General features: G+C 59.4%; 52 protein-coding genes (2 of these 52 running past the window's edge). 25 read left to right on the forward strand and 27 right to left on the reverse strand.

Annotation, left to right across the window (positions count from 1 at the left end; all coding sequences use genetic code 11):
• The 4 genes in view from G6R15_RS14340 to G6R15_RS14355 are tightly spaced (at most 19 nt apart) and all read left to right on the forward strand, a layout consistent with a single transcriptional unit that may run on beyond the window.
• Nucleotides 1-2,333, forward strand: the 3' end of a protein-coding gene (locus G6R15_RS14340) for an alpha-2-macroglobulin family protein (protein WP_164660648.1). Its footprint begins 3,097 nt before the window's first position; the window shows 2,333 of its 5,430 coding nt (coding positions 3,098-5,430); its start codon lies off the left edge, out of view; the stop codon is at nt 2,331-2,333.
• The gene (locus tag G6R15_RS14345; protein ID WP_164660649.1) at nt 2,330-2,890 is read left to right on the forward strand and encodes a putative glycolipid-binding domain-containing protein; all 561 of its coding nucleotides are present in this window, start codon (nt 2,330-2,332) and stop codon (nt 2,888-2,890) included. The genes G6R15_RS14340 and G6R15_RS14345 overlap by 4 nt, the downstream gene beginning before the upstream one ends.
• The gene (gene pbpC, locus G6R15_RS14350) at nt 2,868-4,913 is read left to right on the forward strand and encodes a penicillin-binding protein 1C (protein ID WP_240336771.1); all 2,046 of its coding nucleotides are present in this window, start codon (nt 2,868-2,870) and stop codon (nt 4,911-4,913) included. The genes G6R15_RS14345 and pbpC overlap by 23 nt, the downstream gene beginning before the upstream one ends.
• Nucleotides 4,914-4,932: 19 nt before the next feature.
• Nucleotides 4,933-5,778, forward strand: coding sequence for a 2-keto-4-pentenoate hydratase (locus G6R15_RS14355; protein WP_164660650.1), 846 nt, complete (start codon nt 4,933-4,935; stop codon nt 5,776-5,778).
• 195 nt (nt 5,779-5,973) lie between these two features.
• Here the strand turns inward: G6R15_RS14355 and G6R15_RS14360 are convergent, their stop codons facing one another.
• The 4 genes from G6R15_RS14360 to G6R15_RS14375 are packed head-to-tail and all read right to left on the reverse strand — an operon-like array spanning nt 5,974 to nt 12,651.
• Nucleotides 5,974-8,016, reverse strand: a complete 2,043-nt coding sequence (locus tag G6R15_RS14360; RefSeq protein ID WP_164660651.1) for a hypothetical protein — start codon at nt 8,014-8,016, stop codon at nt 5,974-5,976.
• Nucleotides 8,013-10,775, reverse strand: a complete 2,763-nt coding sequence (locus G6R15_RS14365; protein WP_164660652.1) for a DUF4159 domain-containing protein — start codon at nt 10,773-10,775, stop codon at nt 8,013-8,015. Before G6R15_RS14365 ends, G6R15_RS14360 begins: the two co-directional genes overlap by 4 nt.
• On the reverse strand, nt 10,772-11,647 hold the full coding sequence (locus G6R15_RS14370; protein ID WP_164660653.1) for a DUF58 domain-containing protein: 876 nt from the start codon (nt 11,645-11,647) through the stop codon (nt 10,772-10,774). Before G6R15_RS14370 ends, G6R15_RS14365 begins: the two co-directional genes overlap by 4 nt.
• Nucleotides 11,644-12,651 (reverse strand): MoxR family ATPase, encoded by a 1,008-nt coding sequence (locus tag G6R15_RS14375; protein ID WP_164660654.1) that lies wholly within the window; start codon nt 12,649-12,651, stop codon nt 11,644-11,646. The genes G6R15_RS14370 and G6R15_RS14375 overlap by 4 nt, the downstream gene beginning before the upstream one ends.
• Nucleotides 12,652-12,716: 65 nt before the next feature.
• Between G6R15_RS14375 and G6R15_RS14380 the strand changes: the two genes are divergently transcribed.
• The gene (locus tag G6R15_RS14380) at nt 12,717-13,286 is read left to right on the forward strand and encodes a DUF1285 domain-containing protein (protein ID WP_240336772.1); all 570 of its coding nucleotides are present in this window, start codon (nt 12,717-12,719) and stop codon (nt 13,284-13,286) included.
• Here G6R15_RS14380 and G6R15_RS14385 read toward each other — a convergent pair.
• On the reverse strand, nt 13,283-14,218 hold the full coding sequence (locus G6R15_RS14385; protein ID WP_240336773.1) for a DMT family transporter: 936 nt from the start codon (nt 14,216-14,218) through the stop codon (nt 13,283-13,285). The genes G6R15_RS14380 and G6R15_RS14385 overlap by 4 nt on opposite strands.
• Before the next feature lie 172 nt (nt 14,219-14,390).
• Here G6R15_RS14385 and G6R15_RS14390 point away from each other — a divergent pair, with 172 nt between their 5' ends.
• Together G6R15_RS14390 and G6R15_RS14395 are read left to right on the forward strand one after the other, a co-directional pair.
• Entirely contained in the window at nt 14,391-15,149 is a 759-nt protein-coding gene (locus G6R15_RS14390; protein ID WP_164660656.1) for a hydroxypyruvate isomerase family protein, read from the forward strand.
• A gap of 11 nt (nt 15,150-15,160) precedes the next feature.
• Complete coding sequence (locus G6R15_RS14395; RefSeq protein ID WP_164660657.1) at nt 15,161-15,367, forward strand: DUF2798 domain-containing protein; 207 nt, start codon at nt 15,161-15,163, stop codon at nt 15,365-15,367.
• 54 nt (nt 15,368-15,421) lie between these two features.
• On the opposite strand, the gene polA is transcribed toward G6R15_RS14395, so the two are convergent.
• Nucleotides 15,422-18,226 (reverse strand): DNA polymerase I, encoded by a 2,805-nt coding sequence (polA, locus tag G6R15_RS14400; RefSeq protein ID WP_164660658.1) that lies wholly within the window; start codon nt 18,224-18,226, stop codon nt 15,422-15,424.
• Nucleotides 18,227-18,411: 185 nt separating this feature from the next.
• Between polA and G6R15_RS14405 the strand changes: the two genes are divergently transcribed.
• Nucleotides 18,412-19,038, forward strand: coding sequence for a hypothetical protein (locus tag G6R15_RS14405; RefSeq protein WP_164660659.1), 627 nt, complete (start codon nt 18,412-18,414; stop codon nt 19,036-19,038).
• Nucleotides 19,039-19,072: 34 nt separating this feature from the next.
• Here the strand turns inward: G6R15_RS14405 and G6R15_RS23125 are convergent, their stop codons facing one another.
• Both G6R15_RS23125 and G6R15_RS14415 read right to left on the reverse strand, forming a co-directional pair.
• A complete protein-coding gene (locus tag G6R15_RS23125; protein ID WP_164660660.1) occupies nt 19,073-19,309 on the reverse strand; it encodes a DUF2459 domain-containing protein in 237 nt (78 codons plus the stop codon).
• 217 nt (nt 19,310-19,526) lie between these two features.
• Nucleotides 19,527-19,703, reverse strand: a complete 177-nt coding sequence (locus tag G6R15_RS14415) for a zinc-finger domain-containing protein (RefSeq protein WP_164660661.1) — start codon at nt 19,701-19,703, stop codon at nt 19,527-19,529.
• Nucleotides 19,704-19,792: 89 nt separating this feature from the next.
• On the opposite strand from G6R15_RS14415, the gene G6R15_RS14420 reads away from it, so the two are divergent.
• A complete protein-coding gene (locus tag G6R15_RS14420) occupies nt 19,793-20,749 on the forward strand; it encodes an ABC transporter ATP-binding protein (protein WP_164660662.1) in 957 nt (318 codons plus the stop codon).
• Here the strand turns inward: G6R15_RS14420 and G6R15_RS14425 are convergent.
• Nucleotides 20,722-21,192, reverse strand: coding sequence for a DUF1203 domain-containing protein (locus G6R15_RS14425; RefSeq protein ID WP_164660663.1), 471 nt, complete (start codon nt 21,190-21,192; stop codon nt 20,722-20,724). The two genes, G6R15_RS14420 and G6R15_RS14425, sit on opposite strands and share 28 nt — an antisense overlap.
• A 121-nt stretch (nt 21,193-21,313) precedes the next feature.
• Here G6R15_RS14425 and G6R15_RS14430 point away from each other — a divergent pair, with 121 nt between their 5' ends.
• From G6R15_RS14430 to G6R15_RS14455, 6 genes are all read left to right on the forward strand, one after another.
• Entirely contained in the window at nt 21,314-24,271 is a 2,958-nt protein-coding gene (locus G6R15_RS14430; protein ID WP_164660664.1) for an error-prone DNA polymerase, read from the forward strand.
• 104 nt (nt 24,272-24,375) lie between these two features.
• Nucleotides 24,376-24,564: a hypothetical protein gene (locus G6R15_RS14435; protein WP_164660665.1), complete on the forward strand. Its 189-nt coding sequence runs from the start codon at nt 24,376-24,378 to the stop codon at nt 24,562-24,564.
• Between the two features lie 18 nt (nt 24,565-24,582).
• The gene (locus G6R15_RS14440) at nt 24,583-24,825 is read left to right on the forward strand and encodes a hypothetical protein (protein WP_164660666.1); all 243 of its coding nucleotides are present in this window, start codon (nt 24,583-24,585) and stop codon (nt 24,823-24,825) included.
• 180 nt (nt 24,826-25,005) lie between these two features.
• Nucleotides 25,006-26,523 (forward strand): 2,3-bisphosphoglycerate-independent phosphoglycerate mutase, encoded by a 1,518-nt coding sequence (gene gpmI, locus G6R15_RS14445; protein ID WP_164660667.1) that lies wholly within the window; start codon nt 25,006-25,008, stop codon nt 26,521-26,523.
• Entirely contained in the window at nt 26,520-27,653 is a 1,134-nt protein-coding gene (locus G6R15_RS14450) for a murein hydrolase activator EnvC (RefSeq protein WP_164660668.1), read from the forward strand. The genes gpmI and G6R15_RS14450 overlap by 4 nt, the downstream gene beginning before the upstream one ends.
• 6 nt (nt 27,654-27,659) lie before the next feature.
• Nucleotides 27,660-29,000, forward strand: a complete 1,341-nt coding sequence (locus G6R15_RS14455) for a S41 family peptidase (protein ID WP_164660669.1) — start codon at nt 27,660-27,662, stop codon at nt 28,998-29,000.
• Nucleotides 29,001-29,097: 97 nt separating this feature from the next.
• Here the strand turns inward: G6R15_RS14455 and G6R15_RS14460 are convergent, their stop codons facing one another.
• The 4 genes from G6R15_RS14460 to ilvD form a co-directional block, all read right to left on the reverse strand.
• Nucleotides 29,098-29,475, reverse strand: a complete 378-nt coding sequence (locus G6R15_RS14460) for a hypothetical protein (RefSeq protein ID WP_164660670.1) — start codon at nt 29,473-29,475, stop codon at nt 29,098-29,100.
• Between the two features lie 11 nt (nt 29,476-29,486).
• The gene (locus tag G6R15_RS14465; RefSeq protein WP_164660671.1) at nt 29,487-30,248 is read right to left on the reverse strand and encodes a DUF6478 family protein; all 762 of its coding nucleotides are present in this window, start codon (nt 30,246-30,248) and stop codon (nt 29,487-29,489) included.
• 119 nt (nt 30,249-30,367) lie between these two features.
• Nucleotides 30,368-30,958 carry a hypothetical protein gene (locus G6R15_RS14470; protein ID WP_164660672.1) on the reverse strand — a complete coding sequence of 197 codons (591 nt, stop codon included), beginning with the start codon at nt 30,956-30,958 and terminating at the stop codon, nt 30,368-30,370.
• A complete protein-coding gene (ilvD, locus tag G6R15_RS14475) occupies nt 30,939-32,672 on the reverse strand; it encodes a dihydroxy-acid dehydratase (RefSeq protein WP_164660673.1) in 1,734 nt (577 codons plus the stop codon). The genes G6R15_RS14470 and ilvD overlap by 20 nt, the downstream gene beginning before the upstream one ends.
• 190 nt (nt 32,673-32,862) lie before the next feature.
• Between ilvD and G6R15_RS14480 the strand changes: the two genes are divergently transcribed.
• Genes G6R15_RS14480 through G6R15_RS14495 form a run of 4 tightly spaced genes read left to right on the forward strand, consistent with a single transcriptional unit; the run spans nt 32,863 to nt 39,133 of the window.
• Complete coding sequence (locus tag G6R15_RS14480; RefSeq protein WP_164660674.1) at nt 32,863-35,982, forward strand: ABC transporter transmembrane domain-containing protein; 3,120 nt, start codon at nt 32,863-32,865, stop codon at nt 35,980-35,982.
• Complete coding sequence (locus G6R15_RS14485) at nt 35,975-36,862, forward strand: CPBP family intramembrane glutamic endopeptidase (RefSeq protein ID WP_164660675.1); 888 nt, start codon at nt 35,975-35,977, stop codon at nt 36,860-36,862. Before G6R15_RS14480 ends, G6R15_RS14485 begins: the two co-directional genes overlap by 8 nt.
• Before the next feature lie 58 nt (nt 36,863-36,920).
• Nucleotides 36,921-37,862 carry an acetyl-CoA carboxylase, carboxyltransferase subunit beta gene (gene accD, locus G6R15_RS14490; protein WP_164660676.1) on the forward strand — a complete coding sequence of 314 codons (942 nt, stop codon included), beginning with the start codon at nt 36,921-36,923 and terminating at the stop codon, nt 37,860-37,862.
• Complete coding sequence (locus tag G6R15_RS14495) at nt 37,859-39,133, forward strand: folylpolyglutamate synthase/dihydrofolate synthase family protein (RefSeq protein WP_164660677.1); 1,275 nt, start codon at nt 37,859-37,861, stop codon at nt 39,131-39,133. Before accD ends, G6R15_RS14495 begins: the two co-directional genes overlap by 4 nt.
• 70 nt (nt 39,134-39,203) lie before the next feature.
• On the opposite strand, the gene zapE is transcribed toward G6R15_RS14495, so the two are convergent.
• Nucleotides 39,204-40,262: a cell division protein ZapE gene (gene zapE / locus G6R15_RS14500; RefSeq protein ID WP_164660678.1), complete on the reverse strand. Its 1,059-nt coding sequence runs from the start codon at nt 40,260-40,262 to the stop codon at nt 39,204-39,206.
• Nucleotides 40,263-40,410: 148 nt separating this feature from the next.
• Here zapE and G6R15_RS14505 point away from each other — a divergent pair, with 148 nt between their 5' ends.
• Nucleotides 40,411-41,652 (forward strand): MFS transporter, encoded by a 1,242-nt coding sequence (locus G6R15_RS14505; RefSeq protein WP_164660679.1) that lies wholly within the window; start codon nt 40,411-40,413, stop codon nt 41,650-41,652.
• Between the two features lie 197 nt (nt 41,653-41,849).
• Here the strand turns inward: G6R15_RS14505 and G6R15_RS14510 are convergent, their stop codons facing one another.
• The 8 genes from G6R15_RS14510 to mbfA form a co-directional block, all read right to left on the reverse strand.
• Nucleotides 41,850-42,779: an alpha/beta hydrolase gene (locus G6R15_RS14510; RefSeq protein ID WP_240336774.1), complete on the reverse strand. Its 930-nt coding sequence runs from the start codon at nt 42,777-42,779 to the stop codon at nt 41,850-41,852.
• Nucleotides 42,776-43,690, reverse strand: coding sequence for an ornithine cyclodeaminase family protein (locus G6R15_RS14515; protein ID WP_164660680.1), 915 nt, complete (start codon nt 43,688-43,690; stop codon nt 42,776-42,778). Before G6R15_RS14515 ends, G6R15_RS14510 begins: the two co-directional genes overlap by 4 nt.
• On the reverse strand, nt 43,687-44,307 hold the full coding sequence (locus G6R15_RS14520; RefSeq protein WP_164660681.1) for an HAD family hydrolase: 621 nt from the start codon (nt 44,305-44,307) through the stop codon (nt 43,687-43,689). The genes G6R15_RS14515 and G6R15_RS14520 overlap by 4 nt, the downstream gene beginning before the upstream one ends.
• Nucleotides 44,308-44,504: 197 nt before the next feature.
• Nucleotides 44,505-44,957 carry a YaiI/YqxD family protein gene (locus G6R15_RS14525; RefSeq protein ID WP_164660682.1) on the reverse strand — a complete coding sequence of 151 codons (453 nt, stop codon included), beginning with the start codon at nt 44,955-44,957 and terminating at the stop codon, nt 44,505-44,507.
• Nucleotides 44,954-46,405 carry a Si-specific NAD(P)(+) transhydrogenase gene (gene sthA, locus G6R15_RS14530; RefSeq protein WP_164660683.1) on the reverse strand — a complete coding sequence of 484 codons (1,452 nt, stop codon included), beginning with the start codon at nt 46,403-46,405 and terminating at the stop codon, nt 44,954-44,956. Before sthA ends, G6R15_RS14525 begins: the two co-directional genes overlap by 4 nt.
• A gap of 3 nt (nt 46,406-46,408) precedes the next feature.
• Entirely contained in the window at nt 46,409-47,242 is an 834-nt protein-coding gene (fghA, locus tag G6R15_RS14535) for an S-formylglutathione hydrolase (protein WP_164660684.1), read from the reverse strand.
• Nucleotides 47,243-47,335: 93 nt separating this feature from the next.
• Nucleotides 47,336-48,265 (reverse strand): AEC family transporter, encoded by a 930-nt coding sequence (locus G6R15_RS14540; protein WP_164660685.1) that lies wholly within the window; start codon nt 48,263-48,265, stop codon nt 47,336-47,338.
• Between the two features lie 185 nt (nt 48,266-48,450).
• Nucleotides 48,451-49,425: an iron exporter MbfA gene (gene mbfA, locus G6R15_RS14545; RefSeq protein ID WP_164660686.1), complete on the reverse strand. Its 975-nt coding sequence runs from the start codon at nt 49,423-49,425 to the stop codon at nt 48,451-48,453.
• A gap of 129 nt (nt 49,426-49,554) precedes the next feature.
• Between mbfA and G6R15_RS14550 the strand changes: the two genes are divergently transcribed.
• Nucleotides 49,555-50,172 carry a TetR/AcrR family transcriptional regulator gene (locus tag G6R15_RS14550; protein ID WP_164660687.1) on the forward strand — a complete coding sequence of 206 codons (618 nt, stop codon included), beginning with the start codon at nt 49,555-49,557 and terminating at the stop codon, nt 50,170-50,172.
• Between the two features lie 223 nt (nt 50,173-50,395).
• Here the strand turns inward: G6R15_RS14550 and G6R15_RS14555 are convergent, their stop codons facing one another.
• The gene (locus G6R15_RS14555; protein WP_164660688.1) at nt 50,396-51,508 is read right to left on the reverse strand and encodes an S-(hydroxymethyl)glutathione dehydrogenase/class III alcohol dehydrogenase; all 1,113 of its coding nucleotides are present in this window, start codon (nt 51,506-51,508) and stop codon (nt 50,396-50,398) included.
• A gap of 129 nt (nt 51,509-51,637) precedes the next feature.
• On the opposite strand from G6R15_RS14555, the gene G6R15_RS14560 reads away from it, so the two are divergent.
• Entirely contained in the window at nt 51,638-51,925 is a 288-nt protein-coding gene (locus G6R15_RS14560; RefSeq protein WP_164660689.1) for an I78 family peptidase inhibitor, read from the forward strand.
• On the opposite strand, the gene G6R15_RS14565 is transcribed toward G6R15_RS14560, so the two are convergent.
• Nucleotides 51,922-52,374 (reverse strand): cytochrome c, encoded by a 453-nt coding sequence (locus G6R15_RS14565; protein ID WP_164660690.1) that lies wholly within the window; start codon nt 52,372-52,374, stop codon nt 51,922-51,924. The genes G6R15_RS14560 and G6R15_RS14565 overlap by 4 nt on opposite strands.
• A 78-nt stretch (nt 52,375-52,452) precedes the next feature.
• Between G6R15_RS14565 and G6R15_RS14570 the strand changes: the two genes are divergently transcribed.
• Entirely contained in the window at nt 52,453-54,105 is a 1,653-nt protein-coding gene (locus tag G6R15_RS14570; RefSeq protein ID WP_164660691.1) for a DUF6504 family protein, read from the forward strand.
• A gap of 82 nt (nt 54,106-54,187) precedes the next feature.
• A complete protein-coding gene (locus G6R15_RS14575; RefSeq protein ID WP_164660692.1) occupies nt 54,188-54,538 on the forward strand; it encodes a DUF2794 domain-containing protein in 351 nt (116 codons plus the stop codon).
• A 6-nt stretch (nt 54,539-54,544) separates the two neighbouring features.
• Here the strand turns inward: G6R15_RS14575 and G6R15_RS14580 are convergent, their stop codons facing one another.
• From G6R15_RS14580 to G6R15_RS14590, 3 genes are all read right to left on the reverse strand, one after another.
• A complete protein-coding gene (locus tag G6R15_RS14580) occupies nt 54,545-55,285 on the reverse strand; it encodes an NlpC/P60 family protein (RefSeq protein WP_164660693.1) in 741 nt (246 codons plus the stop codon).
• Complete coding sequence (locus G6R15_RS14585) at nt 55,282-56,664, reverse strand: M17 family metallopeptidase (RefSeq protein ID WP_164660694.1); 1,383 nt, start codon at nt 56,662-56,664, stop codon at nt 55,282-55,284. The genes G6R15_RS14580 and G6R15_RS14585 overlap by 4 nt, the downstream gene beginning before the upstream one ends.
• A 65-nt stretch (nt 56,665-56,729) precedes the next feature.
• Nucleotides 56,730-57,155, reverse strand: a complete 426-nt coding sequence (locus tag G6R15_RS14590) for a hypothetical protein (RefSeq protein WP_164660695.1) — start codon at nt 57,153-57,155, stop codon at nt 56,730-56,732.
• Nucleotides 57,156-57,268: 113 nt separating this feature from the next.
• On the opposite strand from G6R15_RS14590, the gene G6R15_RS14595 reads away from it, so the two are divergent.
• A protein-coding gene (locus G6R15_RS14595; protein ID WP_164660696.1) for a carbonic anhydrase crosses the window boundary here: on the forward strand, nt 57,269-57,275 show its 5' portion. 644 nt of this gene lie beyond the right edge of the window; 7 of the gene's 651 nt are visible here — the first part of the coding sequence; the start codon lies at nt 57,269-57,271; its stop codon lies off the right edge, out of view.

The raw sequence follows: 57,275 nt of genomic DNA on the forward strand, positions 1-57,275 counted from the left end.
GCGCGCTTGGCCTGGTGCATGCCACGGTCGAGCCCGAAGGGCGCAAGCTGGCAGTGTCCATCGACACGCCCAAAGTTGTGCGACCGCGACAAAAACAGATCGTCAGTGTCTCGGTGGACGGTGCGGCAGAAGGCCAAGACGTCTATTTGACGCTTGCTGCAATTGATGTGGGTATTCTGAACCTGACGGGTTTCCAAAGCCCCGATCCGCAAGGCCACTATTTTGGCCAGCGGCGTTTGGGGGTTGAGCTGCGCGATGTCTATGGCCGTCTGATCGACGGGATGAACGGGGCTATGGGACAAGTGCGCTCGGGTGGGGATGCCGACAACGGAGCGCGGATGCAATCACCGCCACCGACCCAAGACCTGATGGCGGTGTTCAGCGGAACAGTGAAAGTTGGTCCCGATGGCACAGCACAGGTCGAGGTGCCACTGCCCGCTTTCAATGGAACGGTTCGTCTGATGGCTGTGGCCTGGTCGCAATCTGCCGTGGGTCAGGTCGAGCATGACATGGTGGTGCGCGATCCGGTGGTTCTGACTGCCAGCTTGCCACGGTTCCTGGCCCCCGGCGACAGCAGCCGCATGTTGCTGGAGGCGGTGCATGCCGACGGTGCGGCGGGAGAGATTCAGCTGCGTGTCTCCGCTGCGAAAGGCGTGCAGGTGGGCGATGTGCCCGCTGCCTTTGCATTGAAAACCGGCGAAAAGAAATCCTTTGTCATTCCGATCCGCTCAGGGAGCGTCGGTGATCCAACTATCGAGCTTGCCCTGACCACGCCTGATGGCGTCACACTGACGCAAACTTTGCGGATGCCGGTTCGGGCCAATGATCCTGTTGTGGCGCAAACCCGACGGTTCTCGCTGGCCGGAGGCGACAGTTTCCTGTTCTCGGACGATGTGTTTGCCGGGCTGCGACAAGGATCGGCACGTGCCATCCTGTCAGCCGGTCCACTGGCCAAGTTCGACGCACCTGGTCTGCTGAGCACGCTCGACCGCTACCCGTACGGCTGCACCGAGCAGGTCACATCGCAGACTATGCCGCTGCTTTATCTGTCGTCCGTGGCGCAGGCCACCGGGCTCGGCAGCGCGACGAAAATCTCGGCCCAGATTGATGCGGCCATCTCGCGCGTTCTGACGCGGCAGGCGTCAAACGGGGCCTTTGGTCTGTGGCGCGCCGAAAGCGGTGATTTCTGGCTGGACGCCTATGTCTCGGACTTCTTGAGCCGGGCACGGGTCGAAGGGTACACGATCCCGGAACGCGCGTTTGCTCAGGCGAAGGACAACCTGCGCAACCGCATCAACTATGCCCCCGACTTTGATTTAGGGGGCGAAGATGTGGCCTATGCCTTGATGGTGCTGGCCCGTGAAGGGGCAGCGTCCATGGGTGATCTGCGCTACTACGCCGACGTGAAAGCCGAAGCTTTTGCCACCCCGCTGGCTGTGGCGCAATTGGGTGCGGCGCTGGCGATGTATGGCGATCAAACACGGGCCGATGCGCTGTTTGCGCGGGCTGCTGGCATGTTCGAAGAGCATGGTTTTGGTGACAACGCGTACTGGCGCGCGGACTATGGCACCTCGCAACGGGACTTGGCGGGACTGCTGGCGTTGGCGGCCGAGGCAGGCAGCGTGACGGCGCAGAATGCGGAGCTGGTTCATCAAGTCAGCCAGACCGGTGATCGCCTGTCCACGCAAGAGGCCGCATGGACCCTGCTTGCCGCGCAGGCGTTGATCAAGTCACCTGAACACGCGGGCCTGTTGGTAAATGGTGCCCCTGTCACGGGCCCATTTGTTCAGGTGCTGCAAGGCGCGGGAAAAGACAGCTACAACATCACCGCTTCTGATGGGCAAACGACCGAGGTGACACTAACCACCCTTGGCGTACCTGAAATAGCACCCCCAGCGGGTGGCACCGGATATGGCATCACGCGGCAGTATTTCTCGATGGAAGGCGCGCCGCTGGATCGCCGAAGCTTCTCCGTTGGTGAACGCTTTGTCACCGTTCTGACTGTTGAGCCGTTCGAGCCATCGGGCGCACGCCTGATGATCGATGACCCGCTGCCCGCCGGGATCGAAATCGACAATCCCAGCTTACTGCAATCGGGTGATGTGCGGTCATTGGACTGGCTTGATCTTTCCGAGGCGACCCATGCCGAATTCCGATCAGACCGCTTCCTGGCAGCCGTTGACATGGACAACAGCGAGCAGGTGACGGTGGCCTATGTGGCGCGCGCCGTGACTCCTGGTGAATTTCATCACCCGGCGGCGGCGGTCGAAGACATGTATCGTCCTCGCTATCGGGCACGGACTGATACAGGGCGGGTTGAGGTCACGCCATGACCCATCCCCTGGCCACGGCGCATTGGCAGCGAACGGTGGGTGAAGGCACTGACCGTTGCACCTTGTCGCGCGTGAAACAGGGTTGGATTCTCGTCGGCTATGCCGTCTGGCGCGTTGACGGTATCGGCTCGCGCCTGAGTTATGATGTGCGTTGCGGCCCCGAATGGCAGAGCCTGTCAGCAGATGTCGCCGGAGAGGTCGAAGGGCGCCCGGTGAAACTGCGCTTGACGCACTGTGACGAGGGTTGGCTGCTGAATGACGTGCTGCAACCGGGCACAAAGGATTGTATCGATCTGGACCTGAGCTTTACCCCAGCAACCAATTTGCTGCCGATCCGGCGGTTGGGCGGTGTTCCCGGCGAACAGGTTACAACCCAAGCTGCCTGGCTCAAACCCGACCTGGATCAGATTGCGCGCCTGGATCAGATTTACGAACGGGCACCGGGCGGGCAGGTGCAGTACAGATCACCGAGTTTTTCCGCCCTGTTGGATGTGGATGCCAGCGGGTTTGTTACGACCTATCCCGAAGGCTGGCATGGGTGGGTGGATGAGGCTTAGCGGTGCGTTCATCAGCTTTGCTTTGGCGGTTGGATTTTTCCTGACTGCCCTGACACGCGACCGATTGGACGTTTGGATCGACCGGGCAAAACTGCCCTTGGTTCTGTCGGAAACCTCGGTCGAGGTACGGGACCGCAATGGCCAGCTATTGCGGGCCTATCAGGTGGGCGACGGCATCTGGCGTCTGACACCAGGGCCGGTGGATGCGACTTATGTGACCATGTTGAAACGGTACGAGGACAAGCGGTTCGACACCCATGCGGGTGTTGACCCAATGGCCATGCTACGCGCGGTTGGGCAGGCGCTGTGGAATGGTGGAACGGTTTCGGGTGGCTCGACCCTGACCATGCAGGTCGCGCGTTTGCTCGAGGATGGTTCGACCGGGCGCTGGTCCGGCAAGTTGCGTCAGATGCGTGTGGCAATGGCGCTGGAACGGCGGCTGAGCAAGGAGCAGATCCTGGATCTGTACCTGACCCACGCGCCGTTTGGTGGCAATCTGGAAGGAGTGCGCGCGGCCTCGCTCGCGTGGTTCGGCAAAGAACCGCGACGCCTGACCGCTGCGCAGGCGGCGCTGCTCGTGGCCCTACCACAATCCCCCGAAACCCGACGCCCGGATCGTCACCCGGATGCGGCCCGGGCTGCCCGGGACCGGGTGCTGTCGCGGATGCAGGCCCAAGGCGTCCTGCCCGTGGCCGAGGTCACGGTCGCCACTGCGGAACGCTTGCCCAGAACTCAACAGCCTTTTCCCGCGCTGGCCCCGCATCTGGCTGATCGGCAACGCGCGCAGTTTCCGGACCGTTTGCGGCATGACGTGACCTTGGATGTCACCGCACAGGCCAGCCTGGAGCGCCTGATTGCGCAGGCTGCGCGCGAGGCTGGGCGTGCCATGTCTGCGGCACTGGTCGTGGCAGACGCCAAAACCGGAGAGATACTCTCCTCTGTCGGGTCACCAAAGTATGCTGACGACCGGCAGGGGTTCATTGACATGACCCAAGCGATCCGTTCGCCTGGATCGACGCTCAAACCGCTGGTCTACGGGCTGGCCTTTGATCAGGGTCTGGCCCATCCCGAAACGCTCATCCATGACGGGCCAGTTCAGTTCGGCCGCTATGCGCCGCGCAACTTCGACGGGCAGTTTCGCGGTGACGTGCGGGTGCGTGACGCCTTGCAAATGTCGCTGAATATTCCGGTGGTCAAACTGACGAACGCCTTGGGTTCCTCACGCCTGATGTCAGCTTTGCGCCGGGTCGGAACTGATCCGAAATTGCCGACGGGCAAACCTGGCCTGGCTATTTCATTGGGTGGCATCGGTATGAGTTTGCAGGATCTTGTACAGCTCTACGCCAGTCTTGCGCGCGGCGGACAGGGCGTTACCTTGCGCGATGACCTGTCGACTGCGACCGTCGAAACGGGTCGGGTTTTGTCCCCTGTCGCGGCCTGGCACGTGGGCGACATCCTGTCTGGGTTGACCCCGCCTTCGGGTGCGTCATCAGGTGTGTTGGCCTACAAAACCGGCACCTCTTACGGCCACCGAGACGCCTGGGCGATCGGCTATGACGGGCGCCATGTAATCGGCGTCTGGATGGGGCGGGCGGATGGCACGCCGGTTCCGGGGGTCTTTGGTGGCGACCTGGCAGCGCCGGTTCTGTTCCAGGCCTTTGGCCGATTGAAGCCTGCCTTTGATCCGCTGCCCCCACCACCTGCTGCCACGCTGATCCTTGGCGCAGCCGAGCTGCCGCGTCCCCTCCAGCGGTTTGAGGTACGCGCCAACGTCAGCAACGGAAACAGGCCAAGCCTGATCTTTCCGCCCAATGGCGCGCGTCTGGACACCCAGGGCGAAGCGCTGGCAATCAAGCTGCGCGGCGGTCAGGCGCCTTTTGTCGTGTTGGCCAATGGGGTGCCCGTAGTGCGCGGCATGCAGAGCCGCGAGTTTGAGATCGGTAATCCGGGTCGGGGTTTTTCGCAGCTGGTTGTGATCGACGGTACAGGACGGTCCGACCGGGCGAACATCCGCATTGATTGACCCACAAGGAGTATCCCAAGTGAGAATTGGTTTTTTCCTGTTAACCGCCTTCGTCTTTTGCGCGGGCAACGCCCTTGCCGATTGTGCCAGCGATGACGAAATTGCAGGTTTTGTCGCAGATTATATCTCCAACACTCCAACAGTGGCCTTATCCAAAGGTGGCACAATGGAAGACGCCCTGTGCACCCAAGCCAAGTTGGTCCGCGCGATGGAGCCCCATATGGGGCCGGTTATCGGCTATAAAGCCGGTCTGACCAGTAAACCGGCGCAAGAGCGGTTCAATGTCACCGAGCCATTGCAGGGCGTGCTCTATCAGAACATGATGCTGCGGGATGGGGCGGTGGTGTCAGCAAATTGGGGCGCGCGGCCGGTATTCGAGGCGGACTTGATCCTGGTCGTGGGCGATATGGGAATCAACCAAGCGCAAACCACCAAGGAAGTTCCGGCTCATGTCTCTGCCGTGCATCCCTTTATTGAATTGCCTGATTTGACCTTGGCCCAGGGTGAACTGATCACAGGCGTGACCCTGACGGCCATTGGGGTTGCGCCAAAGCTGGGTGTTCTAGGTGCTGCGATCCCGGTCACAGATGCCGAGGAGATGACTGATATGCTTGGGAAAATGCAGGTGTCATTAACCGCAGCCGACAGAGAGGTCTTGGCGCAGGTCCCGGGCAGGGCGGTTCTGGGACACCCGGCTAATTCGGTTCTGTGGCTCATATCGAAGGGCATTGAGTTTGCGCCCGGTGACATGATTTCGATCGGTTCTTTCGGCCCGTTGTTTCCACCCGTCAGGGGAAAGGGTGGCGCCATTGCCACCTACGCCGGTTTGCCCGGCAATCCGTCGGTGGGTGTGACGTTCAAGTAGCTTTGCGTGTTGGGACGGGCTGGAAACGAACAAGCGCTCCCGCCCGTCGTCGATGTTTCTGACGAAACACCTCCTCCCGTTGGGCCGGGCACTGCGCAAAGCGCAGTGCCCGGCCCAAAGCCGCTAACGATGTTGACAAAGTCGGGATCGTTCGGGTGCGGGAGAGCTGGCGAATTCGTGGGGATCAATAGTGGGTCAACGCTGCCCCTCGCGCAGCCACCCACCGATCAGAAGGGCAGAAGCCAGTAGCAAGACCAGCCAACCCGGTAACAGCGCGCTTTGGGTAACGTCGCGGGTTTCATAGGCGCCGCGCGGGGTCAGGCCCAGCCAGCCGCGACCCGCAGCAGGGCGGCCTTCGCGGACGCTGCGGACCGACGGAACACCATCTTCTAGTCGGAAGATGCCACCGCGCAGGGGCTGGATGATTGGCTCGAACAGCTCGGCGCTCGCGATCGTTTGCTCAAACTCGCGCGGGGCGGCGGGGCCTAAACCGACAACGGCCTCGCGGGTGCCTTCGGTCAGTCGGTACAGCCCCACTTCGGGGCCGTAGTATGTGGTTTCAAATCGACCCGGTGCGACTTCGGTCAGACCCAAATCCAGGCTTTCACCATCAGGCCGTGTGACGGTGACCGAACCGACCTCTTCAGACAGGGTGCGGCGGATGATCGTCATGGCTTGGCCTTTGGTTTCGGCAAACAACGCCTCTTCTTCAAGCTCGGGTTCCTTCATCATCCAGTGTGCCAGCCGCCGCAGCAGTTCCAGCTGAGGCCCGCCGCCTTCGTACCCCCGGCTCCAGAGCCAGGCGTGATCGGATGCCAAGAGCGCCACGCGTCCTTCGCCCACGCGGTCGAGCACCAGCAGGGGACGATCGTCGATACCGGTCATAACTGTGTGGCCAGAACGCGCCGCGACGTCGATCTGACGCAGCCACGGTCCCCATACGTCTGCGGTGTCAAGATCGGCAGTGACGGGATGCCGTTGGCCCAATTCAGTCACCTGGGGCAAATAGCGGTCTTCGATCACACGCGCGGTCGGCTCTGCGGGTAAAATAGGGGCCAGCGGTGAGCGATAGATGCTGTCTGCCGTGGCAAAGTCGGGACCAGCAGCGACCAGAACGGCGCCTCCATCGGCGACGTAATTGGTGACGTTGTCCAGATAGATCGCAGGCAGGATTCCGCGGCGTTTGTAACGGTCGAAAATGATCAGATCAAAGTCGTCGATCTTTTCCAGAAACAGTTCACGCGTGGGGAAAGCGATCAAAGAGAGCTCATCCACGGGCACGCCGTCTTGTTTTTCGGGGGGGCGCAGGATGGTGAAGTGCACCAGATCGACCGAGCTGTCGGATTTCAGCAGGTTGCGCCAGGTGCGCCCGCCGGGGTGTGGCTCGCCCGAGACCAGCAGCACGCGCAGCCGGTCGCGCACGCCGTTCATCTGGATGAGTGCGCTGTTGTTGCGGTCGGTCAGCTCGCCGTCCACCTTAGGGACCGAGAACTGGATCACGTTTCGCCCACCGTGGGGCAAGGTCAGTGGCAGCTCGAAATCCTGACCGATGGGCACGTCGACGGTCTGCACATCGCCTCCGTCGACCGAGATGCTGAGCTGTGCGAACGGCGACAACTGCGGCACGGCTCCGTTGTCTTCGATGCGCACGGTCAGAGTGATCGGTTCGTCGATGATGGCAAAAGCCGGCGCGTTGCGCACGATCAGGTGACGGTCCCAATCGTCTGCGCGACCCGTCAGCAGCACATGCATTGGGGCGGGCAGGTTGGGCGTGCGGTCGATGTCATGAGTGCGCCCGTCGGTCAAAGCCAAGATGCCGGCCACCCGGGCGCGCGGTTCTTCGGCCAACGCGTCGGCCAGTGATTGCATCAATTGCGTGCCGGTGTCGCCGTCCCCATCCGGCACGATAATCCGGCGCAGTTCGGTGTTTTCACGTCGTTCAATGGCGGCGACCAACGTCTTGGCGGCCTCAGCGGTTTGTGTGCTGCGATCGGACAGGCTTTGGCTGGCGCTTTCGTCTTCCAGAATTACGACGATGTCAGTGAGCGGAACGCGATCTTCGATCTGGTAAACAGGGCCAGATAGGGCTGCTAACAGCACCAGGGCCGCCAACCCGCGCAACGCCCAGCCTGAAAGCCCGCGCCACAGCGCAAGCACGACACCCGCCACAGACAACACAGTGACCCCGATCAGGATAGGCCAGGGGATCATGGGATCAAACAGAATGGTTCCGGTCATTGGCCCAACCTATCCAGCAGCGCAGGCACATGGACCTGGTCGGATTTGTAATTTCCAGTCAATACATGCATCACAAGGTTCACGCCGAACCGATAGGCCAGTTCGCGTTGCCGTTCCCCGGCATATCCGCGACCCACGGGCAACAACGTGCGCCCATCAGGGTCGGTGGCCCAGGCACCCGCCCAGTCGTTGCCGCCGATCACCACGGGCGTCACCCCATCGTTGAGGTTGCGGAACGGCATACCCTCGATCTGTTCGGCATCTGGTGGTGCGGCTTCGACCCAGACTTGCGTGTTCTTGTGACGACCGGGGAAGTCCTGCAGTAGGTAGAACGTCCGCGTCAGAACATGATCACTGGGGATTGGTTCCAGCGGCGGAATGTCCAAGGGCGCGGCCAGTTTTTGCAACGTGCGTCCATTCGGGCTGGATGCCCCGAATCTGGCAATGTCGGCGTCGCGGGTGTCGAACAAGATCATGCCGCCTGAGCGCAAGTAAGTGTTCAGCTTGGCATAAGCCTCATCCGAGGGCAGCGGTTGATCGGGGGTGATTGGCCAGTAAAGCAGCGGAAAGAACGCCAGTTCATCGCGTTCCAGGTCAATGCCGACGGGGTTTGCAGGTTCGATCGATGTGCGGAAAAACAGCGTGTCCGACAAACCCCGCAAACCGGCATTTGCGACTCGGTCCAGACTAGCGTCCCCTGTCAGCACATGCGCCAGCACCAATTCGTTGGTTGAGGTGAGAGCAAAATCAGCTTCCTCCGCCGTTTGCGCGGGCAGATCGGTGGGGAGCATCAGCAGCGCCACAATGGGTGCAATGGCTCGCCCAAACCCCAACCGCCCAGACAACACCAACGAGGCGATGACGTCGACCACCAGCAATATCAAAGCGAGGCTTAGCAGAAGTCCGGACAGATCCCGCTCGGGCTCGATCGCGAGGCCGCGTACAGGGACCGAAGCGGGCCAATTGGCGGTGCGCAATTGGGTGTCTTCGGTGATCACGTTCATCGCCAGACTGCGATTTTCGTTGGTATAGATGCCGGGGCGCAGGTCGGGGCCTATGGCATTGTTGACCAGTTGCTCACCGGGTACGCCGGGCAGGTTCCCGGCATCGGACAAGATGCCGAACCCGTCCATGATGTGTGTTGGGGTCCATGTGGTGCCTTCCAGGTTCACCGCTTCGCGGATCTTGGCGGCGCTCGATACCGCCAGCCGGTCAAGCATTTCGACAAACAGGCCCGACAGCGGCAAGTTCGACCATTCCGCGTTGGCAGTGACGTGGAACAGAACCACTTGCCCCAACCCGAGCGTTTTGCGTGTGACCAAAGGCGTTCCATCGTTGAGCGAGGCGATCACCCGGTCCGCCAGTGTAGGGTCGGGTTGCGCCATCACTTGCGTCGTCACGGTAACCTCGGTTGGGATCCGCAGACCGAAGAAGGGCGAAGTTTCATCGAACGGTGCCAATGTCTTGGCCTCTCCCCAGCTCATGGCACCGCCAACAGAGCGGCCACCACCACGCAGGCGCACGGGCATCAAGGCGTTTTCTTCGGCGCGGGCCAAATCGCTTGCGGCCAGTCGGGGTCCGGCAAAGCGCAGCAAAAGCCCACCCTTTTCAACCCAGGCGACCAGTTCGGCCTCTTCCAGTTTGGACAGGGTGGCGATGTCGGCCAAGATGACGACGTCGGGGTTTGCGGGCAGCACCTCGGACAAAGTACCGTCTATGAATTCGGCGGTGGGGACAACCACCTGAGTCAGGTAGTGTTTGCCGGACAACAGAGCCAACGCCTCGCGACTCTGTCGACTGGCAAAGATTGCGACTTCGTGTCGACGCAGACTGTCGTCGGCGAGGGTCACCGCACCGGCCGAACGCTGGCCTTCGAGCTCGAACCGGGTGATCCGAGCGCGCAACTCGGACGGCAGCGACATATCGGCGGTGGCCTCTTCGTCACCGGGTGCAAATTGGGCGGTTGCGCGCGCCAACACGCGCATTGTTCCCGCAGGATCGCGCCCTTGCGCCAGCAGAGAAACCTCGCGGGTGTCATCGGTCAGGGCGCGTGCCACGGTTAGACGCACGACACCGTCTTCGAATTTGGCAGGGCGTACAGCAAAGGTGGGTTGGGTTGATTGATAAACTGTGACCGCACCGCGGGAGTGAAGTAAATCCAGAGTGGCATTGCGACCCGAATAGTCCAGCCCATCGCTGAGCCAGATGGTATCAAAGCCCCCTTCGACCGTGTCAAGAATGTCAGCTATGCCGTTCAACTGTTTGTCCGAGGGTTGCCATGGTTCTGGCCGCAATCCCGGTATACGAGTGCTCCAGGCGGCGGCCGATTGGAACACCAACGGCTCGGGATCGCTTAAGCGCAGCACTGCGACTTGCCGTCCGGCACGCCCTGCCTCGGCCAGCTGCACTGCCAAAAGCTCGCTTTGGTCGGACCATTGGGTCGCTCCGGCCCAGGTTGCATCCATCACCACTAGTAACGGGCCAGACCCGATCTCATCGCGCGAAGGGTTGAGCACGGGACCGGCCAGCCCGATGATCACTGCCGCTACGGCCAACATGCGTAAGAGCAACAGCCACCATGGTGTGCGGTCCGAAACGGTTTCGTCGTCCTGGATACCCAAGAGCAAGGTAACAGCAGGAAACAGCCGCCGGATTGGCGCTGGAGGTACAGCCCGCAACAGCAACCATAGGATCGGCAAGGTCAGCAACCCCAGCAACAGCCAGGGTGCGGTGAACCCGATGCCTGCCAGAATGGTCATCTACGTCCTCCGTCCAATGCACGATAGAGCCACAAAAGTGCCGATTGCGCGCTGTCGTTCGTGTGGTGCAGACCCAGTTGCCAGCCGGTCAGCTGACACAGCTCTTGCAGCTTGGCCTTGCGTTCAGCCAGACGGTCCAGATAGCGGCCCCGCAGCTCTCCGGCTTTGAGTGTTTCGTGACGGACGGTGCCGCCGACACTCTCGAAAATGGTGCGACCTTGATAAGGAAACAGCTCTTCGCTGGGATCGAGAACTTGCAGCAACACGCCGCGCACGCCGCGATCTGCGGACTTGGTCAAGGCCAGTTCCACTTCGGCCAGATCGCCAAGGAAATCCGAGACAAAAACAGCGCGGGCATAGGGCACCATCGCCCGGTGCTCCGGCGGTTCATAGTCGGTGTCGACATCCTGTGTCCAAGCCTCGGCCAGTCGGATGATCTGCGCGTTTCCGCGCCGGGGCGGCAGGCGGGTACCTGTCAAACCCACCCGTTCACCACCGCGCACCAAAAGGATCGCTATTGCTAAAGCTAACAGCCGCGCGCGTTCCTGTTTCTGCGGCACGCCCTTGTCGGATGCAAACCGCATCGACGCGCCCTGATCGACCCAGAGCATTACCGATTGCGCGATCTGCCATTCCCGTTCGCGGACAAACTGCTGATCACCGCGCGCCGAGCGGCGGTGGTCGATCAGCCGTCGACTGTCGCCATGCTGCGCCGGGCGATATTGCCAGAAATCATCGCCCAACCCCGCGCGTCGACGTCCGTGATCGCCCAGCAAGACGGTGCCCGCCAGTTGCTCGGCATAGGCCAGCAACGGGGGCAACCGGGACGCTTCGGTCTCGGATCTTTCGCGCAAGGAGAGCGTCGGGGTCACGCCGCCGCCTCGGCCGAGCCCAGGCTGGCCGCTGTGGTTTCGATCAGATCGGCAAGGCTGTCTCCGCGCGCGCGGGCAGCAAAGTTCAGCGCCATCCGATGGCTGAGCACAGGGCGGGCCATGTCGATGACATCCTCGGCGTTTGGCGCAAGTCGCCCCTGCAACAGGGCACGCGCCCGCACGGTCATCATCAATGCCTGAGCCGCGCGCGGACCCGGACCCCAGGCCACGGTTTCAGCCACGCGGTCGGACACACCCGGTTCGTCGGGGCGGAAGGCACGGACCAGATCCAGGATCATCTCGACCACCGACTCGCCTACCGGCATCCGGCGGAGCAGGGTTTGCGCATCCAGCAGCTCTCGGTGGGTAAAGACCTGATTGGAGTCGTCTTCTTCAACGCCAGTGGTGGCCAACAGAATGTCTCGTTCGGTCGCGCGGTCTGGGTAATTCACGTCGATCTGCACCAAAAAACGGTCAAGCTGCGCTTCGGGCAGGGGATAGGTGCCCTCTTGTTCGATTGGGTTCTGCGTCGCCAAAACATGGAATGGCGCGCCAAGGCTGCGATCCTCGCCCGCGACGGTCACGGTCTTTTCCTGCATCGCCTGCAGCAGCGCTGATTGGGTCCGGGGGCTGGCGCGGTTGATCTCATCCGCCATCAGCAGCTGACAGAACACCGGGCCCGGCACAAAGCGGAAATGGCGCGAGCCATCTTCGGCGGTGTCCAGAACCTCGGACCCCAGAATATCGGCCGGCATCAAGTCGGGTGTGAACTGAATGCGGTTGCCATCCAACCCCATGACCGTCGACAGCGTCTCCACCAGCCGTGTCTTGCCCAGACCCGGCAGACCGATCAGCAGGGCATGCCCGCCACACAGCAGAGCGGTCAGTGTCAGGTCGACAACCCGCTCTTGCCCGATGAACCGGCGGGTGATCGAGGTCTTGGCCTCTTTCAGCTTGGTTTCCAGACGTTCAATCTCGGTGACCAGATCGGCGGGCTCAGACATGGTTTTCCTCTCGATGAACCTATATGTGTCTAAGTGTATCGCGTTGACTGGAAATGGCAAAAACAATGAGCGGACAAAAAGTCGTGACGCCCTCGGCAGATGACATCGCAGAGGCGATAAAACCGTCCAAAGACAGCGGATTGCCGCCGGTTCACCTATGGAACCCGCCATTTTGCGGCGATTTGGACATGCAAATCCTGCGCGACGGCACTTGGATTCACGAAGGGCGGCCCATCACGCGGCCCAAGATGGTGCAGCTTTTTTCGTCGATCCTGAAGCGCGAGGGCGACAAGTTTTATCTGGTTACCCCGGTCGAGAAGGTGGGAATCACGGTTGAGGATGCGCCCTTTGTTGCCATCGACGTCGACTGCGAGGGGGAAGGTGGCGCGCAGGTGCTGACCTTCACGACCCATGTCGAGGACCGGGTCGTTGCTGATGCGGACAATCCGGTCCGCCTTGGCGAGGGCAGCAAGCCGACACCCTATGTCATGGTGCGCGCCGGGCTTGAGGCACGGATTGACCGCAAAAGTTTTTACCGCATGGTTGAACTGGGTGTTCACCACGACGGCTGGTTCGGCGTTTGGTCTGCAGGTGCTTTCTTTGGTCTCATGCCCTCGTCCGAGGTTGAAAATTAACGGCGCGATTGGATCTGTGACGCGACAACACCCAACCCAACGATGGCCGCGCCAATGGCTTGGGTCCAGTTCCAGTTTGATCCCAACATTACCATGATCACCATCACATAAAACGGGGCGGTGTTGATGTGGAACGTGGCGACGGCCACTCCCAGCTTGTCTACCGCGCCGATGAACATGATCTGACTGACAGACATCGCAACAATGGCATAGATCGCCAGCATACCAATCTGTTCCATATCTATGGCCACGCGTGGCGTCACATCAAAACCCAGAACGGCTGAACCGACCAGCAGCGTTGCCACCATGAGCAACGCGCCCGAGAACGTGATGGTTGATCGCCCCACTGGTCCCAGTTCAGGGAATGCCTGCACGGTTTTCATGCTGGCCCAAGTGAACAGTGTGGTGGCCACAATCGCACACAGCGCCCCAAGCCCCAGCTGTATGGGGGCCAGGCCGCTGGTGGCAATGATGCCGCCGATGATCGACGCGACAACGCCAAAGGCGAACTGCTTGTTCAGGCGGCGGGATTTTGCGCGCACCTCCAAGATGGCTCCGATCAATGGGGCGCACGATGCGACAAGTGCAACAGTCACCGGATCTGTAAAAGCCTGAGCGACCAGCAGCAGATAGGTGCCCACACCAAAGCCAAACCCGCCGATCACCAAGGCGCGGGGCCAGTTTGCGTTTAGAATCCTGCTGGGTCCTTCGACCAACAGCCACAAAGGGAACAGAACGCACAAAGCCATGATCAAGCGGGCAGTGATGATCGTCAGAGATGGCCAGTTTTGCAACAAAACCTCGGCTGCTGGAAAGCCCGCAGCCCACGTCATCATGGCCGCAACGCCCAGCATGTTTCCCGAAGCAATGGTCTGCCGCGCGGAACCGGCGACAGGCGCAGATATCCGGGCGGGATCTGGGCTATAGGCCATCCCGTTTTTCCTGTTCGAATATGGGTCAATCGCCTGATTCGGCGTTACCCTCCTCGTGTCGCCCGAAATCGCCCTGCCATCTGGCCGGTTTTCGACAATGTGTCGTTTTCAGAGGCTTGGCTGGATATGGATCGACGGTTTATGCCTATCGGTGAACCTCAGGAGGGGTCCGATGCCCAAGTTTTCCGCCAATATCTCTCTGCTCTTTGCCGAGCTTGCTTATCTCGATCGTTTTCAAGCGGCGGCAGAAGCGGGGTTCGAGGCAGTCGAGATCCTTTTCCCTTATGAGATCGCAGCGCGTGAAACGCGTCGCGCACTTGTAGCCAATGGGCTGAAATTGGTGCTGATCAACGCGCCGCCACCGAACTACGCGGGCGGGCAACCGGGATTTGCGGCTGTGCCCGGGGAGGAGGCGCGGTTCCAACGCGATATCACGCGCGTGATGCGTTATGTCGAGCAGCTGCGGCCCGGTATGGTGCACATCATGGCAGGCTACGAACAAGGTGCGCAGGCGCAACAGACCTTTGTGCGTAACCTGCAATGGGCGGCGGATCATGCGCCAAGCCAGCAATTCACCATCGAGCCGCTGAACCCCGGCGATCAGCCTGGCTATTTCCTGAACGACTATGATCTGGCCGCAGACGTTCTGGATCTGGTGGATCGCCCCAATGTAGGCCTGCAATATGACACCTATCACGCAGAGGTGATCCATGGTGATGCCCTCAAAGTGTGGGAACGCTTCCACTCGCGGGCCGTTCATGTCCAGATCGGCGCTGCGCCGGATCGGTCAGAACCAGGGCGGGGCATGATGGACTTTCCAGCCCTGTTTCAGGCGTTCGATGATGCCGGGTACAGCGGATGGGTCAGCGCCGAATACAAACCGTCGAAACCTCGGACCGTTGATACACTCGGGTGGAGGCCCGCCAATTAAGGAGAGGTCAGATGCTGCCAGCCCGATTTGCCCCTGTTTTGTTCGGGTTTCTGGTTTCTGGGATCATGTCTTGCATCGTAACCTGCGTGGCAACGATCAAAACTGCTGGTCTTGGCGGTCATACTTTCGGCAAATGGATGGGCGCACGGGCGTTCAGCTGGCCCATCGCCTTTGCGGTTATCCTGATCGTCGCGCGCCTGGTCAGCCCCAAGGGCTGACCCGCTGCAAAGAGGGCCCGTCGGGCCTGATGCGCAGCGTGCCCGAGGTTAAACTCAGTGCGCTTCGGCCCAGTTGGCACCGCGACCTGCGTCCACCGTCAGTTTCACATCCAGTTTCACCGCCGGATCGGCCGCGCCTTCCATAACATTGCGAGCGACTTCGATGACTTGGTCAATGGCATCTTCGGCCACTTCGAACAGCAGTTCGTCGTGCACCTGCAGCAGCATCTTGGCAGGCAGATCGGCGATCGCATCGGGCATCTGTACCATGGCGCGGCGGATCACATCCGCTGCGGTCCCTTGGATCGGCGCGTTGATTGCGGCGCGTTTGGCAAAGCCGACTCGCGGCCCTTTGGCGGCGATCTCGGTCGTGTGGATCTTTCGTCCGAACAGCGTCTGCACGTACCCGTGTTCCTTTGCGAACTCCACAGTATTGTCCATGTAGCGGCGGATACCGGGGAAGCGTTCGAAATAGCGGTCGATGAAACCCTGCGCCTCGGCCCGCGGAATGCGCAGGTTGCGAGCCAGACCAAAGCCTGAGATGCCATAGATTACACCAAAGTTGATCGCTTTGGCCTGACGCCGGATGTCCGGCGTCATCTCATCAAGCGGTACGTCAAACATTTCGGACGCGGTCAACGCGTGAATGTCGAGCCCATCGGCAAAGGCCTGCTTCAGCGCGTCAATCTCGGCAATATGCGCCAGAATGCGCAGCTCGATCTGGCTGTAATCGAGTGAAACCAGAACGTTGCCCGGTTCGGCAATGAACGCCTCGCGAATGCGCCGCCCTTCTTCGGTGCGTACGGGGATATTCTGCAGGTTTGGATCGGTCGAGGCCAGGCGCCCGGTGTTGGCCCCGGTGATCGAATACGATGTGTGAACGCGGCCCGTGTCCGGGTTGATATGGGTCTGCAACGCATCCGTGTAGGTCGATTTCAGCTTGCTCAGCTGCCGCCAGTCCAACACCCGGCGCGGCAACTCATGCTCGGTTGCCAAATCCTCAAGGATATCGGCACCGGTCGAATACTTGCCGGTCTTGCCTTTCTTGCCGCCCTCAAGCGCCATCTTGTCAAACAGGATTTCACCGAGCTGCGCGGGTGATCCCACGTTGAACGTCTCGCCTGCCAACTCGTGAATTTCGGCCTCAAGCCCTGCCATCTTTTGTGCAAAGGCGTTGGACATGCGGCTCAGAACCTCGCGGTCGACCTTGATGCCATGCATTTCCATCTCGGCCAGTACAGGCACCAGCGGGCGTTCGAGGGTTTCATAGACCGTGGTCACCTGTGCGCGGTGCAATTGCGGCTTGAACAGCTGCCACAGGCGCAGGGTGATGTCCGCATCCTCGGCAGCGTATGCCGTGGCCTCGTCAATCGGCACCTTGTCAAAGGTAATTGCCGATTTGCCCGAGCCGAGCAGCGGTTTGATCGGGATCGGCGTGTGGTTCAGGTAGCGTTCTGACAGCGTGTCCATTCCGTGCCCGTGTTCACCGCCATGCATCGCATAAGACATCAGCATCGTGTCGTCGATCGGGGCGACGCGTACACCATAGCGTTCAAAAATCTTGGCGTCATATTTCATGTTCTGCCCGATTTTCAGGATCGACGGATCTTCGAGCACTGGTTTCAGCAGGTCGATGGCCTGGTTCTGCGGCATCTGCCCCTCGGACAGCTCATCCGACCCAAAAAGGTCATCGGCGGCTGCCGCCCGGTGGGTCAAAGGGATGTAGCAGGCCGATCCGGCCTCGACGCAAAGAGAAATCCCCACCAAATCGACGATCATTTCGTTCAAGCCGGTGGTTTCCGTATCAACAGCCACCCAGCCCTTGTCACGGATCAGGTCGATCCAGGGCTGCAAAGCCGCCGCATCGCGGATGCATTCGTATTTTGTGGCGTCAAAGGGGATGTCTTCGACCATCACCGCTTCTGCATCGGGCGCGGCTTTTTCCACGATGACCGGTGCTTCGGCGCCCAATTGATCAGCGACCCGTTTGGTTAAGGTGCGAAATTCCATCTCGGCCAGAAAGCCCAACAAAGTGTCAGGATCGGGATCGCGCACCTCGAGGTCGTCCAGAGTGAATTCGAGCGGCGTCTTTTCATCCAGCTGCACCAACCGTTTCGACAGCTCGATCTGATCGCGCTTTTCGATTAGGGTCTGGCGGCGTTTTGGCTGTTTGATCTCTTCGGCGCGATCCAGAAGCGTTTCCAGATCACCGTATTCGTTGATCAGCAGGGCTGCGGTTTTGATCCCGATGCCCGGCGCGCCCGGCACGTTGTCGACACTGTCACCGGCCAGGGCTTGCACGTCCACAACACGCTCCGGGAAAACGCCGAACTTCTCGAACACACCATCGCGGTCGATGCGCTTGTTTTTCATCGCATCGTGCATTGCGACCCCGTCGCCCACCAATTGCATCAGATCCTTGTCCGAGCTGATGATCGTGCAACGGCCACCGGCCTCGCGGGCCTGCACGGCCAAAGTGGCAATGATGTCGTCAGCCTCGTACCCTTCGATCTCTTCGCAGGCGATATTGAAGGCCCGCGTGGCGTCGCGTGTCAACGGCATCTGTGGGCGTAGGTCTTCGGGCATTGCCTCGCGGTTGGCTTTGTAGAGGTCATACATATCGTTGCGGAAGGTGTGGCTGCCCTTGTCGAAGATCACGGCCACATGGGTCGGCGCATCAGGGCCGTGGTTGCCGTCAACATAGCGCTGCAACATGTTGCAAAACCCTGAAACAGCGCCAATCGGCATTCCGTCCGACTTTCGCGTCAGCGGCGGCAACGCGTGATAGGCACGAAAGATAAAGGCCGAGCCGTCGATCAGATGCAAATGGCAGCCTTTGCCAAACTCGGTCTTGCTCATGATGTGGGGCCTTTTGTTATGGGGTCGTGTCCGGCTTTTTATCGGGTATCCCGCGCTTGACCGCAATCGCTGTTGTTGAGGCCGCTGACATAGGCAGGCCCGCTAACCTATCGTTAAGATTTAGTCGATATCGTGCGTAACACTTTAAGGTTGTTTTAGTTTATCCTCCTAGATAGCGTGGCAGCATGTCAAAACCGATTACCCTCAGATCTGACTACCTCGAACTTGGCGATATCTTGGAACCTGGCGAGCGTCTTCTTTGGTCTGGTCGACCCGCTTATGGGCGGCAGTTCTTTCAGGCGGTTTATCACGAGCGCCTGTTGCACACGGCATTCCTTGCGGCCATCCTTGTGATGTGGGGACTAGTGCCATTCGCCCCTGAACGGCCCGGCGTCGCGCCAAATACATCCATTCTGATATGTATGTCTGCAACCCTGGCTTTCGGCGCAATTTCATTTGGGATAGCCTGCACCCGTCGGCTTGTTCTTAGCAATCTGGTATACTTTGTGTCGGACAAGCGCGCGATCTTATGCAGAAAAGCCTTAAACTGGAGACTGCAAAGTAAATTGCATATCACGGCGTCCTTGCATCAGGACACAAGCACCGTTTTGCCCGGCTTTGCCGAGCATATGCCTCTGCGTGAAATTCGATCATCGCTTTCCGAAACCCAGATGTACAATTCCCCGCCGACAAAAGGTGAGCAGCCGGACCTGTGGGAGCGATTTTCGACCTCGATCGTGTACGAACATGTACCTGACCCGCAACAGCTGCTTTCCCGTACCCACACGTCGGACAAAACTACGTTATATTGAACGCCCCTGGCCAGTACGAAAACAAAGCCAAGCGTCACCCATCCAGCGATAAAAAACCCCGATGTGACAATGTCACCGAAACGGGCAGTGGGACCCATAAGCCAACTGGCGACCCGGCTTCTCGTAGCACCTGTCCAATCCCAGTATTAAACGTTCTGAACAGATTGAAATGTCCAACGGTCGGGAAAAACAGATACTTTTTGGTAAAGTGAGGCGTCTGGAGCGGTTCCCTTGTTTTTGCTTCGGGATCGGCAAATGACCGGCAGCCCATGCCGCTCTAGCTCGACACAATGATCCCAGGTTCGTTCGTCATGTGGCAAGAAAAAGTCGCAGTGAATAGGCCCCGAGATCAGGAAAACCTCAATTTCGCTGTCCGGTTTCTACCGCGAGCCTGTGGCGTCAATCTGCGCCCCTGCCACTGCGGCCCGAACGCAACGGAGCGGAAAAGCAAACAGTGCCAGGCAACTCAAAGCGTTGCTCGGTGCGTGTCACTCGCCTTCGTGACCCTTCAGCACGTATTTGCAATCGCAATACGGGCATTCGACCCAGCCCAGGTCTTCGGGGATCTGCAGCCATACGCGAGGATGACCCAGGGCACCCTCACCACCATCGCAGGCGACGCGGCTGGATTCGACGATTTTGGTTTCGGGCGCTTCGATTGTCATCGCTGGCGATCCTTCTAGAGTTGTAGGCCTCGCGGGCATGGGTTAGCTGCGTTTATGAGCGATCAACCGAGCAGGGGCAAGTGCGGCAGATGACCCAGGATGCAATCCGTATTGAAGGCTTGAAGAAAACCTATCGCGGTGGACGCGGGGAACCTGAAAAGCAGGCCCTGAAAGGAATTGATCTGGTGGTGCCACGCGGGTCGGTCTTTGGTCTGTTGGGGCCAAACGGTGCAGGCAAGTCGACCTTGATCAATATCCTTGCTGGACTGGTGGTCAAATCCGCAGGCAAGGTGACGATCTGGGGCTTTGATCAGGATGCAAACCCGCGACAGTCGCGAGCGTCTATCGGGGTGATGCCGCAAGAGTTGAACCTTGATCCCTTCTTTACCCCGCGCGGCGCGTTAGAGGTGCATGCAGGGCTTTACGGCGTGCCCAAGGCGCAGCGCCGCAGTGACGGAATCCTTGAAATGATTGGCCTCTCTGACAAGGCCGAGGCCTATGCCCGCACGCTGTCGGGCGGCATGCGGCGGCGGTTGCTCTTGGGTAGAGCGTTGGTGCATCGCCCGCATGTATTGGTGCTGGACGAACCGACGGCGGGGGTGGACATCGAGCTGCGCCAGATGCTCTGGGCCAATGTGCGCAAGCTGAACCAGCAGGGCATGACCATCATCCTGACCACACATTACCTGGAAGAAGCGCAAGAAATGTGCGACCAGATCGCGATTATCAACCAGGGCGAAAAGATCGTACAGGACAGCACTGCAAACCTGCTGGGCCGCTTGGATGCGCGTACCATGGTTATCCTGCCGGATGCTCCGGTTCTTGCGCTACCGGACGGCCCCGGGATCAAGGCGACCTTGCGCGACGATGGCGCGGTTGTGCTGTCCTATCACAGCCAACAGACCAGCGCTGAACAGGTGCTCGAGTCGGTGCGCGCTGCCGGCATCCATATTCGTGACGTCAAGACCGAAGAGGCCGATCTAGAGGACGTGTTTCTGGCCCTGACGTCTTCAGCAAGTCAATCGGCTCGGTCAATCCGCGCCTGATAACAATTGTTTCGGGATGACCGGATGTGGATATAAGCCACGTCAGAGCGTGCAAAGATGCGAGACACAGCCTGTGTAATCTGGTCGGTGGGTTCAATGGCCCCGGTGCCATATACGATCCGGTCATCAGTCCCGTAACCTTTTATCAGATAGTCGGGGGATGTGGTTAAAATGTCGGGCAAGCTTTCACCGCTTTCGCGCCTCTGGCACTCGTCGGCGCACAGAAAGATAGGCCCTGTTTCGGCATAGGGATGTACCCCGTCAAAGGGGCGATGTGCCAGGATCAGCATTGGTGCGCCTTCGGGGATATTGCACAGGCAGTGGCGGCATGGGTTACCTGCCCCGTCCGAAATGGTCCGCTCGGGCGGGTTGCCATATGCATCGGGGGCTCCGGCCTGATAGGCGCGGACTTCTGTCGTGGGCAGGGCTTCGATTGTGAACATGGGATGTCTCCTTTTCTGGGTCCAACCTGCCCGGAGTGCGCGGTTCGAAACGACCCGTTTCCTGCGCAATGCAGGTTTCGACTCGAAAAAGAACAAAACATGAATATAATTGCGACTCATCATGTTTTCCGAGCTGTCGATCACGTCGAATTTCACCTTCCTCACCGGGGCGTCCCACCCCGAGGAATACATGGACCGTGCCGTAATGCTGGGTCTGGAGCAGATCGCGCTTGCCGATGACAATTCGGTGGCCGGGATCGTGCGCGCGCACACCCGGGCGCGCGAGATTGCGCGCAAGGTGCGCGAACGTCAGACGTGGGAGGAACAGAACACCCCCATCGGCCCCCCATGTCCAGCTCACATAGCACGGTCTGCGTCCTACCCGGTCTATGCCGTGCCGCGTCTGATCCCGGCGACGCGACTGATCTTCACAGATGCCCCTGCGATGACTGTGGTGCCGCTAAACCGGCTGGGCTGGGGCAACCTGTGCCGGATTCTGTCCACGGGTCGGCTCAGGGCGGAAAAAGGCGACTGCATTCTCCACCTGTCTGACCTTGAGGATTTCGCGGATGGTCTCCACCTGCTCCTGTGGCCACAGGCGGCGACAGATCGGCGCGGCGTGGATGAGTGGGGGCCACGGGCGGAACGGTTGACGCGCCGCTTTGCCGGAAAAATGCACATGCTGCTCAGCCCTGTTTATGACGGTGCAGACAATGACCGGTTCACACGGATCGCAGAACAAGCCCGCGTGCTAAATATCCCCACACTCGCCAGCGCCGCCCCGCGCATGCACCATGGCGCCCGCCGCAAGCTGGCTGATGTGCTCAGCGCCATCCGCCTGCGCTGCAAGCTCGAGGACCTGGGGCGTGCCGCCCTGGCCAATGGCGAGCAGCGCCTGCGGTCTGAGGCCGAGATGCTCCGCCTCTTTACAGGTCACGAGGACGCGGTCGCGCGCGCCGGTGATCTGGCCCAGACCCTCACCTTCTCCCTCGATGAGCTGCGCTATGAATACCCCAGCGAGTTCAGCGAGCATGAAACCCCGACCGAGCGACTGCACCGGCTGGCGCATGAGGGGTTGAAATGGCGCTACCCGGCTGGTGCCTCTGACAAGGTGCAAAACATGTTGGTCCATGAACTGACCCTGATCGGCAAGCTGAAATACGAGCCCTACTTCTTGACCGTCCGCGATATCGTGCATTTTGCCCGCTCGCGCGACATCCTCTGTCAGGGGCGTGGCTCGGCGGCCAATTCGGTGGTCTGTTTCTGCCTCGGCATCACCTCGGTCAGCCCGGAAATGGGCACGATGGTGTTCGAGCGTTTCGTGTCCGAGGCGCGGGACGAGCCGCCCGACATCGACGTGGATTTCGAACATGAACGCCGCGAAGAGGTGATCCAGTGGATCTATGAACGCTATGGCCGACACCGCGCGGGCCTGTGTGCCACGGTGATTCATTACCGTGGCAAACGCGCCATCCGCGAGGTGGGCCGCGCCATGGGCCTGACCGAGGACACGATTTCGGGTCTCGCCTCGCAGCTCTGGGGCTTCTTTTCGGCGGACGGGTTAGAGGCGCAGCGCATGCGCGAGATCGGCCTCGACCCCACCGACCGCCGCCTGCAACAGACCATGGCGCTGGTTTATGAAATCGTGGGCTTTCCCCGCCACCTGAGCCAGCATGTGGGTGGCTTTATCGTGACGGATGGGCGGCTGGATGAACTGGTGCCTATCGAAAACGCCACGATGGAGGACCGCACAGTCATCTGCTGGGACAAGGATGATATCGACAGCCTTGGCATCCTCAAGGTCGATGTGCTCAGCCTTGGCATGCTCACCTGTATCCGCAAGGCGTTTGATCTGATCGGGCAGCATCACGGCACGCAATACGCGTTGGCCACCCTGCCGCCCGAAGATCCGCAGGTTTATGACATGCTGTGTGATGCCGACAGCATTGGCGTGTTTCAGGTGGAATCACGTGCGCAGATGAATTTCCTGCCTCGCATGCGTCCGCGCAATTTCTATGATTTGGTGATCGAGGTCGCGATCATCCGCCCCGGCCCCATTCAGGGCGACATGGTCCATCCCTACATCCGCCGCCGGAACGGAGAAGAAGACGTCAGCTTTCCCTCGGACGCGCTGGGCGAGGTGTTGGGTAAGACGCTGGGTGTGCCGCTGTTTCAGGAACAGGCGATGCAGATCGCCATCGTTGGTGCGGGGTTCACCCCGGAACAGGCCGACCGCCTGCGCCGATCGCTGGCGACGTTCAAGAAACACGGCTCGGTCAGCGAATTCCGCACGCTGTTCCTGCGCGGGATGAAACGCAACGGGTATGACGACGATTTTGCCGAGCGGTGTTTTTCGCAGATCGAGGGGTTCGGCTCGTATGGTTTCCCCGAAAGCCACGCCGCCAGCTTTGCGCTGCTGGTCTATGCCAGCGCCTGGATCAAGTGCCACCATCCCGGCATCTTTGCCTGCGCCCTGCTGAATTCACAGCCGATGGGATTTTACGCGCCCGCACAGATCGTGCGGGACGCGCGCGAACATGGGGAACAGGTACGCCCGGTTTGCATCAACACCAGCTATTGGGACAATGTGATGGAACCGGACGGGCGCGGCGGGCTGGCGCTGCGGCTGGGGTTCCGCCAGATCAAGGGCCTGAGCGAAGAGGACGCCAGCTGGCTCACGGCGGCGCGGGGCAACGGCTATCACGCGGTGGATGATGTCTGGCGCCGGGCCGGTCTGCCGCCGTCGGTGATCGAACGGCTGGCCGAGGCGGATGTCTTTGCCGCCTGCGGTCTGAGCCGGCGCGAGGCGCTGTGGCTGGCCAAGGCGATCAAGACCACCAAACCGCTGCCGCTCTTTGCGCTGGATATGGAAGGCGAGGCGCTGGATGAACCCGCCGCCCATCTACCCGAGATGACATTGGGCGAGCAGGTGGTCGAGGATTACGTCGCCATGCGCCTCAGCCTCAAGGCGCATCCGGTGGGTTTGTTGCGGCACCTTCTGACGCCCGGAGCAATGCAGGTGCGTGAGGTTCAAAAAGAGCGGGCAAAAACCACAGCTGCGTCACATCCGAAGTATTGAACCGTGATCTTATCAAGGTTGAGATCGTGAAAATCTGATGCCGTGAAACGCATGAAACCTTCAGTTCTCGAATCCGGGCGCTGACTGAATCAGAGGATGTTCCCATGATCACACGGAATCTCATCGCTGCCGCCGCAAGCGTTGCTCTGCTGGCGAGCACGGCCGATGCCTGCACCCGGTTGCTTTATGAAACAAGCAAGGGCGACTACATCGTTGGCCGGACACTGGACTGGCCTTTCTGCCCGGCACTCATCGGGCCTCGGACCGGTTCGCACGGATCAGCTGGAACCTGAACGCGACGCCGAAATTTGATGACCACCATGATGCGCTCGCAGCAGTGTTCTCGCTTGCGCACGGTCGCTGACGGGGCCGAGGGGCGCTATTACTATGAAAGCGTCTTTAACCCGGCGTTGTTTCGGGTCGACATCGGCAAACTGGATTTGTTCGAAGGCGCGTCCACCCAAAAGCTTGAACTGGGCCTCAAGCCAATGCTTGCCGGAGAGGTTTCAGCCAGCTTTGAGGCTGCGGAACCATTCAAATTCCTGAGTGATTGACGCGGAGAACATCGGTCGGAGCGGTAGAGGTATCCTCTGCCCGACCACCTCGTCACGTGACCAATCTGGCGCGCAACGGGGTTGTTTTGATCCCTATGGTCACTGATTGCGCTAAAGGCGGTTCACCCTTGGGCAGGCAAGGGTTAGAAGGCGCGCAAGAGCAGTAACCGGAGATCTAACATGACCGCCCCCAAGCCCGTTGTCCTTTGCATTCTTGATGGATGGGGCCTGTCAGATGACACCGAGGCAAACGCGCCTTATCTGGCCAAAACTCCGGCGTTTGATGCGATCATGGCGGACGGGCCGCACGCACAGTTGATCACCCATGGCCCGGATGCAGGGCTGCCGAGCGGGCAGATGGGAAATTCCGAAGTGGGACACACCAACATTGGCGCAGGTCGTGTGGTGGCGATGGATCTGGGGCAGATTGACCTGGCCATCGAGAAGGGGTCTTTCTTTGAAAATACTTCGCTTCAGGACTTCATTGCCAAGTTGAAGGAAACTGGTGGCACGGCGCACATGATGGGGCTGGTGTCGGACGGTGGCGTGCATGGCCATCTGGATCATATCGTGGCGGCGGCGCAAGCGATCTCGTGGGCCGGGGTGCCGGTGGCGCTGCATGCGATCACCGACGGTCGGGATGTCGCGCCGAAATCGGCCTATACCTACATCGGCGAGCTGGAAGAGAAGCTGCCAGAGGGAGTCAAAATCGTTACCGTCTCGGGGCGTTATTTTGCCATGGATCGTGACAACCGGTGGGAGCGTGTGTCCGAGGCTTATGGCGCCATGATCCGGGCCGAAGGCCGCGAAACAGGAACGGCTCATGACGCTGTGACGCGAGCTTATAACCAGTCCGAGACGGACGAGTTCATCGTGCCGACCGTGCTGGAAGGCTATGACGGCGTGCAGGACGGCGATGGTTTCTTTTGCCTGAACTTCCGCGCCGACCGCGCGCGCGAGATCCTGGCTGCCATTGGTAAGCCTGATTTCGACGGCTTCGATACCGGTGAACGGCCCAAACTGGCTGCGATGCTGGGCATGGCCGAATATTCAGACGATCACAACACGTACATGACGACCGCCTACCCCAAGGCGGAAATCGTCAACACTCTGGGCGCTTGGGTTGCCAAACAGGGCAAGCGGCAATTCCGGTTGGCCGAGACCGAGAAATACCCACATGTCACCTTCTTCCTGAACGGCGGTAAGGAAACGCCTGAGCAAAGCGAAGACCGCTATATGCCGAAATCGCCCAAAGTGGCGACATACGATCTGCAGCCCGAGATGTCTTCGGCCCAAGTGACAAAGAAGTTCGTTGAGGCGATCGAGGCGAGTTATGACCTGATCGTCACCAACTATGCGAACCCGGATATGGTTGGGCACACTGGCGATCTGGATGCCGCGATCAAGGCGTGCGAGGCAGTGGATCACGGTTTAGCTCAGGTGATTGATGCTCTGCACAAGGCAGGCGGCGCAATGATTGTAACCGCCGATCACGGCAACTGCGAAAAGATGTTCGATCCGGTCACTGGCGGGCCCCATACCGCCCACACGCTTAACTCGGTTCCGGTGGCTCTTGTCGGCGGGCCCCAAGGCGCTAAGCTGCGCAACGGACGGCTGAGCGATTTGGCTCCAACAGTGTTGGAGCTGATGGGTTTGCCGAAGCCGTTGGAAATGACTGGGGAAAGCTTGCTGGCATGATATTGCGCGCAACACTGTTGGGATTGATGCTCTGGGGTGGCGCGGCAGCTGCCGAGACCGATCCGGCAGACGCGGCGTTAGACGCAGCATTGTTGTTGGAACAGGCGGGCGTCGCCCTGAGTGAGGCGAACAGCGCACGAGATCGGGTTCGTGCCTTGACGGCAACGGTGCAGGCTTATGAGGCCGGGCTTGCTGCCATGCGCGATGGTTTGCGACGCGTATCCACGCGCGAGGGACAATTGACGGCCCAATTGCGCGCTCGCGAGGAAGAAATCGCGCAGCTGTTGGGCGTGCTTCAGACCATCGAAACGTCTGAGCCACCGGTTCTATTGTTGCATCCCGCAGGTCCGATGGGCGCGGCACGATCTGCCATGATGCTGGCCGAAGTAACCCCGGGCCTGAACGCGCGGGCACAACAATTGGCGCGGGATCTGGACGAGGTGACCACCTTGCGGACCCTGCAAGAGGACGCAGCGCAGAAGCTGGAATATGGTCTGACCGGTGTGCAAAAGGCCCGGTCCGAGTTGAGTCTTGCGATTGCCAACAGAACCGACCTGCCGAAACGGTTTGACGAAGACCCGGTGCGCACTGCGATCCTGATCTCGTCGACCGAAACACTGGATGGGTTCGCCAGCGGTCTGGCCGAGATGGCCGACGGAGAAATCGCCTCGACCACTGCGGATGTCACCAACCGCAAGGGGACGTTGACCCTGCCGGTTCAGGGGCTGATCCTGCGCCGCGCGGGTGAAGCAGACGCCGCTGGTATCAAGCGCGAAGGCGTGATCGTGGCGACAAGGCCCCGTGCATTGGTCACATCCCCCACGGCGGCAACGATCCGCTATCTGGGCCCGCTACTGGACCTGGGCAATGTGGTAATACTTGAGCCGCAGCCCGACACGTTTTTTGTTCTATCGGGCCTGCAAGAAGTCTATGGCGAGGCCGGTCAGGTTCTGCCTGAGGGTGCTCCGGTGGGACTGATGGGCGGCGCAGCGCCGGAAATTGGTGCTATCTTGTCACTAAGCGGTGATGGCACTGGAACTGACCGCACAGAAACGCTCTATATAGAAGTCAGAGAGGGCGGTAGCCCAGTGGACCCCGATGAATGGTTCCGAACCGACAAGGATGGATAAACACACATGAAGAAATTCGTGATGGCCGCGCTGGGCGGCACGTTGGCAGGGATTGTCGCGACCACCCAGATCGCAGGCCCGCTTGTGGCGCAAGAAGCCAAGAACAATGCGAACGTCTATGAGCAGCTGGATCTGTTTGGCGATATTTTTGAACGCATTCGCGCGCAATATGTCGAAGAAGTGGACGAAGGTGAACTGATCGAAGCGGCCATTGACGGCATGCTGACTTCACTTGATCCGCACTCCAGTTATCTTTCGCCCGATGACGCGGCGCAGATGCGTGTGCAGACCCGCGGTGAATTTGGTGGTCTGGGCATCGAAGTCACTCAGGAAGAAGGCTTTGTCAAAGTGGTCTCGCCCATCGACGGCACCCCGGCGGATGAGGCTGGTGTTGAGGCGGGTGATTTCATTACACACGTCGACGGTGAAAGCCTGCTGGGTTTGTCTCTGGACAAGGCCGTTGATCTGATGCGCGGCCCCGTGGGATCCGAGATCATCATCACGGTTGTCCGTGAAGGTGAGCAGGAGCCGTTCGACGTTTCGATCATTCGCGACACCATTAAGCTGACCGCCGTACGCGCCCGGACCGAGGGCACCAGTGTTGTATTGCGCGTGACGACCTTTAACGATCAAACTTACCCGAACCTGAAATCAGGGCTGGAAGAGCAGATCGAAGAGGCCGGCGGCATCGACAGCGTCAATGGTATCGTTTTGGATCTGCGCAACAACCCCGGCGGCCTACTTACGCAGGCAATCAAGGTATCCGATGCCTTCCTGGACGAGGGGGAGATCGTATCGACCCGTGGCCGTGACCCTGCAGATGGTGACCGCTTCAATGCGGAGTTGGGGGATTTAGCACAGGGCAAACCCATGGTGGTTCTGATCAATGGCGGTTCCGCTTCGGCGTCCGAAATTGTGGCCGGAGCACTGCAAGATCACCGTCGCGCCATTGTGGTTGGCACCAAGAGCTTTGGTAAGGGTTCGGTTCAGACGGTCATGCCGCTGCGCGGCGATGGGGCCATGCGCCTGACCACCGCCCGTTATTACACGCCGTCGGGTCGGTCTATCCAAGCCCTGGGTGTGTCGCCGGACATTGTGGTGGAACAGCCGCGCCGCGCGACCTCGACTGAGGAAGAGGAAGAAGAAAGCAACCGTCGTTCCCGGTCCGAGGCGGATTTGCGGGGCAGCCTGAACAACGACAGCCTGTCCGAGGATGAAATCCGCCAGATCGAAGAGGATCGCGCCAAGGCCGAAGCCGCCGCAGAACTGCGTGAGCAGGATTATCAGCTGGCTTATGCCATCGACATCCTCAAGGGCCTGTCTGCCCTTGCTCCGGCTGAGAAGTAACGTTTGACGGTCCGGGTTGTTCCGGACCGAACAACAAAGAAAGGGCCTGTCCGACGCGATGTTGGACAGGCCCTTTTCGATGAAACCGGGTGATGTTTTACATCGTTTCCAGGCAATGCCTGCGAAAGGCGCGCTTGAGCATGTCCAACTCGGCGCGCAGCAACTCGACTTCGGCCCGAAGATCGTCTGACACGGCCTCACCTGCAATCAATGCGAAATCGCCAAGTTTGGTGTCGGTCTCGTGATCTATGATCAGAAATGTCTGAACCCCATCTGCAACGGCGTGCCGAGGGATCGCGATTTTGATGTCCCAATAGCTGCTGTCGCCGCCTTCGATCAATTCGACCTCTTCCAGGATCTGGTCAAGATAGGTCACCCGGATGTCGGGCCGCTTGCCGGTTGTCGGGGCACCGGTGATACGGCCTTCCCACGCGCCGTTGCGCAGGCGGATTTTTGTCAGCGTGAGGTCGCTCATGCAAAGCCCTCCTACAAGGCAGCGCGCCGGTGGCGGCAAAATGTCAGGTCGCGGATGATGACCTGGTTCATGTCAGGCGCTTCAAAGATCAAGTCGAGCCAGACCTTTTCGATGCGCTTTTCGTTTAGGCGCGAATAGGCCAGGTCAAACTCGACCATCACGTCTTTTTCATTCAGCGGCAGTTCGCGCACAACTTGTTCAGTGTTGGGACCGTGTTTGATGTTCAGGCGGGCAAATATCTCCAGCGGCTTTTCCGTCTCGATAATCGTGTCCACGCGCAGAAGATGTGCTCGGGTCATACCGTTTGCCGCCTCTGGTGGCAGATCGATCACCAGCGACAGAAATGACCCATCGAATTTGAAGACGTCCATGCGCAGACCAAAGGGGGCCAGGTCGGCCTCTCGTGTATTGCGTAGCTGGCGCAGGGTGAGTTCTGAGAAGTCGCAGTCGTGAAACAGTTTTACCTCTTCACCAAGCGTTGAACGTGACGGCGCAGATGAAATGCCAAGCACCGGCAGCGGACCGCGCCAGACCTCTGGTCGCCAGGACCAATCGGTACCGTGAGGTTTGGGGAAATAAGAAGAGCCGATCACAGGCAACGCCAACCGACCATCGGCTTCGTGGATCAGGCGGTCCAGATGGGCGCGCAGCCCGCGCGCCTGATTGCGTTGGGTGCGCAACGCAGACAGCGAGGTCGTGCCCGACATTCGTGCAGCCCGCCGCCACCGCCGAAGCGACCGCAAGTGAAACAGCTGATCCAGTACCCTGCCCATAGTCCATCCATCGCGTGTTCGACCGCGTTCCAGACCCTGTTTACCCTCAGGTCGTTAACCAAAGAACCCCAATAGCAGGAATTGACGCAATTTTTTCCACGATGGGGCAACAATCACCTCTATGGCTTGATTGCGCTTGCTTTGCGGGTCTGGTTGGCGAGATCGGACAAGACCAGTGCACCTTCGTCGGTCAATGCAAGACTTCCATCGTTTGCGTAAAGCGCCAGACCGACCAACTGGCCATTCACAACAAAGGCAGATCGCCAGTGTTCCAGGCTGGCCCCATCAACCTCGTGCCGGTCGCCGGTCAATCGCACAAACGGCAGTCCACCGCGTGTTTTCTGCTCCAGTACGGTTGCGGGTGACGCCGATGCGGCCAATTCTTTGACCGTCGGTTGACTGGCAGTGTTTGTACTGACGGCTGTCACGGTGATCACCGCCAGGTCTTGCGCGGAAAAGAACCCGCGCACACCCAGGGTGTCGCAGCGGGCCAACATTGCGAAGCTATCTGTTGAACGCACTTTCACCGAGCGCTCGTCCACGCAATAGCCGAACGGAGCCATCAATTGGACATTGCCACTAGCGAGCGAGGCGCGTGTGACCTGATCTTTGGGGGCAGCGGCAAAGGACAGTGCGCCGTTGGGTTGACAGGCAGAGGTCAGCGCAAGACTTGCGCCGACCAGCAGTGCCCTAGAGGTCCATATAGTCATGTTTCTCCGATTTTCCGCCGGGGTGGGTGACCGCCCCCTTGTAGGTCTCGCCGACCAGTTGCGCATACTTCCACAACGCGCCCGAGGCATAAAGTGTCTCGCGCGGGCCGCTCCACGCAGCCTTGCGGGTGGTCAGCTCTTCGTCGGTCAGATCGACTGACAGCGCGCCGGTGATGGCGTTGATGGTGATCATGTCGCCGTCTTGCAGCAGCGCGATCGGTCCGCCGTGCGCCGCCTCGGGGCCGACGTGACCGACACAAAAGCCGCGCGTGGCACCGGAAAATCGACCGTCCGTGATCAGGGCAACTTTCTTGCCCATACCCTGACCCGACAGCGCCGCCGTGGTGGCCAGCATCTCGCGCATGCCGGGCCCGCCTGATGGGCCTTCGTTGCGGATGACGATCACTTCGCCTTCATTGTAGGCGCGCTGTTGCACCGCATCAAAGGCGTCTTGTTCACATTCGTACACACGGGCGGGGCCAGTAAATACGATGTCCTGGTCAGCCATGCCCGCGATTTTCACGATGGCCCCTTCGGGTGCCAGATTGCCTTTGAGGCCAACGACGCCACCGGTTGTAGAAAGCGGCGTTTCCACAGGGTAGACCACCCGCCCATCAGCTGCGCGGTCGATCTGTGCCAACTCTTCGCCCACGGTCTGGCCGGATGCGGTCATGCACTCCTCGTGCAACAGACCTGCCTTGGACAGCTCTTTCAAGACCACCGGGACCCCGCCTGCCTCATAGAGGTCTTTGGCCACATATTGTCCGCCGGGCTTCAGATCGACGAAATAAGGCGTGTCGCGGAAGATTTCGCAAACGTCATCCAGAAAAAAGTCGATCCCTGCCTCATGCGCCATCGCAGGCAGGTGTAGCCCCGCGTTGGTCGATCCACCGGTGCAAGCCACGATCCGGGCCGCGTTTTCCAGCGATTTGCGGGTGACGATGTCGCGTGCGCGTATGTCCTTGTCGATCAGTTTCATCACAGCCTCGCCCGAGGCAATGGAATAATGATCGCGGCTTTCATAGGGCGCGGGCGCACCTGACGAGTTGAACAGTGCGAGACCGATCGCCTCGGACACACAGGCCATAGTGTTGGCAGTGAACTGCCCACCACAGGCCCCGGCCGAGGGACAAGCTACCGCTTCGAGCTTTTCCAACTCACAGGTGGTCATGTGCCCGGCCTGATGCTGCCCTACGGCTTCGAACACATCCTGGATGGTGACGTCTTTGCCGTCGATCCGGCCCGGGAGGATCGAACCTCCATAGACAAACACCGACGGCACGTTCAGCCGGATCATCGCCATCATCATGCCCGGCAAGGATTTGTCGCAACCCGCCAGCCCGACCAACGCGTCGTAGCTGTGGCCGCGCATGGTAAGCTCCACGGAATCTGCAATCACCTCGCGCGAGGCGAGCGAGCTACGCATTCCTTCGTGCCCCATGGCGATGCCATCGGTGACGGTAATCGTGTTGAATTCACGCGGGGTACCGGATGCACCTTTGACGCCCAGTTTGACGGCCTGGGCCTGTCGGCTGAGCGCGATGTTGCAGGGCGCGGCCTCGTTCCAGCAGGTGGCGACTCCGACCAGAGGCTGATGGATCTCATCATCGCTTAGTCCCATGGCATACAAAAACGCGCGGTGCGGAGCGCGTTCTGGCCCCTCGGTGACATGGCGGCTTGGCAGTTTGGTCTTGTCGAACTTACGTCGTAACATGGCTTGCCTCCCTGAAATTCCCCTCTAGTTTGAAATACCTGCCTGTAGATAACTGCACAAGGGCGGGGCCAAAACTGTTCATGCACGATCCTTGTAATTGAAGGGGTCAATGCTTACCGTTCAGAACTCGGTAACAGTGGAATATCCGCGCTTTGCCGTGGATCAATTCATCTGAAACGAGGGCCGGGTTATGGAACCCACGTTGTTTTCATTTATTTGGAAATATTCGAAAAAACAGCAATTTGTTCTGCTGCTTTTGACAATCGTTTCGTTTCCCTTCCTCTACATCTCGTTGGAACTGCCCAAGCGGATCATCAACGACGCCATCGGTTCAACCACAGAGATCGTGACGATCTGGGGCTATGACGTAACCCAGATCCAGTATCTGCTGGTCTTGTGCTTCGCCTTTCTGGCCACGGTGATCGCCAGCGGTTTCATGAAGATGCGGATCAACACCATGAAGGGCGTATTGTCCGAGCGCATGTTGCGGCGGTTGCGGTTCAAGCTGATCAGCCGGATGATGCGCTTTCCCAAGCCGTATTTCGCCACAACCAGTCAGGGTGAGCTGGTGTCGATGATCACGTCCGAAGCCGAGCCAATGGGTGGGCTGATGGGTGACGCAATCGCGCAGCCGGTGTTTCAGTTGGGTCAGATGCTGACCATTGTGACTTTCCTGTTTATGCAGAGCGTCTGGTTCGGGGTGGCTTCGATTGCACTGATCCCCTTGCAAGCCTGGCTGATCCCGATGCTGCAGCGTCAGATCAACCTGCTCAACAAGTCCCGCATCCAAGAGGTTCGCAAGCTGAGCTCTGAGATTGGTGAGAGTGCGGCGGGCATTTCAGATCTCCGGGCCAATGGTGGTTGGCGTTATCGTCTGGCACAGTTTACCGACCGCTTGGGTCGGCTGTACTATATCCGGTTCAGGATCTATCAGAAGAAATTCTTCATGAAGTTCCTCAACAATCTGATCACGCAGATGACGCCGTTCCTGTTCTATTCGGTCGGCGGTTATCTGGCGATCAAGGGTGAGATCACAGTAGGCGCTCTGGTCGCGGCTCTTGGGGCTTACAAAGATCTGAGTTCCCCATGGAAAGAGCTGCTGACCTACTACAATCAGGTGCAAGACATGTCGCTGCGGTGGGAAATCGTGACCGAACGCTTTGCGCCACGCAACATGATCCCCGACGCATTGTTCCAAGGTGAGCCCAGGGAAATCCCACACCTGAACGGCGATATCGAATTTAAAAATGTCACCGTTCTGGACAATGACGGCAACACGATCCTTGAGGATTTGAACCTGACCATCCCGCCCGGTGCCAGGGTGGCGATTCAGTCGACCAAGGCCAGCGAACGCACCGCGATGGCACAACTGCTGACGCGCGAGATCCTGCCTGTGCGCGGCGAGGTTTTGCTGTCAGGGTACAACATCGAAGAGCTGCACCAGGCCGTAATCGCGGCCCGTATCGGCTATGCCCATTCGCGACCCTATCTGTTTGACGGCACGTTGGGGGACAACCTGCTGATGCCGCTGCGCACGCAACCACAATATGACCCGGACGTGCTGCGCCGCCCTACACGCAAACAGATCGAGGCGGTCCGCGCCGGCAACAGCCCGGACTCGCTGGACGAAGATTGGATTGATCCGGGTTTGGCCGGATTGACCGACGGCGATCAGATTCGGGATTGGTGGTTCAAACTGGTCGAGGCCATGGGCATTGACGAGTTCATGTTTCGCCGCACCCTGCGCTCGCGTTTTGATCCCACGCTGCATACGGGGCTTGCACAAGAGATTGTGGCAATCCGCAGCAAAGTTGCAGAACGGCTTAAGGACCGCGGGCTGGCTGATGTGGTCTTTCGTTTTTCCCCTGACAAGTTCAATCCGGCGGTGCCCTTGGGCGGCAATCTCCTTTATGCGGCCGCCGCACGTGAAATCACGCAGGAAAAACTGGCTAAAGATGGGCGGTTTATGGCGATGCTGCGCGATCAGGGATTGGCTGACGATGCTCAGGCAATTTCACTGGGGGTTATTGAAATGCTTCGCCAAACCTTTGGTCGGGATGGCATGACCCACCCGTTGTTCTTGCGTCTGGGGCTGGACGAGGAAACCTATCTGAAGCTGTTGGAAATCGCCGATCGGATTGAGGCAAAAGGCGAGGAGATTCTCAGCGACGAAGACCGGGCGTTGGTCGTCACCGTGCCGTTTCTTTTGACGGCGGAACAAATCGGGCCAAGCTTCCCCGATGAATACAAGGACCGCATCCTGGCCATCCGCCAAAGTAAGGCGGCCGCATTGCGTGATCTGGTTGGCGGCGATTTTGTTCCGGTGTCCGAAGACGCTTATGTGCCTCGCCTGACGGTTGTCGAAAACGCGCTTTTTGGGCGGGTGTCCCTGATGGCCGGGGCCAAAGTGGATGAGATCGAAGATTTGGTTGCCGAAGCGTTGATCGAGGCCGGGTTGCGCCGACGGATCGCTACGATCATCTATGATCTGCCCTCGGGTTTGGGCGGCGCCAACCTGCCCACGGTATTTCAGGAACGCGCGGCGTTTTCGCGGGCTGGGATCAAGCGACCTGACATTCTGGTGCTGGATCAGGCGCTGGCCAGCCACGATAGCCAAAGCCGTTTGCGTACCCGTCAGAAATTGCGCGAGCTCTTGCCCAAGTCCATCATGATCTTCATGGAAGACAACTTCGCCCACCCCGAGGCCTATGACCTGTTCATCGAAATTGAAGACGGTCGGATCGACGGTGTGTCCCGTTCCGTCGACGTACTGGATTCTGGTGGGGCGGCGGATTTGAGCCGCAAGCTGAACATCATCGCGTCAACCGAGCTGTTTGCCAAACTCGATGCCCGCAACCAGCGCCTGCTGGCGTTTTCCGCGCAATGGTACGATGTGGCCGCCGGGCAGGTGATTTTTTCCGAGGGCCAATCCCCTGACGCCGCTTATCTGTGCCTGTCTGGCAAGGCCGAGTTGCGTTGGCCCGAAGAACAGGATCATGATGGTCGGGCTATTTTTGTTATCGAACCAGGCCGATTGATTGGAGATCTTTCGATCATCACTGGCGAACTACGCCCATTTGACCTTATTGCTCAAGAAGACAGCAGTTTCTTGCGCATCGGTGCCGAAGAGTTCCGCGCCGTGATCGAAAGCGATGCCACGGTTGCGGTCAGCTTGCTGGAAACCGTCGCGGATCATCTGGTCGAGGCGGCGTCTTTTATGCGATCCCAGAACATCAACTTGGCGGACTTCACAAACCCCGACGGTACGCCGGTACCAATGGATCTGATCAACAGGCAAGACGATGCTTGATCGCGCCTATGCCCCGCATGAACAACTTGTCGGACCGGGCCGTGCCAATCCACAGCTTTGGAAGCTGGTGGTGGGGCTGCTGTCAATCGGGCTCTTTGTTTTTGCCCTGAACACGCTGCTGATCGGCGCGATGGCTGGCGCCGGGCCCGAGGCCTGGACGCAGAGCGTTCTGACCGGCAATTCTCCGGCGGCCATGTACGTTCTTTTGGGAAGTTTCGGTATTGTGACGTTAGCCGTGGCTCTTGCTGCACGGCAGTTGCAGCATCGCAGCCTTAGCAGCATCATCGGGCCTGCACGGCAAACGGTTGTGCAATTCTGGAAGGTTCTGCGAATCCTGCTGATCCTGTGGGCCGTGGTTCTGATCCTGCCGCCTTATGATATGGGGGCGCCGCTGGAAAGCAATCTGGGGCTGTCCACCTGGTTGGTTCTGTTGCCGCTTTCGATGTTGGCGGTTCTGATCCAGGTCAGTGCCGAAGAAATTCTATTTCGCGGCTACATCCAGCAGGCACTGGCTGCGCGCTTCCGTAGCCCCTTGGTTTGGATGGTCTTGCCTTCGGCCCTTTTTGCTCTTGGTCACTACCTGCCGGGGCAGGCGGGGGAAAACGCGATTCTGATCGCCCTGTGGTCCGGTGTGTTCGGCATTCTGATGGCGGATTTGACGGCACGGTCCGGAACCTTGGGTCCGGCGATTGCGCTACATCTGTTCAACAACATGATCGCGCTCTTGTTCATATCGCTGCCCGACAGCTTGAACGGCTTGTCCCTTTTCCTGGTGCCGTACGAGATGTCGGACACCGATCAGCTGCGGTCCTGGTTGCTGGCCGACTTTGCTATGATGCTGGTTGCGTGGCTGGCCGCGCGCATTGCTTTGCGCCGTTGATTGCATTTCCTGACGCGGCGTCTTATTTGGGCACAATGCAGCATCATAAGGTTCCGACATGAACTGGATCACCAACTACGTCCGGCCCCGGATCAACTCTATCTTTTCGCGTCGCGAAGTGCCCGAGAACCTTTGGCACAAATGCGATGAATGCGGGTCGATGTTGTTTCACCGTGAATTGGCCGACAACCTGAACGTCTGCACCGAGTGCGACCACCACATGGCGATCACTCCGCGTGCGCGTTTCAAAGGATTGTTCGACGGAGGTATTTTTGCCGAAATCGACGTGCCCGAACCAACAGCTGATCCGCTGCATTTCCGCGACCAGAAGAAATATCCCGACCGGATGAGGTCGGCGCAGAAATCCACAGGTGAAAAAGAGGCGATGCTGGTCGCCACTGGCGAGATTGGCCGCACACCCATTGTGGCAGCGGCGCAGGACTTCTCGTTCATGGGCGGCTCGATGGGGATGTATGTGGGCAACGCGATCATCGCGGCTGCCGAAAAGGCGGTTGAGCTGAAACGCCCGCTGGTCCTGTTTTCGGCCGCAGGTGGAGCCCGCATGCAAGAAGGCATCCTGAGTCTGATGCAGATGCCGCGCACGACAGTGGCCGTTCAGATGCTGAAAGAGGCCGGTTTGCCTTATATCGTTGTGCTGACTCATCCCACCACCGGTGGTGTGACTGCGTCATACGCAATGCTGGGCGACGTCCATATCTCAGAGCCAAACGCGTTGATCTGTTTCGCTGGTCCCCGCGTGATTGAACAAACCATCCGCGAAAAACTGCCCGAAGGGTTCCAGCGCGCCGAATACCTGCTGGATCACGGCATGCTGGATCGCGTGACCAAACGCACCGAGATGCGCGAAGAGCTAATCACCATCACCCGCATGCTGATGAACCAGCCCCCCGCCGTCAAAGGCGACCTGCCCGCGCCTGAGCCTGAGGTGGAGGAAGAAACCACGGCAAAGACCACGGTGGACGAGGCTGCCAAGGAATGAACGCCCCAACTTCGGACGCCATCCTCGACCGTATGATGGCGCTGCACCCCAAGATCATTGATCTGACCTTGGACCGCGTTTGGCGTTTGCTGGATGCCTTGAACAATCCGCAGACCAAGCTGCCCCCGGTGATCCATATTGCGGGAACCAACGGCAAGGGTTCAACCCAGGCGATGATCTGCGCAGGGCTTGAGGGGGCAGGGCTGACAGCGCATGCCTATACCTCGCCGCATCTGGCGCGGTTTCATGAACGCATCCGGCTGGCGGGTGAGTTGATTGCCGAAGAGCACCTGACGCAGGTACTGGACGAATGCTACGTTGCCAATGATGGCATCGACATCACCTATTTTGAAATCACCACCGTCGCGGCCCTGCTGGCCTTTGCCCGATCCAAGGCTGATTACACGCTGTTAGAGGTGGGCCTGGGCGGACGACTGGATGCCACCAACGTAATCGACAAACCTGCGCTTACGCTGATCACGCCGGTGTCTATCGACCACGAGCAGTTTCTGGGCAACACCCTGGCCAAGATCGCGGCTGAGAAGGCAGGCATCATCAAACGGGGGGTTCCCGTCATAGTCGGCCCGCAGCCCGTAGAGGCGATGGAGGTGATCGAAGACACCGCGACCCGCCTTGACGCACCACTGATTGCCTATGGCCAGCACTGGCATGTGCACCGTGAAAATGACCGGCTGATCTATCAGGACGAAACCGGCCTGCGTGATCTGCCGTTGCCCAACCTGCTGGGCGCACATCAGATCCAGAACGCGGGCGCCGCTTTGGCTGCGTTGCGCCACCTGAACCTGGGCGATGCAGCCTATGAGGCCGCCGTGACCCGCGCCGAATGGCCCGCGCGTATGCAGCGCCTGAAAACTGGCCCGCTGGTAGACGCCGCGCCCGAGGCCGAGCTGTGGCTGGATGGCGGCCACAATGCCGCTGCGGGTCAGGCCATTGGCGATCTGCTGCATACGCTGACCAAACGCCCGACGCATCTGATTTGCGGGATGCTGAACACCAAAGATGTCGCCGGCTACCTGCGTCCGCTGGCAGTTCAGACCGATACGCTAACCGCCGTGTCAATACCGGGCGAGGCCAATACGCTTTCTGCCGAAGACACGGCTGCGGCCGCCAATTCGGTCGACTTCCCGGCGAGTACTGCGGAGTCCGTGATGGAGGCTTTGCAAGCGATCATAGCCCAAAATCCGCAGGCACGTATTCTGATCTGTGGATCGCTCTATCTGGCCGGTAACATCCTGCGCGAAAACGGCTGATCCTGAGCTCACGGAAAGTATTCTTCTTCGTGCCGAATAGTATCCCGGGCGGTAAGGTGATAGAGCCCCCTTACTGCCCCCAATCCTTGTCCTGCATCTCACGTAGGCGCGAGGCGGTGCGCTCAAACTCGAACGTGCCTTCGCCCTCCAAATACAGCATCTCAGGTTGGGCAGCAGCGGAACAGATCAACCGAACACGCGCTTCATATAGCGCGTCGATCAGAGTGACGAACCGCTTGGCCTCGTTGAAGTTGTTGCGTGACAGGGCAGGGATGTCATCCAGCATCAGCACTTTGACAGCTTCGGCCACTGCCAGATAATCCCCCGGTCCCAACATCTTGCCGCATAGATCGTAGAAGGATGCACGCGCCACCCCATTGCGGAACGCGGGAAGTGGCACGTCGCGTCCCTTAACCCGCAGGACCAACGGTTCTGCGGTTCCTCCGGTTAGATCAGCCCAGATTGCGTTCATTTCAGAACGGGCTTCGGGCCCGGTGGGCGCGAAGTACACCTGAGACCCCTCCAGCCGGTTTTGGCGATAATCCGTCGGGCTGACCATTTCCCAGAGGACCATCTTTTCCTTTATCAGCTGAATGAATGGCAGGAACAGCTGGCGGTTCAATCCGTTCTTGTACAGATCGTCGGGAATGCGATTTGACGTGGTGATGACCACAACGCCCGCGTCGAACAGCGCCTCAAACAGGCGTCCCACAATCATGGCGTCGGTGATGTCTGTGATCTGCATCTCGTCAAAGGCCAGTACTCGAACCGATTTGACCACTTTGTCCACCACGGGCTTCAGCGCATCTTCGGTGCCGTTTTGGCGTGCTTCGTGCATGCCTGCGTGGATTTCCTGCATGAAGGCGTGGAAATGGACACGCCGCGCGGGAACGCCCTCCAGCGTTTCTAAGAACATATCCATCACCATCGACTTGCCACGCCCGACACCGCCCCACAGGTACAGCCCTTTAGGTGGTGGCGGTGCCTTGCGAAAGAACCCACGTTTAACCGGCGTCATGACAGCGGCACGGATGCGCTCGAACTCGGGTAGGATGGCCTCTTGCGCGGGATCCGCGTTCAGGGTTCCATCAGCGACACGCGCAGCATAGAGCGAAGAAACATCAGTCATTTTGAACCCATAGCGCGCCACATCGTGGTTTGAAAGAAGTCGACCACAGCCAACACATCAAATTTGGTTAACTGTGTGCTCAAATCTCATGAATTGACTGGGCGTCTGATCCGGCTAATTTGCCGTGTTAAGTCAACCGGAGGTCCAGATGACCCGCGCTCCCACTTTTTTCACCCCCGTACTGCTCGTCAGCTGCGTCATTATCATTGTCAGCTTTGCGATCCGTGGGTCCTTTGGGGTGTTCCAGATCCCGATCGCGGACGAGTTCGGTTGGCTCCGGACCGAATTCTCTCTGGCGATCGCGATCCAGAACCTGGCCTGGGGCATCGGACAGCCCATCTTTGGCGCGATTGCGGAAAAGGTCGGGGACCGAAAGGCGATAATTCTGGGCGCTATTCTGTATGCTGCTGGTCTGGTTTTGTCGGCCTGGTCGGTGACACCGCTGGAACACCAAATCTATGAATGGCTCGTGGGTTTTGGCATCGCGGGCACCGGGTTTGGTGTTGTCCTGGCTGTGGTGGGCCGCGCATCGTCCGAGGAGAACCGTTCCATGTCGCTGGCGGTTGTGACGGCAGCAGGCAGCATCGGGCAGGTGATCGGGGCGCCCACGGCCGAATGGATGATGGGCTTTTTGTCCTGGCAGCAGGTCTTCATCGTCTTTGCCTTTGTGATCCTGTCAATCATCTTGCTCCTGCCGCTGATGCGTTCACCTGAACCGGTCAGCAAGCAAGAGTTGCAAGAGAGCATGGGTCAGATCCTGACCAAGGCGTTCAAAGACCCCTCATACACGCTGATTTTCCTGGGCTTCTTCAGTTGTGGCTATCAGCTGTCGTTCATGACCGCGCATTTCCCGGCCTTTGTCACCGAGATGTGCGGGCCGATCGAACCGGGCAGCATTTTGCACGGGCTGGGTGTGACCACGACGTCCGGTCTGGGGGCGCTTGCGATCTCGCTGATTGGATTGGCCAACATTGGCGGGACTCTGATGGCGGGGTGGGCAGGAAACCATTTCCCACGCAAATACTTGCTGGCGGGCATCTACACGGCGCGTACTGTAATTGGTGCGCTGTTTATCCTGCTGCCGATTACGCCGCTGTCGGTCGTTGTATTTTCGATCACGATGGGGTCCTTGTGGTTGGCAACCGTGCCGCTGACATCAGGCTTGGTCGCGCATCTGTATGGTGTACGCTACATGGGCACGCTGTACGGGTTTGTTTTCCTAAGTCACCAGCTGGGCGGTTTCCTGGGCGTGTGGCTGGGTGGTCGCATGTATGACTTGTACGGCGATTACACCATGGTCTGGTGGATCGGAGTCGCGGTTGGAGCATTCAGCGCGATCGTCCATCTGCCCATTCGCGAAAACCGCACGATAGTGGCGACACATGCCTAGGGATCAATCACAACCTGTCAGTTATCCCTCTTGGTTGAGAACCGTGGGCAAGGGCCAGGGGGTCTCCCGCCCGTCGTCAATGCCCCTTGCGGGCAAAGCCCGCATGAGCCTGGCGCCCCGCCGTCCGCAGGACGTAAGGCCGCGCACTGGATTCATCGGACACCTTGAAAGATGGCGATTAGCAGTGGTGATATTGTTCAGCTCAGACCTTCGTTCAAGCGTCCGCTCAGAATCTCCAGAACGTCGTCCGTGTGTGTGTAAGTCAACCCGTGACCCGCATCTTCGATCACCTCTTGGCGGGTCGAGCGGCTCCATTCAGTGAGTTGCCCCATGGCTGTCAATGGAATCACAGCATCATTGCGTCCCCAAATAGCCAAAACAGGAACGCCAGCTTGGTGAATGGCGCGATGTTCGTCTTTAAGCTCTCGGCCCAGAATGCCTCGTAGACTGGACAAGACCGCAGATGTGAAGCCCTGATATTCCAACTCGCGCAACTGCAGGTCAGTGATGTCGGGTACTGAACTGGTCAGATCCCGCTCAGCCTCGATTTCCCTTTGATGACGCGCCGGGAACAATGCCATCATCATCCAGTCGCCCACCAACGGCGTGCGGCGAATGAATTGCGCCATGCGACCTGTAGCCATGGACATTCCTGCAGGGGCCAACAGAACCAAAAGCCTTACCATGTCGGGGTGTTTGGCCGCAAAGCAGGTCGAAATGGCACCGCCCATAGAGTAGCCGATTAGGGTAAAGTCCTCGGTCACCTGTTGCGCGTCCAGCAGCTCTTTGAGCTGTTGAAGGAAAAAAGCATCGGTCTGGGCGCCGTCAGGTCGATCCGAATAGCCCCGCCCATAGAGATCATAGGTCAGCACCCGATATCCCATGGCAGACAGCCCAGATGCCAGCCCTTGCCAGACAAACGAGGGGGTTGTCAGCCCATGGACACAGACCGCAATCGGGCCGCGCACTGGCCCATGCCACTGATAGTGGGTGACGCCCTGAGACAATTCGACGAACTCGCCTGGCGCCTCTTGCCTGTCTTCCGCGCCCATGACCTTGCGCCGCGCCTCGATGGCAAAAGGCACAACGATGATCATTGCAATAAGGACAATCAGAAAAACAATCACTGCGTGGGCCACTTCTCCAGGATGTAGCGGCTTGTCATCAGATCCAGATGGGCGCCGCCACCGTTCTTGAACAGGGTAATCTCATCCGGGCTGCTCGTGAAAGCTTTAAGGTCGTAAAAGTCCGCGATCAGGTCATCGCGGTTGATCGTGCCCTTGGCCAATGGGATCTTGATTTCGCCGATATGATCCACTGTCGTATCGAAACTGTCGACAAAAATCCGCGCACGTCGCAATGCGTCGTCATCTGCTTCGCGCATATCCGGGCGGTAGGCGCCGATCAGGTTCAGGTGCTGGCCGGGACGCAGCCAATCGCCCTTGATCACAGGCTCGGTCGACATGGTGGCGCTGACGATGATGTCGGCGCGATTTACGGCGTCTGCCAGATCATCGGCCACGTCGACGCCATTCAACCGCTTGGCCAGCTCTTCGGCCTTGCTGCGGGTCCGGTTCCACAGGCGGATTTTGGCATTCGGGAAGCCTCGGCCAAAAGCCTCACACAAGGATTGCCCAACAGTTCCCGCTCCGACCACCAGAACCTCGCGACTTGCAGGATTGGCCAGCCTGAGCGCGCCCAGCAGGCTGTCTCCGGCGGTCTTCCATTTGGTCACCAGATGAAAGTCGATCAGCGCCGATAACGTGCCGTCGCGGTCATCGAACAGGGTCACCGCCCCGTTGATCATTGGATGTCCAGCGTCCGGGTTTCGGGGAAACACAGTTGCCGTTTTCACGGCCATGCCTAAACCGTCGATCCACGCGGCACGAGACAGCAGGGTGTCAGGGTTGCGGTATTGGAAGGTATCGCCAATCTCGGCTTTGGGCAGGGTGTGCCCCTCGGCCAGGGCCTGTGACAGTTCGAGCCAATCCAGGTTGGCTTCACCTTCAGTGAAAGGGATGTGGGTGATGGTGTTCATGTCGCCTCGCTTTCCTCCAACAGCCCCTCGGCCACCAATCGCTCTGCCCAACCCTGCGGACCATCAAACAGATGGGTCTGCCAAGTCCGGACTTGCGCTGCCTCGATATTGTCAATCCGGTCGTCGGCAAACAAGAGTGTTGATGGGTCCAGACCGCAGTCCAGTTCCACGGCCTCATAGATATCGGCAAAAGGCTTCACCATTCGCATTCGGCCCGACACATACAGCCGGTCGAATTCGTTCAGGAACGGATAGACGGTGGTTGCATAGTCAAAGTTCTGAACGCCAAAATTGGTCAGGGCAAAGACCGGGATCGAGCGAGTGCGCAAGGCACGCAGCACGCGGACCGAACGGGGGATCTCAGGTGATGCAAGCTCGATCCACTTGTCATGCCACATGCGAATCTCTTCGCGCCAATCGGGGTATTTCTCGGCCCACTCATAAATGGTGTCAGTGAAATGATGACCTTGATCAACCAGGTCATTCATTCCGTGCAGATCGACCTCGGCAAACATGGCGCGGCGGCGATCTGCACCGATGACCCGGTCGTAATAGCGTTCGGGCTGCCACTCGATCAGCACGTTGCCGATGTCGAAAATCACTGCGTTGATGGTCACGTATTTGGGTCCTGCTCAATCATCCGCAAACGGCGGGAATGGAAATGCAATTCTTGGATGTGACTGAAACAAGACCACTGCCGATGTTCAAGCCAAGATATCGTAACGGCGCGACCGCACCGCCCGCAAGGGCGGTGCCCGGCCCAACGGGCAGAGCGGCATCTTTGATGCTGCTCTGACAGGCGGGAGCACCCTGATTACCTGCGGGCCGCTCTCAATTCGCGTTCCAGGGCATCCAGAAAGCGCGAGCGGTCCGCTTTGGTGAACCCTTTGCCACTGCCGCCCGCACCCAGGGGGTTGGCAGCGCGCAAATCGGCCATCAGGTCACGCATCGCAAGCTGCTGTCCGATATTGGCCTGGGTAAAGGCCTCGCCATTGTGGCGCAGCACACGCGCGCCCGCTTCGATGCATTTGGCGGCTAGGGGAATGTCGCCGGTTACTACCACATCGCCAGGACCGCATCGGTCCGCGATCCACATGTCTGCAACATCTGCCCCCTCGGCCACGATGATCGTTTCGACCAGCGGGTTGGGGGATGGTCGCAACCCACCGTTTGAAACGACATACATTTGAACCCTGTGCCGGGTTGCGACCTTTTCCGCCTCAGCTTTGACCGGGCAGGCGTCGGCATCAATGTAAAGCGCGGTCACGGTTCTGCTTTCCCGCCTTTGGCTTTGGATGAGCGCTTGACCTTGAACTCTTCTGGAATGGGCATCCGATTGAAGGCATCAAGCCCTGCGACCTTATATGCTTCGGCCAAAGTCGGATAATTGAAGGTGTTCTGGACAAAATAATCCACCGTCCCCTTCAGGTTCATCACCGCCTGCCCGATATGGATCAGCTCAGTTGCGCCTTCGCCGACGATCTGAACCCCAAGTACCCGGCGCGTCTTTAGGCTCAGGAGCATTTTTAGCATCCCGTGTTCCAGGCCCATGATATGGCCGCGCGAAGTTTCACGGAACCGTCCCACGCCGACCTCATAGGGAATACCGCGCTCTTTCAACTCTTCCTCGGACATGCCGCAAGTGGACATTTCCGGTACTGAATAAATACCGTACGGATACCAGGGGCTTTCCGGCAAAGTGGGGGTTTCCAACGCATGACAGGCTGCCACGCGTCCTTGTTGCAACGAGGTCGAGGCCAGCGACGGGTGCCCGATCACATCGCCGGTGGCATAGATATGCGGCACGGTGGTTTGATAGCTCTTGCGATCCACCTCTATCCGGCCGCGGTGGTCGGTTTCCAACCTAATGGCGTCCAGGTTCAGCGCATCCGTTGCCCCCATGCGACCTGCGGCAAAGAGCAACATTTCGCCGCGCACATGGCGCCCGTTTTCCAAGCTCACCTCAACATGGGTTCCTGCATCTTCGATCTTCTCCACGGATGATCCAAGGCGCAGGTCGACACCGTTTTCCCGGATCTGATGGGTGAATTCATGGATCAGCGTCCTGTCGATGAAATCCAGGAAACTGTCGCGTGGCTCGATCAGGGTCACACGGACGTCCAGGGCCGAGAACATGGTAGCATATTCCACACCGATCACACCTGCGCCGATCACCACCAAAGAGCGCGGGATTTCTTCCATTTCAAGGAAGTGATCGCCATCAACCACAGTCTTGCCGTTGAACGGCACATAGTCGGGCCGGTAAGTTTTGGTCCCGGTGGCAATAAGGAACTTGGCCGCTGTCAGACGTGTGGTTTCACCCGCTTCGGTGGCCACCTCGACCTCATTCGGGCCGATGAATTTCGCCCGCCCGTTCAGCGTGTCCACGTGGTTTCGGTTGAATTGATGTTCTAGCACATCGACCTCGTGATCGAGGGTCATGTGCAGGCGTGCCTTTAGATCCTCGGCGTGGATCTCGTCTTTGACACGGTACGAGCGGCCATAAAAACTGCGCTCGCGCCAGCCTGACAGGTTCAACACCGTTTCGCGCAAGGTCTTGGATGGGATAGTGCCGGTGTGAACTGATACGCCACCCAGCCGGTCCTTGCGGTCGATCACCAACACCCGGCGTTTCAGTTTGCCCGCCTGGATCGCAGCGGCCCTACCCGAGGGGCCGGACCCTATGATGATCAGATCATAGTCGAAACCGCTCACGGATCAGGCCCCGTACAACGCTTCGGCATGGAAGGTCACGTGATCCTCCATGAAGGTCGAGACAAAGAAATAGCTGTGGTCATAACCCGGTTGCAAACGCACGATTGACTGCTGTCGGCGGGCTGCAATTGCGGTCGACAATGCCTCGGGGCGCAGCAGGTCAATAAACTGGTCACTGGCGCCCGTGTCGATCAGGATTGGCCCGTCAAAGCCGGTCTTGGCCATCATCAGCGAGGCGTCATGTTTGGCCCAGTTGGCCTCGTCATCACCTAGATAGGCTGACAGCTGCTTGCGACCCCAATCCGCGCCCGTGGGGTTAGAGATCGGCGCAAAGGCCGACACTGACCGGAAGCGACCCGGCAGGTTCATCGCCAGCGTCAGCGCGCCATGGCCACCCATGGAATGGCCTGTGATCGACTGGCGGTCAGGGTCGATGGGGAAGTTTTCAGTGATTAGTGCAGGCAGTTCTTCGGCGATGTAGTTCCACATGTTGAAATGAGGGGCCCAAGGTTCTTGCGTGGCGTTGACGTAGAATCCTGCGCCTTGTCCAAGGTCATAGTCGTCGTGATCGGCCACACCTTCGCCGCGCGGCGAAGTGTCGGGGAACACAAGCGCAATACCATGTTCGGCGGCCCAAGCCTGTGCACCGGCTTTGGTCATGGCGTTTTCGTGGGTGCAGGTCAGACCTGAAAGATACCACAGCACCGGCACCGGTCCGTCCTTCGCTTCGACCGGCAGGAATAGGCCAAAGGTCATGTCACATTTGCAGGCCTCGGACGCATGGCGGTACACGCCCTGCGTGCCGCCAAAGCAGGTGTTTTCGGAAAGGGTTTCCATTGGTGCGGTCCTTTGCATTGTCGGTTGTCCCATCGCTAACGGGCGATGACGATTGCGTCCAGTGGGCGATACGGGATTTTGTTCAAGCTTACCTTATGGCGTGCCCAGCCAGGCTATGAAGAGCGGCACGGAGAGGATGCTGAGCGACGTTGACACCAAAATAGCGGCAGAGGCCCGGTGCGGGGCGACGCCATAATGTGCTGCTAGCATATAAACGTTTCCGGCCACCGGCAGGGCAGCTGCTGCGATGGTCACAGACATCGAAAACGGTGAGGTCGGGAACAGAAAGAAGAGAGAGAGCGCAACGAGGACCGGATGGATCGCCAGCTTGCAAAAGCTGAGCCAACCGGCGATGTGAATGCGCTCGGCTGATTTGCTGGCCAGAGATGCACCGATGGCAAAGAGGGCACCTGGGGTGGCGGCCCCGCCGAGAATGACCAGAAAGTCGTTTAACGGTGCAGGGATTGGAACGCGAAACGCTGACCAAAGCAGGCCCGCCGTGATCGAGACGATCATGGGATTGCGAAGAAGCCCGGCACCGATCAAGCGGAAGGTGTTGAATGTAAGCCGTCCGTCGCGTCCTCCATTGATCAGAATGACGATCAACGAGGAAAACACGACCAAATCGACTGACAGCACCAGCATGACAGGGCCGATCGCTGCTTCTCCAAACAAAACAGCGAGCATCGGTAGGCCTAGAAAGCCCACGTTGCCAATGGCAGCACACTGCGCTTCGACTGCGCCAGTGGGGATGTCGAGACCGCGCAGATAGGCCACAAGGGTCGCAATGGCGTAGACGCCAAGCGTGCCGACCAAATAGCCGGCGATCAATTGTGCGTCGAAGATGTCGGAGAAGGGCAAATTGGCAGCAAAGCGGAATAGCATCGCTGAGAGCGCGAAGAAGAAGACAAATTTGGTAAGATAAGCTGTGGCATCTTCGGTGAAAAACCGCGTGCGCCCAGCCCAGTAACCCAGGCCGATGATGACAAAGAAGGGAAGAGTGCGCAGAAAAATTTCACCCATTGGCCAGTGCTAGCGGGTTTTGGGGAAATTGCAATGTCGAGACGAAGAAGGGGGGCTCCCGCCCGTCGTCGATGTTTCTGGCGAAACACCTCCTCCCGTTGGGCCGGGCACTGCGCTTTGCGCAGTGCCCGGCCCAAAGCCGCAAGCGGGGTCGACTCAGTCGGGGTCGCTCGGGTGGGGGAGCGTTACCCGCTGCCAATCAAAATGCCTGCGCCCAGGACAAGTGCACCGCCAAGAACCACCTGAAACGCGGCGCGAAAGAAAGGCGTTTCCATGTATTTGTTCTGAATCCAGGCAATGGCCCAAAGTTCAACAAAGACGATGAGAAATGCCAAGGTGGTTGCAGTCCAGAACTCGGGGATCAAATAGGGCAGAGCATGCCCCAGCCCGCCCACGGTGGTCATTACACCCGAAGCAAGCCCACGTTTGATCGGCGAGCCCCGGCCCGACAATTCCCCATCATCCGATGCGGCTTCGGTGAAGCCCATCGAGATGCCAGCCCCGACCGAAGCCGCCACGCCGACCAGAAACGTTGTCCAAGTGTCTTGAGTCGCAAAGGCCGTGGCAAAGATCGGAGCGAGGGTGGAAACCGACCCATCCATCAATCCGGCCAAGCCCGGTTGAACCCATGTCAGAATAAACTGCCGTTGCGCCTGGCTTTCTTCACCCGCTCGACTGTCGTCATCCAGCAGGACATTTTCCAAGTCGCTTGCCGTTTTTTGATGCTGCGATTCGGCTGCCGCCAGATCACCTAGCAACTTGCGGGTTGCGCTGTCCTGCGTTCGCGCTGCAGCCGTTAGGTAAAACTTCTCCGCCGCGGCCTCCATCGCGGCCGCTTCGGCCCTGATCTTTTCGACGCTCATGTTTTCGATCAACCAAACCGGTCGCCTTGCGTAGGCACCTGCCACATGCTCGCGCCGGATCAACGGGATGACCGTGCCAAATCGCCGCTCGTGCAGCGCGATAAGCGCGGCGCGGTGCTCGTCCTCCTCCTGGGCCATGCCATCGAACATCTTGGCCGTAGCCGCGAAATCCGCGCGCAGGGTTTCGGCATATCCGCGATAGATGCGGGCATCGTCCTCTTCCGAGGATATCGCCAGGGCGATAATCTCTTGTTCGGTCAGATCGCTGAACCGTTTTCGATTGGCGAAAAAGCGCATGATACATCCATAACTTAGAATAATTCTAAACTACGCACAGAGCCGTGAGTTTCAACCCCTGCAGTTCGAATCGTTGAAACTGAACTGAACGGTTTATAAATAGGGGCAGCTATGATCACAGGAGCCTCCATGACCCAAGCTGCCACAATTCTGCGTACCGGCCGCAAATTTGACCAGGTGTTGCGTGGCGCGCGCGAAGTATTCATGGCCGACGGTTTTGAAGGGGCCAGTGTGGACGAGATCGCCCGTGTTGCAGGTGTCTCGAAGGCGACTCTCTATAGCTATTTCCCTGATAAACGCCTGCTGTTCATGGAGGTCGCGCAGACCGAATGTACGCTGATGTCGGAAAAGATCATGTCGATGATCGACGAAAGCCTGCCGGCGCGTGACGTTCTGATGCTGACGGCGGTGCAAGTCATTACCTTTCTGACGTCAGAGTTCGCCCAGCAGGTGTTCCGTATCTGCGTTGCTGAACGAGACCGTTTTCCCGAGCTGGGCCGCGCATTTTATGCCGCAGGCCCCGAAAACGGACGCGAACGGATCAGCGAATACTTGGAAAAGGCCGTCGCAGCCGGAGAGTTGAAGATCGTCAACATCCCAATGGCGGCCGAGCAGTTTTCGGAACTGTGTAAGGTCAAACTTTGGACCCGAGCAGTCTTTGGCATCCAGGACCAATTTACCGAGGCCGAAATTCGCGATGTGGCTGGTCATGCAGTCGACATGTTCCTGGCGCGCTACGGGGCGTGATTAGCGGTGGCCGCTATTCGGGCAGCTTCTCAGGATGGTGCCTACCTAGTGGAAACCGCCTACCATGTGGTGCTGAATATTGTTGACGGTAAGTGTCGATGTTCTGGGAACAGACTGGAAAAGAGTGTCATGATGCTGGGGGGCGGCTAGGTTCCAACCACTGACTAAAAAAGGGAGGCCCGACAGTGAGCCTCCCTTTGGATAGGTTTTCTGCGTCAGTAGATTAGTACAGAACCACCGACCGGATCGACTCACCCGCGTGCATCAGGTCAAAACCTTTGTTGATGTCATCCAGACCCATGGTGTGGGTGATCATCGGGTCGATTTCGATTTTGCCTTCCATGTACCAATCAACGATTTTGGGTACATCAGTCCGGCCGCGTGCTCCGCCAAAGGCAGTGCCGCGCCACGAACGCCCGGTGACCAACTGGAACGGACGGGTCGAGATTTCGGCACCAGCAGGCGCCACGCCGATGATGATCGATTCACCCCAGCCCTTGTGCGCCGCTTCCAACGCTGTGCGCATCACGCCCACATTGCCGGTTGCGTCGAATGTATAATCCGCGCCGCCCTTGGTCAGGTTGACAAGATAGGGCACCAGATCGCCTTCGATCTCGGACGGATTGACGAAATCGGTCATGCCGAAACGGGTGGCCATCTCTACCTTGGCGGGGTTCAGGTCAACGCCAACGATCTGGTCAGCACCTGCCAAACGCAGACCCTGGATCACGTTCAGGCCAATGCCGCCAAGGCCGAACACGATGGCGCGGCTGCCGATTTCGACCTTGGCGGTGTTGATGACCGCGCCGATGCCGGTGGTCACGCCACAACCGATGTAGCAGATTTTGTCGAACGGTGCGTCTTCACGCACTTTGGCCAACGCGATCTCGGGCAGAACCGTGTGGTTCGAGAAGGTCGAGCAACCCATGTAGTGTAGGATCGGATCGCCATCCAGTGTCGTAAACCGCGAGGTGCCATCGGGCATCAGGCCCTGGCCTTGGGTTTCGCGGATCGCCTGGCACAGGTTGGTCTTGCCGCTCAGGCAGTATTCGCACTCGCGGCATTCCGGCGTGTAAAGCGGGATCACGTGATCGCCGGGCTTCAGCGAGGTGACGCCCGGGCCGACCTCGACCACAACGCCTGCGCCTTCGTGGCCCAGGATCGCCGGGAACAGGCCTTCGGGATCAGCACCCGATAGAGTGAACTCGTCGGTGTGGCAAATGCCGGTGGCTTTCATCTCGACCAGAACCTCACCGACGCGGGGGCCGTCCAGGTTCACGTCCATGATCTCAAGCGGTTTTCCAGCCTGAACGGCGACGGCAGCGCGGGTACGCATTCTACAAATCTCCCTGATGGTTTTCCAATGACCCTGCGTTAAACTGCGGGTGTTTTCAACTGTCGTTTCGTGCCAAGGTTTGAGACGAAAGAACCTAACATTACCGACATTTATATAATGGGAGCGCCAATGAAACGCATTTTGTTTGCCTGTATTCTGGTCTCGGCCTGTGGTCCAACCGAAGTTCCGGATGACGTGGGGGTAACCGGGGATGCCCCAGCGATCGATCTGGCCATGTGCAAGATGCAGGATTTGGCTGATCGGGTGGGGCAACCGGTTGATGATGTTCGTGCGCTCTTGCCCGAAGGGACGCGGGTGCAGTCGCCTAACAGCGTTGTCACGCAGGATTACCGACCCACGCGCGCCAATGTTTTCGTCAATGAGGCAGGGATCATCACCCGGATCGCCTGCGGTTAGGGCCTTTTGCGAAACGTTTGATGACAGGACAGGCAGGCGTTGATCATTGGTGGCAATGTCTGTCTGAGTGTCACCACGTTTCGGGTGCTTAACCCTTTAGAGGCTGCGCGCGCGGTCTTGGATTGGGCTTTGAAGTCTGCCCATTGGGTCCAGATGTGCTGTCGTGCGCGGGATGCTGGATCGTATGGGTTTCGGCGAAATTTGCTCGCAATTTTGCCGGTGTTCCGCATCAACGCGCGCCGGGCCGCATTGGCCCGTTTTCGATTGAACATTTCGCGACCCGAAGCCATTGCGCCCAGAACTTCCAACGCCAGTTTTGAGCTGCGCATCAGGTTAACCCGTTCGATCACACGGGGATGCTGCATCACGATGGTGTCCCCGATGGTGGCTGACCCCACCCCCAACAACGCAACAATTGCTACGATCAGTGTTGTGTAACGTCTCAGCATGACTCGACTCGAGATGTGATTCCAGAATATAGAACAAAAAGAGAACAAATAGCTGCCTGCCTCGTTGTCACCTGTCCCATGTCCAATCGCCGAATCCTTTCCCTCTGGTTCCCGCGCCTTGGTGCGGAACGGCTGGTGCGCGCTGCCCGTGGTCTGCACGAGGGGCCGCTGGCCGTTGTCGAAGAACAATCCAACATGCAAGTTATCACCGCGTTAAATTTGACAGCGCAGATGGCAGGTTTGCGTGTTGGGCAACCGGTGCGGGACGCCCATGCCATGTGCGGCGGGTTGATCACGCGCGCCCGCAACGTTCCGGCAGAGGCGGCGTTTCTGACCGCGCTGCGCCGATGGGCGGGCAAGTTCAGTCCCTGGGTGGCAGAAGAGGCGCCGGACGGGTTGGTCGTTGATCTGAGCGGCTGCGCGCATCTGTTCGGAGGAGAGGTCGCGCTGTTGGATGTTATCCAGGCCGATTGTGCGGACATGGGTCTGTCGGTGCAGATGGGGGTCGCCGACACCCTGGGCGCAGCTTGGGCCCTGGCGCGGTTTGCCGGGCAAGAGGTGGGATCGGATCGCAGCGGCGATGCCATCAGCCAAGAGGCGCGTGCGACTCGGGCGCGGGCAGGCAAGCGGCGGCACTGGACCAAGGGCGGTACGGCCCCCCAGGTGGTCACCGCCGGTGGCGGGGCACGGATTTCCGCACCGGGCCAGACCTATGGCGCGCTCAGCCCGTTGCCGGTGGCGGCCCTGCGGTTGGATGATGCCACGGTGGCGCAGCTGGGGCGGTTGGGTCTGCGCCGGGTCGGGGATCTGCTGGGTCAACCTCGCGCCAGCCTGGCGCGCCGGTTCGGCAAGGGGTTGGTGCTGCGGATGGATCAGGCCATGGGCAGCGCGCCCGAACCCGTTTCCCCGGCGCGGCCGCACGTGCAGTTTGCAGTGCGGATGACCATGCCCGATCCCATCGGGTTGAAAGAGGACCTGATGGCCGGGATCGACCGCATCCTGCCCAGCTTATGCACCAAGCTTGAGGCTAAGGGCATGGGCGCGCGGCATGTCAGGCTCGAGGCGCACCGCACCGATCAGGCCGCCGAAGTGATCACCATCGGTCTGGCGCGCCCGTCCCATGACCCGAACCGTATCAGGCCCCTGTTGGAGTTGAAGATCGACCAGATCGACGCAGGATACGGTATCGACATGCTGCGGCTGATGGCGGTGCAGGTGGAACCGGTCCATGCCCGCACGATGGCCGGTCATGCGGATGCCAGCCGCGCCGTGCGTGACCGATTGGCGGGCAATACGGCTGTTGACGATCTGATCGGCAAGCTGGGCGCACGGGTGGGTTTGGACGCGATTACGCGGCTGCATCCGGCTTCGTCCCACATCCCCGAGAAAACGGCGCAAATTCTGGCGGCAGCTTGGTCTGAACCGGCACGGGATTGGCCCACTTCGCCCACGCCGCGCCCATTGTTGATGTGGCAGCCTGAACCGGTCATGGCCCCTGGCTTACCCACGGTGCCGGATCGGTTCCGCTGGCGGGGGCGCGACTGGACCCTGGCCGAGGCACGGGGGCCGGAACGGATCGCGCCCGAATGGTGGCTGGATGATCCGAACTGGCGCAGCGGGGTGCGGGATTATTGGGTCGTAGTGACCGAGCAGGGGCATCGGTTGTGGCTCTATTTTGGGCATGGCGGGGCGATGTCGTCGGGGTGGTTTTGTCAGGGCAGCTTTGCGTGACAGGGCGCGCTTTGGGTCACAGATGCGCGCGGAAAGTCGTGACGGGCTTGATTAACGGAACAATTGCGGCAAACCTGTAGCCATGAACATGCAGCCTCCTAGCCCATTTTCGCCGGGGTCGGCCGACACACAAGTCGCCTTTGACCGGCGTGAGCTGTCAGTCATACTTTCTGTTTATGGTCGGATGGTCGCCGCCGGAGAGTGGCGCGATTACGGGATTTCCAGCCTGCGCGACATGGCTGTATTTTCCGTCTTTCGACGCACCGCCGAGCATCCTTTGTATCGCATCGAAAAACACCCCAAGCTGCGCAACCGGCAAGGGATGTATTCGGTTGTGGCGATGGATGGGCAGATCCTGAAACGGGGTCAGGACCTGAAAACCGTTTTGCGGGTGCTGGAACGGAAGCTGATCCGCGCCGTCAATTTGGACTGATTCCAATCACAGCCGCTTGTGGGACGTCACAGGACCATCGCCCTGCGCTTTGATCCGCGCGATGGTCGGTTCCAACAATTCAAATCGGACCGACATGTGATGCGCATTTGCATGTAGCAGTGTCCTCTCATCATAGACCCAGGCTACGTGCCCCTTCCAGAAAAGTAGATCCCCACGTTGAGGCAAGGCGCCAGCAGGCAATGACTGCCCAACCGTGCGTTCCTGATCACCGCTGTCACCAGGGCAAGGGATGCCACAGGCCAACAATCCGGCCTGCACCAGCCCAGAACAATCCAACCCCAGACGACTGTTGCCCCCCCACAGGTATGGTGTGCCCAGAAATATCTCGGCCACCGCAAGCGGGTCGCTTTCCAGGCTGTCCACCGTGGTCAGATGCTGTTTGGGGATATAGCCGAATTCAGTTTCAACAAAAGTTCCGGTCTCGCGCCGGGCCGTGATCAGGCTGCCCAAGCTCAACGACATGAGATCAGGTGATTTCATGTTTGCATCCGTATAGGCATGGGTGGCCAGTGTCTTGATCCGATGGGTGATCTCTTGAACCTCGGCGATTGTATCCCGACGGACAAACCCCACGTACCCATCTTTGGTTGCCCGCACTTTGATCCAGCCGCCATCACGCGCGAGCACATCGCAAGTGTCACCCAACAGCAGCTGACGTTCTCGCGGCCCATCAGGTGTGCGTAGCAGATCGACAACCGGTTTCGCAATCTGGACGTGCTCGGTCATAGGCCCAGCATCTGCGGCAGCGCCTTGATCAAGGCGCGGGGACCTTGGCCGAACCCGCCCTTGGAACGGCCCGGTGCTTTGGTCGGTTGCCAGCTGTAGATGTCAAAATGCATATACGGTGCGGTCGTTACAAAGCGGCGCAGGAACAGCGCAGCCGTGATCGAGCCTGCAAAACCGCCGCTGGGGGCGTTGTCCAGATCGGCATATGCCGGTTCGATCATCGCTTCATATGGATCATGGAACGGCATGCGCCACACCGGGTCGACGGCTTTGGTTGCCGCAGCGGACAAAATCTGTGCGGTTGCATCGTCGTTGGTGTAAAATGGCGCCAAGTCAGGCCCGACAGCCACACGGGCCGCACCGGTGAGCGTGGCCATGGACAGGATCAGATCCGGCGCGTCTTCATCCGCCAACGCCAGGGCATCGGCCAGCACCAGCCGCCCCTCGGCGTCGGTGTTGTTGATTTCAACCGTAAGACCCTTGCGGGACGTCAGGATGTCGCCCGGTCGGAACGCATTGCCGGCAACCGCGTTTTCGACCGCCGGGATCAGCACGCGCAGCTGAACCGGCAGCTCCAGCGCCATGATCATCCGCGCCAGTCCCAACACGTTGGCCGATCCGCCCATGTCCTTTTTCATCAGCGCCATCCCGGCGGCTGGTTTCAGATCCAGACCGCCGGTGTCAAAACAGACCCCTTTGCCGACCAGTGTAAGCTTGGGGCCGGATGTGCCCCACCGCATGTCGATCAGGCGAGGTGCTTGATCCGATGCCCGCCCGACCGCGTGGATCATCGGAAAATTCTGTTCCAACAGAGCCTCACCAATGATGGTGTCGCAGCTTGCGCCGTATTCACCCGCCAACACCTCGGCGGCCTGCTGCAATTGCGCCGGTCCCATGTCGGATGCAGGCGTGTTGACCAGATCGCGGATCAGCACCTCAGCCTTGGCCAAGGCTTCGATCCTTTGGGCGTCTACCGAACGGGGTGCGAGCAGACCGGCCTTGGCGCCTGAAACATCCTTGTAACGATCAAAGGCATAGCCGGTCATCAGCCAACCGAAACACTCGGCCGCGAGCGTATCTGCATCCAGATCCGAGATCAGATCATAGGTCCCCTTTGGTAGCGCCTGCGCCGCAGCGGCCAAGATAAACCGTTTGCGCGCGCGCGTCTTGGTCGTGCCGTAGCCCGCGACTGCCATTTCAATCTGTCCGTTTAGACCGGGAACCAGAACGGCCTGTCCGATGGCACCGGTAAATCCCGAAGCCGCCAACCAACCCCTGATCGCGTCTGGCTGTTCAGCCTGCCAGTCACCGAATCCATCCTGATCGACCACATGCAGTGGCAGGGTCGTTTCTGTGCGGGTGGCAAAATGTAAGGACATGACAGGCTCTTGCGTTTGGGATGGTTCGGGCAGAGTACCCGGCCCATCCCCGTCCGCAAGGTCTGTCAGACCGAAAGATCCTGCAAATCCCACACGGCTGTCAGCGAGCGCTCGCCAACCCGGATCAGGCGAAATAGCGTCGCGCCGGTGGCCACATGGTCCACCGCATCCACCGTCGCGGTCACATCCTCGGCAACCCGGGCCAGAGCCGTCATGCCAATCTGTTCCGAGATTGCGATCAATGAACGGGCGCTTTTGCGCAGGCCTTGCCAGTCCTGCTGCCGCCACAGTCGCTCGCAATGCGACAAGCGCACGGCGAGTTCTTCAATAGCGCGACAGACCACATCTTCAGCGCCTGCATCGCCAAGCTGACAATACAGATGCCCTAAGCAATCCGGGTCCAGACGCACGGATTCCGTTTGTACAAGCGTTGTAATATTATCCACCACAGATACCCCAAAGTCTTTGTGCCCCCACGGCACGGAAACCATCCTTCGGCCACAGAAGTTTGCAAAAGGTTGCCGCGGCCTTTCATAATCTCTCGAATTTTCATTCAATTGGGACTACATGGAGGCTCGAGAATCTAGAACTCGGGGACACGCGGATGAAAT

Origin of the sequence: Tropicibacter sp. Alg240-R139 (genome assembly GCF_900537075.1) — a bacterium.
Classification (GTDB): domain Bacteria; phylum Pseudomonadota; class Alphaproteobacteria; order Rhodobacterales; family Rhodobacteraceae; genus Falsiruegeria.

Coding starts and splice junctions, on each gene's coding strand:
- G6R15_RS14415 (WP_164660661.1), bottom strand. CDS start 19,703: ATGACAATCGAAGCGCCCGAAACCAAAATCGTCGAATCCAGCCGCGTC.
- G6R15_RS14470 (WP_164660672.1), bottom strand. CDS start 30,958: ATGACTATATGGACCTCTAGGGCACTGCTGGTCGGCGCAAGTCTTGCG.
- G6R15_RS14405 (WP_164660659.1), top strand. CDS start 18,412: ATGTCAAAACCGATTACCCTCAGATCTGACTACCTCGAACTTGGCGAT.
- G6R15_RS14585 (WP_164660694.1), bottom strand. CDS start 56,664: ATGTCCTTACATTTTGCCACCCGCACAGAAACGACCCTGCCACTGCAT.
- G6R15_RS14375 (WP_164660654.1), bottom strand. CDS start 12,651: ATGTCTGAGCCCGCCGATCTGGTCACCGAGATTGAACGTCTGGAAACC.
- G6R15_RS14425 (WP_164660663.1), bottom strand. CDS start 21,192: ATGTTCACAATCGAAGCCCTGCCCACGACAGAAGTCCGCGCCTATCAG.
- gpmI (WP_164660667.1), top strand. CDS start 25,006: ATGACCGCCCCCAAGCCCGTTGTCCTTTGCATTCTTGATGGATGGGGC.
- G6R15_RS14485 (WP_164660675.1), top strand. CDS start 35,975: ATGCTTGATCGCGCCTATGCCCCGCATGAACAACTTGTCGGACCGGGC.
- G6R15_RS14480 (WP_164660674.1), top strand. CDS start 32,863: ATGGAACCCACGTTGTTTTCATTTATTTGGAAATATTCGAAAAAACAG.
- G6R15_RS14360 (WP_164660651.1), bottom strand. CDS start 8,016: ATGACCGGAACCATTCTGTTTGATCCCATGATCCCCTGGCCTATCCTG.
- G6R15_RS14430 (WP_164660664.1), top strand. CDS start 21,314: ATGTTTTCCGAGCTGTCGATCACGTCGAATTTCACCTTCCTCACCGGG.
- G6R15_RS14540 (WP_164660685.1), bottom strand. CDS start 48,265: ATGGGTGAAATTTTTCTGCGCACTCTTCCCTTCTTTGTCATCATCGGC.
- G6R15_RS14515 (WP_164660680.1), bottom strand. CDS start 43,690: ATGAACACCATCACCCACATCCCTTTCACTGAAGGTGAAGCCAACCTG.
- G6R15_RS14560 (WP_164660689.1), top strand. CDS start 51,638: ATGAAACGCATTTTGTTTGCCTGTATTCTGGTCTCGGCCTGTGGTCCA.
- pbpC (WP_240336771.1), top strand. CDS start 2,868: ATGGGTGGGTGGATGAGGCTTAGCGGTGCGTTCATCAGCTTTGCTTTG.
- G6R15_RS14505 (WP_164660679.1), top strand. CDS start 40,411: ATGACCCGCGCTCCCACTTTTTTCACCCCCGTACTGCTCGTCAGCTGC.
- G6R15_RS14570 (WP_164660691.1), top strand. CDS start 52,453: ATGTCCAATCGCCGAATCCTTTCCCTCTGGTTCCCGCGCCTTGGTGCG.
- G6R15_RS14580 (WP_164660693.1), bottom strand. CDS start 55,285: ATGACCGAGCACGTCCAGATTGCGAAACCGGTTGTCGATCTGCTACGC.
- G6R15_RS14575 (WP_164660692.1), top strand. CDS start 54,188: ATGAACATGCAGCCTCCTAGCCCATTTTCGCCGGGGTCGGCCGACACA.
- G6R15_RS14345 (WP_164660649.1), top strand. CDS start 2,330: ATGACCCATCCCCTGGCCACGGCGCATTGGCAGCGAACGGTGGGTGAA.
- G6R15_RS14450 (WP_164660668.1), top strand. CDS start 26,520: ATGATATTGCGCGCAACACTGTTGGGATTGATGCTCTGGGGTGGCGCG.
- G6R15_RS14365 (WP_164660652.1), bottom strand. CDS start 10,775: ATGACCATTCTGGCAGGCATCGGGTTCACCGCACCCTGGCTGTTGCTG.
- G6R15_RS14555 (WP_164660688.1), bottom strand. CDS start 51,508: ATGCGTACCCGCGCTGCCGTCGCCGTTCAGGCTGGAAAACCGCTTGAG.
- G6R15_RS14565 (WP_164660690.1), bottom strand. CDS start 52,374: ATGCTGAGACGTTACACAACACTGATCGTAGCAATTGTTGCGTTGTTG.
- zapE (WP_164660678.1), bottom strand. CDS start 40,262: ATGACTGATGTTTCTTCGCTCTATGCTGCGCGTGTCGCTGATGGAACC.
- G6R15_RS14390 (WP_164660656.1), top strand. CDS start 14,391: ATGCCCAAGTTTTCCGCCAATATCTCTCTGCTCTTTGCCGAGCTTGCT.
- G6R15_RS14380 (WP_240336772.1), top strand. CDS start 12,717: ATGAGCGGACAAAAAGTCGTGACGCCCTCGGCAGATGACATCGCAGAG.
- G6R15_RS23125 (WP_164660660.1), bottom strand. CDS start 19,309: ATGGGCTGCCGGTCATTTGCCGATCCCGAAGCAAAAACAAGGGAACCG.
- G6R15_RS14440 (WP_164660666.1), top strand. CDS start 24,583: ATGACCACCATGATGCGCTCGCAGCAGTGTTCTCGCTTGCGCACGGTC.
- G6R15_RS14550 (WP_164660687.1), top strand. CDS start 49,555: ATGACCCAAGCTGCCACAATTCTGCGTACCGGCCGCAAATTTGACCAG.
- G6R15_RS14385 (WP_240336773.1), bottom strand. CDS start 14,218: ATGGCCTATAGCCCAGATCCCGCCCGGATATCTGCGCCTGTCGCCGGT.
- polA (WP_164660658.1), bottom strand. CDS start 18,226: ATGAGCAAGACCGAGTTTGGCAAAGGCTGCCATTTGCATCTGATCGAC.
- mbfA (WP_164660686.1), bottom strand. CDS start 49,425: ATGCGCTTTTTCGCCAATCGAAAACGGTTCAGCGATCTGACCGAACAA.
- G6R15_RS14495 (WP_164660677.1), top strand. CDS start 37,859: ATGAACGCCCCAACTTCGGACGCCATCCTCGACCGTATGATGGCGCTG.
- G6R15_RS14465 (WP_164660671.1), bottom strand. CDS start 30,248: ATGGGCAGGGTACTGGATCAGCTGTTTCACTTGCGGTCGCTTCGGCGG.
- G6R15_RS14420 (WP_164660662.1), top strand. CDS start 19,793: ATGACCCAGGATGCAATCCGTATTGAAGGCTTGAAGAAAACCTATCGC.
- ilvD (WP_164660673.1), bottom strand. CDS start 32,672: ATGTTACGACGTAAGTTCGACAAGACCAAACTGCCAAGCCGCCATGTC.
- G6R15_RS14590 (WP_164660695.1), bottom strand. CDS start 57,155: ATGGTTTCCGTGCCGTGGGGGCACAAAGACTTTGGGGTATCTGTGGTG.
- G6R15_RS14455 (WP_164660669.1), top strand. CDS start 27,660: ATGAAGAAATTCGTGATGGCCGCGCTGGGCGGCACGTTGGCAGGGATT.
- G6R15_RS14395 (WP_164660657.1), top strand. CDS start 15,161: ATGCTGCCAGCCCGATTTGCCCCTGTTTTGTTCGGGTTTCTGGTTTCT.
- accD (WP_164660676.1), top strand. CDS start 36,921: ATGAACTGGATCACCAACTACGTCCGGCCCCGGATCAACTCTATCTTT.
- G6R15_RS14435 (WP_164660665.1), top strand. CDS start 24,376: ATGATCACACGGAATCTCATCGCTGCCGCCGCAAGCGTTGCTCTGCTG.
- G6R15_RS14460 (WP_164660670.1), bottom strand. CDS start 29,475: ATGAGCGACCTCACGCTGACAAAAATCCGCCTGCGCAACGGCGCGTGG.
- fghA (WP_164660684.1), bottom strand. CDS start 47,242: ATGGAAACCCTTTCCGAAAACACCTGCTTTGGCGGCACGCAGGGCGTG.